The organism is Pseudarthrobacter sp. H2 (assembly GCF_050157045.1).
Classification (GTDB): Bacteria; Actinomycetota; Actinomycetes; order Actinomycetales; family Micrococcaceae; genus Arthrobacter.
This window is the reverse complement of the sequence record NZ_CP189594.1, coordinates 3,521,906-3,579,576: the sequence shown is the minus strand read 5'-3', so window position 1 is coordinate 3,579,576 and position 57,671 is coordinate 3,521,906. Positions and strand designations below refer to the sequence as shown.

45 protein-coding genes, 1 tRNA gene and 6 pseudogenes (2 of these 52 running past the window's edge) are annotated in these 57,671 nt (G+C 65.2%); 27 read left to right on the top strand and 25 right to left on the bottom strand.

The window, feature by feature from the left end:
- The 3 genes from ACQCSZ_RS16620 to ACQCSZ_RS16610 form a co-directional block, all read left to right on the top strand.
- Window positions 1-126, top strand: partial view of an SDR family oxidoreductase gene (locus ACQCSZ_RS16620; RefSeq protein ID WP_427004808.1) — the 3' portion only. 678 nt of this gene lie to the left of the window's left edge; 126 of the gene's 804 nt are visible here — the last part of the coding sequence; the start codon falls outside the window, past its left edge; it ends in the stop codon at window positions 124-126.
- 13 nt (window positions 127-139) lie between these two features.
- Entirely contained in the window at window positions 140-1,291 is a 1,152-nt protein-coding gene (locus ACQCSZ_RS16615; protein ID WP_427004807.1) for an acetyl-CoA C-acetyltransferase, read from the top strand.
- A 284-nt stretch (window positions 1,292-1,575) separates the two neighbouring features.
- Window positions 1,576-2,361 (top strand): SDR family oxidoreductase, encoded by a 786-nt coding sequence (locus ACQCSZ_RS16610; RefSeq protein WP_427004806.1) that lies wholly within the window; start codon window positions 1,576-1,578, stop codon window positions 2,359-2,361.
- Window positions 2,362-3,102: 741 nt separating this feature from the next.
- On the opposite strand, the gene ACQCSZ_RS16605 is transcribed toward ACQCSZ_RS16610, so the two are convergent.
- The 4 genes from ACQCSZ_RS16605 to ACQCSZ_RS16590 all read right to left on the bottom strand — a co-directional run bounded on the left by ACQCSZ_RS16605 (window position 3,103) and on the right by ACQCSZ_RS16590 (window position 7,857).
- Complete coding sequence (locus ACQCSZ_RS16605; protein ID WP_427004805.1) at window positions 3,103-3,861, bottom strand: ABC transporter ATP-binding protein; 759 nt, start codon at window positions 3,859-3,861, stop codon at window positions 3,103-3,105.
- Window positions 3,858-5,675, bottom strand: coding sequence for an ABC transporter permease subunit (locus ACQCSZ_RS16600; RefSeq protein ID WP_427004804.1), 1,818 nt, complete (start codon window positions 5,673-5,675; stop codon window positions 3,858-3,860). Before ACQCSZ_RS16600 ends, ACQCSZ_RS16605 begins: the two co-directional genes overlap by 4 nt.
- Window positions 5,676-5,678: 3 nt before the next feature.
- On the bottom strand, window positions 5,679-6,539 hold the full coding sequence (locus ACQCSZ_RS16595) for a branched-chain amino acid ABC transporter permease (protein WP_427004803.1): 861 nt from the start codon (window positions 6,537-6,539) through the stop codon (window positions 5,679-5,681).
- Between the two features lie 106 nt (window positions 6,540-6,645).
- Window positions 6,646-7,857 (bottom strand): ABC transporter substrate-binding protein, encoded by a 1,212-nt coding sequence (locus tag ACQCSZ_RS16590; protein ID WP_427004802.1) that lies wholly within the window; start codon window positions 7,855-7,857, stop codon window positions 6,646-6,648.
- A 178-nt stretch (window positions 7,858-8,035) separates the two neighbouring features.
- Between ACQCSZ_RS16590 and ACQCSZ_RS16585 the strand changes: the two genes are divergently transcribed.
- Window positions 8,036-8,791, top strand: a complete 756-nt coding sequence (locus tag ACQCSZ_RS16585) for an SDR family NAD(P)-dependent oxidoreductase (RefSeq protein WP_427004801.1) — start codon at window positions 8,036-8,038, stop codon at window positions 8,789-8,791.
- A 681-nt stretch (window positions 8,792-9,472) separates the two neighbouring features.
- Here the strand turns inward: ACQCSZ_RS16585 and ACQCSZ_RS16580 are convergent.
- Window positions 9,473-11,098, bottom strand: a pseudogene (locus tag ACQCSZ_RS16580) (ISAzo13 family transposase); the annotation flags it as partial.
- 82 nt (window positions 11,099-11,180) lie between these two features.
- On the opposite strand from ACQCSZ_RS16580, the pseudogene ACQCSZ_RS16575 reads away from it, so the two are divergent.
- Window positions 11,181-12,392 (top strand): annotated as a pseudogene (locus ACQCSZ_RS16575) (ISAzo13 family transposase); the annotation flags it as partial.
- Between the two features lie 63 nt (window positions 12,393-12,455).
- Here ACQCSZ_RS16575 and ACQCSZ_RS16570 read toward each other — a convergent pair.
- From ACQCSZ_RS16570 to ACQCSZ_RS16545, 6 genes and pseudogenes are all read right to left on the bottom strand, one after another.
- A pseudogene (locus tag ACQCSZ_RS16570) lies at window positions 12,456-12,818 on the bottom strand (transposase); the annotation flags it as partial.
- A gap of 442 nt (window positions 12,819-13,260) precedes the next feature.
- Window positions 13,261-14,361, bottom strand: coding sequence for an IS110 family transposase (locus ACQCSZ_RS16565; RefSeq protein WP_427004800.1), 1,101 nt, complete (start codon window positions 14,359-14,361; stop codon window positions 13,261-13,263).
- 425 nt (window positions 14,362-14,786) lie between these two features.
- Entirely contained in the window at window positions 14,787-15,860 is a 1,074-nt protein-coding gene (locus ACQCSZ_RS16560; RefSeq protein ID WP_427004799.1) for an NAD(P)H-dependent flavin oxidoreductase, read from the bottom strand.
- Entirely contained in the window at window positions 15,857-16,612 is a 756-nt protein-coding gene (locus ACQCSZ_RS16555) for a CoA-transferase subunit beta (protein WP_427004798.1), read from the bottom strand. The genes ACQCSZ_RS16560 and ACQCSZ_RS16555 overlap by 4 nt, the downstream gene beginning before the upstream one ends.
- Window positions 16,605-17,459: a CoA transferase subunit A gene (locus ACQCSZ_RS16550; RefSeq protein ID WP_427004797.1), complete on the bottom strand. Its 855-nt coding sequence runs from the start codon at window positions 17,457-17,459 to the stop codon at window positions 16,605-16,607. Before ACQCSZ_RS16550 ends, ACQCSZ_RS16555 begins: the two co-directional genes overlap by 8 nt.
- Complete coding sequence (locus tag ACQCSZ_RS16545) at window positions 17,456-18,214, bottom strand: enoyl-CoA hydratase family protein (RefSeq protein WP_427004796.1); 759 nt, start codon at window positions 18,212-18,214, stop codon at window positions 17,456-17,458. Before ACQCSZ_RS16545 ends, ACQCSZ_RS16550 begins: the two co-directional genes overlap by 4 nt.
- A 98-nt stretch (window positions 18,215-18,312) precedes the next feature.
- Here ACQCSZ_RS16545 and ACQCSZ_RS16540 point away from each other — a divergent pair, with 98 nt between their 5' ends.
- From ACQCSZ_RS16540 to ACQCSZ_RS16515, 6 genes are all read left to right on the top strand, one after another.
- Window positions 18,313-19,218: an SDR family oxidoreductase gene (locus tag ACQCSZ_RS16540; protein ID WP_427004795.1), complete on the top strand. Its 906-nt coding sequence runs from the start codon at window positions 18,313-18,315 to the stop codon at window positions 19,216-19,218.
- The gene (locus ACQCSZ_RS16535) at window positions 19,215-20,006 is read left to right on the top strand and encodes a MaoC/PaaZ C-terminal domain-containing protein (protein WP_427004794.1); all 792 of its coding nucleotides are present in this window, start codon (window positions 19,215-19,217) and stop codon (window positions 20,004-20,006) included. Before ACQCSZ_RS16540 ends, ACQCSZ_RS16535 begins: the two co-directional genes overlap by 4 nt.
- A complete protein-coding gene (locus tag ACQCSZ_RS16530; RefSeq protein WP_427004793.1) occupies window positions 20,003-20,941 on the top strand; it encodes an NAD-dependent epimerase/dehydratase family protein in 939 nt (312 codons plus the stop codon). The genes ACQCSZ_RS16535 and ACQCSZ_RS16530 overlap by 4 nt, the downstream gene beginning before the upstream one ends.
- A gap of 3 nt (window positions 20,942-20,944) precedes the next feature.
- Entirely contained in the window at window positions 20,945-21,736 is a 792-nt protein-coding gene (locus tag ACQCSZ_RS16525; protein WP_427008368.1) for an electron transfer flavoprotein subunit beta/FixA family protein, read from the top strand.
- Complete coding sequence (locus ACQCSZ_RS16520; protein WP_427004792.1) at window positions 21,733-22,719, top strand: electron transfer flavoprotein subunit alpha/FixB family protein; 987 nt, start codon at window positions 21,733-21,735, stop codon at window positions 22,717-22,719. The genes ACQCSZ_RS16525 and ACQCSZ_RS16520 overlap by 4 nt, the downstream gene beginning before the upstream one ends.
- A 334-nt stretch (window positions 22,720-23,053) precedes the next feature.
- Window positions 23,054-24,115 carry a cytochrome b/b6 domain-containing protein gene (locus tag ACQCSZ_RS16515; protein WP_427004791.1) on the top strand — a complete coding sequence of 354 codons (1,062 nt, stop codon included), beginning with the start codon at window positions 23,054-23,056 and terminating at the stop codon, window positions 24,113-24,115.
- Between the two features lie 84 nt (window positions 24,116-24,199).
- On the opposite strand, the pseudogene ACQCSZ_RS16510 reads toward ACQCSZ_RS16515, so the two are convergent.
- A pseudogene (locus tag ACQCSZ_RS16510) lies at window positions 24,200-24,356 on the bottom strand (IS21-like element helper ATPase IstB); the annotation flags it as partial.
- Between the two features lie 192 nt (window positions 24,357-24,548).
- Between ACQCSZ_RS16510 and ACQCSZ_RS16505 the strand changes: the two are divergent.
- Together ACQCSZ_RS16505 and ACQCSZ_RS16500 are read left to right on the top strand one after the other, a co-directional pair.
- Window positions 24,549-25,406: an SDR family NAD(P)-dependent oxidoreductase gene (locus ACQCSZ_RS16505; RefSeq protein ID WP_427004790.1), complete on the top strand. Its 858-nt coding sequence runs from the start codon at window positions 24,549-24,551 to the stop codon at window positions 25,404-25,406.
- A 162-nt stretch (window positions 25,407-25,568) separates the two neighbouring features.
- Window positions 25,569-26,069, top strand: coding sequence for a nuclear transport factor 2 family protein (locus ACQCSZ_RS16500; RefSeq protein WP_427004789.1), 501 nt, complete (start codon window positions 25,569-25,571; stop codon window positions 26,067-26,069).
- A gap of 622 nt (window positions 26,070-26,691) precedes the next feature.
- Here ACQCSZ_RS16500 and ACQCSZ_RS16495 read toward each other — a convergent pair.
- A protein-coding gene (locus tag ACQCSZ_RS16495) for a DDE-type integrase/transposase/recombinase (protein ID WP_427004788.1) occupies window positions 26,692-28,121 on the bottom strand; the annotation gives its coding sequence in 2 pieces (ribosomal slippage) (window positions 26,692-27,746 and window positions 27,746-28,121; 1,431 coding nt in all).
- 262 nt (window positions 28,122-28,383) lie between these two features.
- On the opposite strand from ACQCSZ_RS16495, the gene ACQCSZ_RS16490 reads away from it, so the two are divergent.
- The 8 genes and pseudogenes from ACQCSZ_RS16490 (at window position 28,384) to ACQCSZ_RS16455 (ending at window position 38,750) form a co-directional block, all read left to right on the top strand.
- Entirely contained in the window at window positions 28,384-29,778 is a 1,395-nt protein-coding gene (locus tag ACQCSZ_RS16490; RefSeq protein ID WP_427004787.1) for an IS1380 family transposase, read from the top strand.
- A 667-nt stretch (window positions 29,779-30,445) separates the two neighbouring features.
- Window positions 30,446-31,984, top strand: coding sequence for an MFS transporter (locus ACQCSZ_RS16485; protein ID WP_427004786.1), 1,539 nt, complete (start codon window positions 30,446-30,448; stop codon window positions 31,982-31,984).
- A 182-nt stretch (window positions 31,985-32,166) separates the two neighbouring features.
- Window positions 32,167-32,322, top strand: coding sequence for a hypothetical protein (locus tag ACQCSZ_RS16480; RefSeq protein ID WP_427004785.1), 156 nt, complete (start codon window positions 32,167-32,169; stop codon window positions 32,320-32,322).
- Window positions 32,323-32,527: 205 nt separating this feature from the next.
- Complete coding sequence (locus ACQCSZ_RS16475; RefSeq protein ID WP_427004784.1) at window positions 32,528-32,689, top strand: DUF6308 family protein; 162 nt, start codon at window positions 32,528-32,530, stop codon at window positions 32,687-32,689.
- A gap of 104 nt (window positions 32,690-32,793) precedes the next feature.
- A complete protein-coding gene (locus tag ACQCSZ_RS16470) occupies window positions 32,794-34,077 on the top strand; it encodes an IS1380 family transposase (protein WP_427004783.1) in 1,284 nt (427 codons plus the stop codon).
- 324 nt (window positions 34,078-34,401) lie between these two features.
- Window positions 34,402-35,639, top strand: a pseudogene (locus ACQCSZ_RS16465) (DDE-type integrase/transposase/recombinase); the annotation flags it as partial.
- Window positions 35,640-35,835: 196 nt separating this feature from the next.
- Complete coding sequence (locus ACQCSZ_RS16460) at window positions 35,836-36,951, top strand: tyrosine-type recombinase/integrase (protein ID WP_427004782.1); 1,116 nt, start codon at window positions 35,836-35,838, stop codon at window positions 36,949-36,951.
- The gene (locus tag ACQCSZ_RS16455) at window positions 36,948-38,750 is read left to right on the top strand and encodes a hypothetical protein (RefSeq protein WP_427004781.1); all 1,803 of its coding nucleotides are present in this window, start codon (window positions 36,948-36,950) and stop codon (window positions 38,748-38,750) included. The genes ACQCSZ_RS16460 and ACQCSZ_RS16455 overlap by 4 nt, the downstream gene beginning before the upstream one ends.
- Before the next feature lie 62 nt (window positions 38,751-38,812).
- Here the strand turns inward: ACQCSZ_RS16455 and istA are convergent, their stop codons facing one another.
- A complete protein-coding gene (gene istA, locus ACQCSZ_RS16450) occupies window positions 38,813-40,279 on the bottom strand; it encodes an IS21 family transposase (RefSeq protein ID WP_427004780.1) in 1,467 nt (488 codons plus the stop codon).
- A gap of 814 nt (window positions 40,280-41,093) precedes the next feature.
- Window positions 41,094-42,481, bottom strand: a pseudogene (locus ACQCSZ_RS16445) (IS1182 family transposase).
- A gap of 542 nt (window positions 42,482-43,023) precedes the next feature.
- On the opposite strand from ACQCSZ_RS16445, the gene ACQCSZ_RS16440 reads away from it, so the two are divergent.
- The 3 genes from ACQCSZ_RS16440 (at window position 43,024) to ACQCSZ_RS16430 (ending at window position 44,473) form a co-directional block, all read left to right on the top strand.
- Entirely contained in the window at window positions 43,024-43,227 is a 204-nt protein-coding gene (locus tag ACQCSZ_RS16440; RefSeq protein WP_427004779.1) for a dodecin family protein, read from the top strand.
- 80 nt (window positions 43,228-43,307) lie between these two features.
- Window positions 43,308-43,835 (top strand): SixA phosphatase family protein, encoded by a 528-nt coding sequence (locus ACQCSZ_RS16435; RefSeq protein ID WP_427004778.1) that lies wholly within the window; start codon window positions 43,308-43,310, stop codon window positions 43,833-43,835.
- A gap of 113 nt (window positions 43,836-43,948) precedes the next feature.
- Window positions 43,949-44,473 (top strand): hypothetical protein, encoded by a 525-nt coding sequence (locus tag ACQCSZ_RS16430; RefSeq protein WP_427004777.1) that lies wholly within the window; start codon window positions 43,949-43,951, stop codon window positions 44,471-44,473.
- Between the two features lie 8 nt (window positions 44,474-44,481).
- Here the strand turns inward: ACQCSZ_RS16430 and ACQCSZ_RS16425 are convergent, their stop codons facing one another.
- From ACQCSZ_RS16425 to ACQCSZ_RS16405, 5 genes are all read right to left on the bottom strand, one after another.
- A complete protein-coding gene (locus ACQCSZ_RS16425; protein WP_427004776.1) occupies window positions 44,482-45,171 on the bottom strand; it encodes a hypothetical protein in 690 nt (229 codons plus the stop codon).
- Window positions 45,164-45,850 carry a TetR/AcrR family transcriptional regulator gene (locus ACQCSZ_RS16420; RefSeq protein ID WP_427004775.1) on the bottom strand — a complete coding sequence of 229 codons (687 nt, stop codon included), beginning with the start codon at window positions 45,848-45,850 and terminating at the stop codon, window positions 45,164-45,166. Before ACQCSZ_RS16420 ends, ACQCSZ_RS16425 begins: the two co-directional genes overlap by 8 nt.
- Window positions 45,847-47,895, bottom strand: a complete 2,049-nt coding sequence (locus ACQCSZ_RS16415; protein ID WP_427004774.1) for a YhgE/Pip family protein — start codon at window positions 47,893-47,895, stop codon at window positions 45,847-45,849. The genes ACQCSZ_RS16420 and ACQCSZ_RS16415 overlap by 4 nt, the downstream gene beginning before the upstream one ends.
- A complete protein-coding gene (locus ACQCSZ_RS16410) occupies window positions 47,892-48,596 on the bottom strand; it encodes an ABC transporter ATP-binding protein (RefSeq protein WP_427004773.1) in 705 nt (234 codons plus the stop codon). Before ACQCSZ_RS16410 ends, ACQCSZ_RS16415 begins: the two co-directional genes overlap by 4 nt.
- 165 nt (window positions 48,597-48,761) lie before the next feature.
- Complete coding sequence (locus ACQCSZ_RS16405) at window positions 48,762-50,237, bottom strand: dihydrolipoyl dehydrogenase family protein (RefSeq protein ID WP_427004772.1); 1,476 nt, start codon at window positions 50,235-50,237, stop codon at window positions 48,762-48,764.
- Between the two features lie 165 nt (window positions 50,238-50,402).
- On the opposite strand from ACQCSZ_RS16405, the gene ACQCSZ_RS16400 reads away from it, so the two are divergent.
- Complete coding sequence (locus ACQCSZ_RS16400; protein ID WP_427004771.1) at window positions 50,403-51,134, top strand: FadR/GntR family transcriptional regulator; 732 nt, start codon at window positions 50,403-50,405, stop codon at window positions 51,132-51,134.
- Window positions 51,135-51,243: 109 nt separating this feature from the next.
- Here the strand turns inward: ACQCSZ_RS16400 and ACQCSZ_RS16395 are convergent.
- Window positions 51,244-51,317 (bottom strand) — tRNA-Arg (locus ACQCSZ_RS16395).
- Between the two features lie 277 nt (window positions 51,318-51,594).
- Between ACQCSZ_RS16395 and ACQCSZ_RS16390 the strand changes: the two genes are divergently transcribed.
- Window positions 51,595-53,421 carry a phosphoenolpyruvate carboxykinase (GTP) gene (locus ACQCSZ_RS16390; protein WP_427004770.1) on the top strand — a complete coding sequence of 609 codons (1,827 nt, stop codon included), beginning with the start codon at window positions 51,595-51,597 and terminating at the stop codon, window positions 53,419-53,421.
- Between the two features lie 187 nt (window positions 53,422-53,608).
- On the opposite strand, the gene ACQCSZ_RS16385 is transcribed toward ACQCSZ_RS16390, so the two are convergent.
- The 4 genes from ACQCSZ_RS16385 to ACQCSZ_RS16370 form a co-directional block, all read right to left on the bottom strand.
- Window positions 53,609-54,769, bottom strand: a complete 1,161-nt coding sequence (locus ACQCSZ_RS16385; protein ID WP_427004769.1) for a globin domain-containing protein — start codon at window positions 54,767-54,769, stop codon at window positions 53,609-53,611.
- A gap of 234 nt (window positions 54,770-55,003) precedes the next feature.
- Window positions 55,004-55,453: an RrF2 family transcriptional regulator gene (locus ACQCSZ_RS16380; RefSeq protein WP_427004768.1), complete on the bottom strand. Its 450-nt coding sequence runs from the start codon at window positions 55,451-55,453 to the stop codon at window positions 55,004-55,006.
- Window positions 55,454-55,473: 20 nt separating this feature from the next.
- Window positions 55,474-55,950 (bottom strand): hypothetical protein, encoded by a 477-nt coding sequence (locus ACQCSZ_RS16375; protein WP_427004767.1) that lies wholly within the window; start codon window positions 55,948-55,950, stop codon window positions 55,474-55,476.
- 3 nt (window positions 55,951-55,953) lie between these two features.
- The gene (locus ACQCSZ_RS16370) at window positions 55,954-57,381 is read right to left on the bottom strand and encodes a phosphomannomutase/phosphoglucomutase (protein ID WP_427004766.1); all 1,428 of its coding nucleotides are present in this window, start codon (window positions 57,379-57,381) and stop codon (window positions 55,954-55,956) included.
- 101 nt (window positions 57,382-57,482) lie between these two features.
- On the opposite strand from ACQCSZ_RS16370, the gene ACQCSZ_RS16365 reads away from it, so the two are divergent.
- Window positions 57,483-57,671, top strand: the start of a protein-coding gene (locus ACQCSZ_RS16365) for a RecQ family ATP-dependent DNA helicase (protein ID WP_427004765.1). The gene runs 2,025 nt beyond the window's last position; 189 of the gene's 2,214 nt are visible here — the first part of the coding sequence; its start codon is at window positions 57,483-57,485; its stop codon lies off the right edge, out of view.

Below are 57,671 nucleotides of genomic sequence, written 5' to 3'. Positions count from 1 at the left end.
TCGAGGGAGGCATTCGGACGCGCCGCCGAGCCATGGGAGATCGCCAACGTCATGGTGTTCCTCGCCAGCGACTACTCGTCATACATGACTGGTGAAGTCGTGTCAGTAAGCAGCCAGCAGGCCTGAGAGGACTATCACAATGACCATTGCATATATTGTCGACGCAGTGCGCACCCCCGTCGGACGCCGGGGCGGTTCGCTCGCCGGCATCCACTCCGCCGACCTCGGCGCGCACGTGATCGCATCGCTCGTTGAACGCACCGGAATCGACCCTGGAGCAGTTGACGACGTCATCTTCGGATGCACTGACACGCTCGGTTCGCAGGCAGGTGACATTGCGCGCACCGCGTGGCTGGTCGCCGGAATGCCAGATCACGTGCCGGGCGTCACGATCGACAGGCAGTGCGGGTCGAGTCAGCAGGCAGTACACTTCGCTGCCCAGGGGGTCATGTCGGGAACCGCCGATCTGATTGTCGCCGGTGGAGTGCAGAACATGTCCGCCATCCCAATCTCCTCGGCAATGACGGTCGGGGAACCGTACGGGTTCACGACCCCGTTCGCGGAGTCGCCCGGCTGGCAGGCACGCTACGGCGACCAAGAGGTCTCCCAGTTCCGCTCGGCAGAGATGATCGCCGAGAAATGGAATATCTCGCGCGAGAGCATGGAGGAGTTCGCTCTTGAGAGCCACCGCCGGGCGATCGCAGCCGCCGACGAGGGGCGCTTCGCCCGCGAGATCGTTCCGACCGCCGGGCTGACCTACGATGAAACCCCACGCAGGGAGACGTCGCTGGCGAAGATGGCGACGCTGGCCACGCTGACCGAGGGCGGTCGTATCACTGCCGCCGTCGCCTCGCAGATCAGTGACGGGGCCAGTGCCCTGCTGATCGCCTCGGAAAGCGCCCTGGCCGCGCACTCCCTGACGCCGCGCGCACGCATCCACCATATCTCGGTGCGCGCAGACGACCCGGTGTGGATGCTGACAGGGCCGATCCGCGCGACCCGGCACGCGCTCGAGCGTGCTGGAATGAGCGTCCGCGACATTGACCTCTTTGAATGCAATGAGGCATTCGCCTCCGTGGTGCTCGCGTGGGCGCAGGAGCTCAAGGTGGACCGGGACAAGATCAATGTCAATGGTGGTGGCATTGCGCTGGGTCACCCGATCGGGGCGACGGGCACGCGCATCATGGCTACTCTGCTCAACGAACTGGAGCGTAGCAAAGGGCGATTCGGCCTGCAGGTGATGTGCGAGGGCGGTGGCCAGGCCAACGTCACGATCATCGAGCGCCTCTGAGCGACCACGCAGAGTAAACCTATCGAGCGCCACAAGGACGAGGCCGACGCGCGAGCTTCCGTTATCCGCCTCTCGCAGGCCGGCAACCACGCCGCCGCGGCATTCGTCCGCGCCGGGGACTGCATGCTCGACGAACCGCTCTACGGCTGGAGCGACAAGCAACGCAGCCTGCTCGTCCACCTGACCCAGCGCCTCGAGGTCTCACCCATCGTTCGCGGCGCCCGACTCGTTACCTAGTCATCACAAACAAGCCCATGTGGCCCAAAAGAAAGCAAGGTCACCTCATGACCCGCACCTACGTCGTCACCGGCTCTGCCTCAGGGATCGGTCAGGCCACCTCCGACCTCCTCCGCGAGCGGGGACACCGCGTCATCGGAGTCGACCTCCGCAATGCCGACGTCGAAGCCGACCTCTCGACAAGGCCGGGAAGGAATGGCGCCATCGCCGACGTGCTGACCGCTTCCGATTCTAAGATCAACGGGATTATCGCGGCCGCGGGCATCGCCGCGCCGAAGGCCCTTACCGTCGCCGTCAATTTCTTTGGCGTGACAGCCCTGCTCAACGGCCTCGCCGGGGCGCTTGCGCAGAGTGACTCCCCGCGCATCGCCGTAGTGAGTTCGATGGCGTCCCTGCAAGAGAATTCAGCGGAACTCGTCGACGCTCTCCTGGCCGGGGACGAGGAACTTGCCCTGAAGATCGGCGGTGCACTCGAAGCGGAGGGACCTGAGACCGGTTTCCTTAACTACACGTCGAGCAAGCGCGCCCTCTCCCGCTGGGTCCGCCGCGAGAGCATCGCTCCCCGTTACGCCGGAACCGGTATTCCCGTCAACGCGGTCGCTCCAGGCACCGTTCTCACGCCGATGACTCGGGACCTGCTCGCTTCAGAAGAAGGTCGCGCGATGGTCGACGCTGCCGTGCCGATGCCCCTCAACGGACACTCGGATGGCGTCGTCATCGCACGGCTTCTAGTCTGGCTGACGAGCGAAGAGAACACGCACGTCACCGGACAGACCATCTACATCGACGGCGGGGCTGATGCCACGCTCCGCGGCGACGACATCTGGAACTAGCTGTACAGCCAAGACGTTGGTGACATAACACTCAAGCGGGGAGGACCCTCGGGGCTCAGTGGAGGTATCTGACATCTTCACGGCCACGGAGGTCCCACGCGAGTGGCCGTCTGACCCTTCATAGGAGATTTCTTCTCGTGGAAGAAGAGATGGCTGATCGTCGGCCCGTTGTCCACGTCGCGAAGGAACCCGGTATTTTCGGGCAATGGAGCGGTTGACATGTCGGGGTAGAGCACCGGTTCACGACCCCGTTCGCGCAGTCGCCCGGCCGGCAGGCATGCTACGGCGCCCGGGAGGTCTCCCAGTTCCGCTCGGCAGACATGATCGCCGGGGCATGGAGTATACGAGCGGGAGCTGGGAGGAGTCCGCTCTTGAGAGCCACCGCCGGGCGGTCGCAGCCGCCGACGAGGGGCGCTTCGCCCGCGAGACCGACCGCCCGGCCTACGATAAAAACTCGCGAGCGAGTTCCTATGCTTCAGCCTCGGTCGACCCAACGAACGGCATGTTGCCGGTGCCGGGAGTACCGCGATCGGATCGGGGCGCTCCCGCGGCGTCCAAGGCGGCTGGTCGCCGACGGCCAGGACGTTCGCGAGGAAGTACGCATCGAAGCACGCGACCTCCGCGATCACGGCCGTTTTGACCCCGTGGGCCAGGCCTAGGGCTGAGGACGCGTCCGTTCGTGGTGAGCGCCACCTGCCTGTGCTGCGCCGACGCCGTGGACGTAAGGGGACTAGTGCACCATCATGAGTCTTCTCCTCCGGTGGTGGGGCTTGCGCCATGGCGTCCGAAGTAGGCGTCTTTCAGGACCTCGATGTCCGAGACCTGTCCCGCGGGTGCCGAAAGCACTGTTCGGCCCATGTCGAGCACAGCGACGTGATCGGCGATAGCGATCGACGCCTCTACAGCCTGCTCTACGAGCAGCACACCGATGCCCGTTGATTTGAGCTCGGAGACCCGCTGCATGACCTCTTTGACGATCACGGGTGCGAGTCCGCCGGACGGCTCGTCTAAGAGCAGGAGTCGAGGTCTTGCCATCAGAGCTGATCCGATTGCGAGCATCTGCTGCTGGCCGCCCGACATGCTTCCGGCGAGCAGATCCTTCTTCTCGTGGAGAATGGGAAAAAGCTCATATATGCTTTCCACCTCGGCGCGCAACTTTCCTCGCGAGACCTTCCGGGTGATGCCGCCGAGTAGCAGGTTTTGTTCGACCGTCTGAGCGCGGATCACCCGCTTGCCCTCTTGTACGTAGGACATGCCTCGCCGAACGCGTTGGGATCCTGACAGCTTTGAGATGTCCTGGCCGTCAAAGCGCACTGACCCTCCGGCGATCCGATTGAGACCCGTGATCGCGCGTAAAGTGCTGGTCTTGCCTGCTCCGTTCCGGCCGAGGAGGACAGTGAGTTCGCCCGCCCTCACGTCGAAGGAGGCGTCCCACACAACGCGCAGGTCACCGTATCCGGTGGCGAGGTTGTGGACCGACAACAGTGGTTCGTTGCTCACAGCAGGTCTCCGATCATCGATGCGCCGGGCGCGAGCTCGTCCGCGCTGACTCCGAGGTACTCGCTGAGAACCCGTGGGTTCGACTCGATCTCGGCGGGGGATCCCTGCGCCATGACCTCGCCGTGGGCGAGTACCACGATATCGTCGGCGAGGTCCAGAACGAGCTGAAAGTTGTGTTCGACGAGCACTACTGTGCCACCGGCTGCGGTGACTTTACGGATCACATCCTCCAGCCGCCCCACTTCGTCCTCGTCGAGTCCAGAGGCGACTTCATCGAGGAGGAGCACCCGCGGATCGGCGACGAGGCAGCGGGCCACTTCGAGCATCCTGCGATGCCCGAGTGGGAGCGAGGTCGCCTCGCTGTCCCGGTGCTGGCCGAGCCCGACGAGGGCGAGCATCTGCTCGGCCACGCGTTGGTCGTCGCGCCGGACCCGGCGGAACTTTGGCAGCCGGAGCACTGAGGAGACCAAGCCGACGGGTGTCCTAGCGTATCGCCCGGCGACGACTGCATCGAAGACACTGATCCCTTCCGGGATGTTCGGGGTTTGGAACGTTCGGGTTACGCCCGCCCGGGCCACGTTATCGGGTGACAGTCCTTGAACCTCGTGGTCGCCCACTTTCACTAGTCCCGAATCGGTGCGGTAAAAGCCGCTGATCATGTTGAGCAGAGTCGTCTTGCCTGATCCGTTCGGCCCGATCAACGCAGTTACCCTGCCAGGCTGCGCAGTTAGAGAGACCGCCTTGAGGGCTTGATTGCCCCCAAACGATTTTGAGACCCCAACCACCTGCAGCGATTCTCCTTGAAGTCCCTCCAGTTTGCCGGGGAATATCTCTCTGGGCGGCAGGGTTGCCGCAGCCTTGGCATCGAGACGACGGACGACGACTCTTACCAGGCCCACGAGCCCGCCGGTAAGGACCACTCCGCCAATCACGAGGAAGGCGCCGGAGAACAGGAGCGAGTACTGCTGGAGCTGACTCGACTGGTTCAGCGCAAACTGAAGGATCGTTGCTCCCACGAGGGCGCCGTAGACGCTGGCGGATCCGCCAAGGATCGACGCGGCGAGGACGGTGGTTGCGAAGGTGAAACTGAATGACTCGGGGGAGATGTAGTGCTGGAGGTTGGCGAAGAGCGCTCCGGCGAGCCCTGCCGGCACGGCGCCGAGTGCATAGGCGAGAAGCTTCTTCCGATATACGGAGATCCCGAGAGACGAGGCGAGGACGGGACTCTGGTTGAGAACCCGGAATGCCACGCCGTGCCGTGAGACCGTAAGGTTGCGGAAGAACGCCAGCCACAAGACGGCGACTACCGCGATCGCCATGTAGAGCTGATCAGATTTCAGGGTGATGCCGAACAGCGTCGGTGACAGGATTCCACTTAGTCCGTTTCGGCCGCCAGTGTCGCCCTTAAAAATCGATACGATGTCCGGCAGTAGCAAGACGAGGAAGAATGAGGTCATAGCGAGCGACCAGCCACCCAGTCGCAGCCCAGGCACGCCAGTGACGAGGCCGACAACCAGAGCCGCGAGTGCCGCCAGTAGAAGTTGGACCAGTAGGTCAGTCTGCCCGGCCTTCGATAGCAGACCGGCGGTGTAGGCGCCGGCGGCGTACATTGCCGCCTGGCCGAGCGCGAGCTCACCGGCGAAGCCGAGGCTGAGGTTCAGCCCGCTAACGACGAGCGTGAGGATCAGCGTCAGTTGAATCTGTCGAGCGAGCGGCTGGGAGAGGCCCAGCAAGGGCAGAATGATGATGACCACGCCGATGGCCAGAGGGATGATCCATCCGGGGAGCGCGCGGAACCTCAACCATAACGTCATGCCTTACACCGTTCTTTCTCGTGTACGTACGAACAATCCCGCTGGACGGATCAGGAGTACCAGGATGAGGATCAGGAATACCGAGAGATTCGAGAAGTCACCTCCCAGGTAGCGCGCCGCGAGCGCTTCCACAAGTCCGACGATCAGCCCACCAACCAACACGCCAGGCATTGACCCGAACCCGCCGACGGCAAGAACCACGAAGCCCTTGAGTGCCAGCGACGCTCCTAGTGTGACGACGGCGTACGTCTTCGGCCCGACGAAGATGCCGAGGAATCCGGCGAGGACTCCTGCAGCGATAAATGCGATGAGCGCGAGTCGGGCCACGTTTACTCCGCGAAGCTGAGCGGCCTCGCGATCCTCCGACATGGCTCGCAGCGCGAGGCCCGTCAATGAATAGCGACCGTAAAGCCCGAGGAGGACGACGAGTACCACAACTAGGGCGATGAGAGTGAGCTCGACAGGAAACACGCGGGCGCCGAGGAAATCGAGCGCATCGTTCCCGCCAAAGAAGCCGACGGTCAAAGGTTCTCCACCCCATATGAGCTGCGCGGCGCCCGTGAGCAGGATCGAGACGCCAAGAGTGGTGACGAGGATGTTGTCGTGATTCTTCACCGGGCGGATGGCGATGTAGTACTCGAGCACAGCAACGGCCGTCACGCCGACGGCTGCCATTAGCGCGGCCAGATACCAGGGCAGGCGCCAGGTCTCCGTGGCCGTAAAGGTGATGAAGGCACCAACCATCATGAGCTGTGCCTGCGCGAAGTTGAACGTCTTCGACGAGACGAAGACGATGTTGTATCCGATGGCGACCAGGGCGTAGACCGCGCCTAGCGCCAGTCCGCCGAGTACCAGTGTCAGCACATCGCTCTCCTTGCTTTGTTGATTCCATTTCGGAACGTTTACGCGGCGCAGCGTCCGGACCTCGTCTGCGGACGGGTCCGAACGCTGCCGTATGCTCGCATACTGCTTACTGGTACTGGCCGTTCTTCAGCTCTGATGACTTGATAAACTGGAACTCGTCCGCGTCGACATTCGGGCTGTGCGACTGAGGAGTAAACCCGTACCTCTTCAGGATGACCGTCTTTGCACCTTCGGTCACCGAGGGGTCCTCAAGTGCCTTTGCGATGGCTTTAGGGTCGTCCAGGCTGCCCGTTTTCTTGGCGGCCGCATTGATCAACTGGAACGCATCGTAGTTATAAGCGAGGATAAGCGATGCCTTGATGGGCCCGATCGAGAGCATTGTCTTGACGGCATCGTTGACGCCGGTCGCAGAGGGATCATATTTCGTGCTGTTGAAGACCTCCATAGCGAGGTTAGCCACCTGGGGGGTACCAACCACGCCATCCGGTGGGAGCTTTCCAACAATTGGCGACGCCGCCACGGAGTTGTTGGCGACAATGGGCACGTTCCAACCAAGTTTGTCGATCCCCTGCAATACGTATCCAATCGGCGCACCATATGCATCGACGACGAGTGCATCCGGTTTACTGGCCTGGATCGCGGAGAGCTGCGGCGTCATGTCCAGCGCCGCAACGTCGTAAGCCTCGTTGTCGGTGACCGTGAACCCGTTGCTGGTCAGCGTTTCCTGCGTGAGCTTGCCGAAGAGCTCACCGTAGGAGCTGCTGCCGTGCAGAATCCCGACGCTCTTGTATCCCTTGTCCTTCAGATAGCCGACGTATCCTTTCAGGTAGTCGGTTGGTCCGGGGGACAGATCGAAGTTAAGAGGCATCTGTGAGGGATCGGCTGAATTCGCGATCGGTCCGATGTTGAACGAAAGGATGCCGGCCTGGCTGATCAGGGGGAGGGTTGCGGAAGCAACGGTGGAGGGTCCCGAGTTGAGCACCACGTCCGGTGGCGTGGAGGAGTTTAGTGCCTCCTGAACCTTGGTGACCGCTACTGTCGGGTCAGCTTGGTCATCGGCAACAGTAACCTCCACCTGACGGCCGAGAATTCCGCCTTCGGCATTGATCGCCTTCGCACCGGCCTGAGCACTCAGCACTGAGGTAGCCGCGTTTGTCGCGAGGGCCCCCTGCGCACTTATGCCTCCGAGAACCAGGACCCGATATGGTTTGGCACTACCGGAACCTGAGGTGTCCGAACCGCTGGCTGCCCCGCAGCCGCTTAGGGCCAATGTGACTGCCGCGGCACTGGCTGCAAATATGGATAGCCTATTTTGCACGACTCTTCTCCCTTGAAGATGAGGCACTGAACTCGGTCAGGTTTTCTTGACCAAGCGATTGTTAGTTTGAGAACTGTATCACAATTACTAGCTCATCAACCATCCCTACCAAGCGCTTGTTTTGAGGACTCACCAGTGATACCGTGACGCGTTCAGGACGATTAGGTCGGGAGGGTTAATGAGTGCATTCACTCAGTTGAATGGAGTCGCATTGGTGACCGGCGGGTCGGGTGGGATAGGAGCGGAGGTCGTGCGCCGACTATGCAAAAGCGGTGCGCAGGTCGCCTTTACGTACAGGGCCAGGGATCCTGTACAGCTTCTTGAGGAACTGGGTTCAGCGGTCGAAGCCCATCGCCTAGACGTGACCGATCCAGACGCAACACAACGGCTAGTCACGAAGTTGACCGAACGGCATGGCGCGATCCACACACTCGTCCACTCGGCCGGTCCCCATGTGCCTATGATCCATCTGTCAAAGGTATCGCCTGAGGCCTTCGCGAATCAGGTCAGGGACGATCTCGTCGGGTTCTTTACCATCGCGCATGCGACACTTCCTGCGCTGCGGGCGTCGTCCGGATCAATCGTAGTAATAACATCTGCTGCCACTCGTCGCTATCCGGTGCGGGACGGTTTGTCAGCGGCACCGAAGGGCGGGGTTGAGGCCCTCGCGCGAGCACTCGCCGTCGAAGAGGGACGATTCGGAATCCGGGTCAACTGCGTCGGGCCGGGTATGCTCCACGAAGGGATGTCAGCGCGTCTGATGGCTTCGGGCGACCTCGATGAGCGCGCGCTCGTGGTCGCGAGGTCGAACATCCCGCTGGGCCGGTTTGGATACGCCGCTGACGTCGCTGAGGCTGTCGTGTTCCTTGCTTCACCTGCTGCCGGATTCATTTCCGGTCAGAAGCTCGATGTCGACGGTGGATATGGAGTTTGACGGCGATGCCCAACCTCGGGCGTTGATTACGTCGTGATGTATTGGTTCAGGGAGCCACTCTATGTGAGGCTCGCAGCCTGGGATGCCCTTGGCGAGGCGTTATTGCAGCGGGGGCGAAGACCCGTCATGGCATGGCGACCAGTATCCCAAGAGACCCTTTGGGCCGAACGGCTGGAAGCGCAGGAACAGGCATCCGCAGACTGTCAGGCGGTTAGGCGTCGGACATCCAGTTCCTCCGTATAGCCAAATGGGACAGTATGGCTGAGGTCGACGATTAAGTCCGCGTCTCCGAGCCTGGTCACAGGATGCCGTGCGTCCCTTGTCGCCTGGCGCTCTCGATCAACCGCTCGACCGCCGCAGTGATGCAGCGGTCCATAGAGGCCCTGTCGCGACCTTGATTTCTACGGATTCCGCATCTTGCACGTTCATAACCAGCTCCCCTCGCAGGGACGGATGGGTAAGCCGGCGTAGCCCTGCGATTTTCACACAGGGTTCGATGTTCGACGACGTAGGTTTCCAGCCAGAGGGCATCTCCAGTGACAGCTACGTCCCTGACATATCCGGTCCGGATAGTTCGGCTTTCTTTCTGAACCTGGACCTGCTGGTCGGCAAAATCCTTCCAATCTGCATGGTCTCCCATGGAGCTGCCTTTCGTATCGCAATTGACTGTGTTGCTTGCTTGTTCCTGCGGCTGGCTGTTCCAGGGTGCGGGCGGGCGATCCGGGCATTGGTGTGACGGCGACGCGGTGCAGGTCCAGAAGGCGGTGCCCGTCCTGGAACTGGTTGGAAAGGTTGGTGCGGCCGACCCCCAGCAGTTGGGCCAATAAGGTGCTGGTGATCGCCCTGCGGCGGCGTAACAGCGCCGTCAGGAGGCCGGTGGTAGTGGTCCAGGCTGCTGGTCTGCGGGTGGAGGTAGCTGCGCGGGCGATGGAAGCGCCGCTGAAAGGCCGCCTCGGCCAGGGCATCCCAGTACGGCTCCGAGGCTGGCGCCAGGCGTTCTAAGTTAGCCCGTGGCATGCCGGTCAGGGCCGGATCGCTGAGCATCGTGGTTAGGGCGGGGTCGATCCGCCGGATGGTCGCCGGCACTTCCGGGACTCGGGGAGGAACGGGGGCCACGGCGTAGTTCCAGTCGCCATGGAACGCATTGGGTGTAATCGGCAGGGCGTTGAACTCGGCGGCGGATACGGTGGTGCCCAGGCAGTAGCTGCCGGTATCCAGCTCGGCCCCGATGCTTAACCCTCCCCGGGTGGTCGTCGCTGCGATGGTTTCGATGACGACCTGGTAGCTGGTCAGCGGCCGGCCCCGCCAGCTCGCGGTGATGTGGCAGAACATCCGGTGTTCGATTTTGTTCCATTTCGACGTGCCAGGCGGAAAGTGGCAGACCGTGATCTCCAGCCCGCTCGCGACGGCGAAGGCGGCCAGGTGTTTCTTCCAGGTCCAGCGGCGGGGATCGTTGGAACCGCCGGCGTCGGCGGTGATCAGCAAGCAGGTGGCGTCCGGGTGATCGGCCCGTCCACAGCGCTGCCACCAGCGGCGTATGGATTCCACCGCGAACTCGGCGGTGTCATGGTCAGTCCCGACGTTGACCCAGCCGGTGTTGGTGGCGATGTCATAGATCCCGTAGGGAATGGCCACCGACTGGCCGCTGGTGGTGAAGGTGTGGCAGTCGACCCTGATCGGGTCCTTGCCCGGCCGCCAGGTGCGGCCGGGCCGGTCACGGTTGCCGAGCCATTCCTTGGCCTTGGTGTCAACACTGATCACCGGCTGCCCCTCGTCGAGGAAGGCGGTGGCCGTAGCGTTCAGATGGGCGAACTGGGCATCGCGATCCAGGTGGTCGGCACCTTCGGTGGTCTTGACGGTGCCCTGCAGGCTGTAGCCCAGCTTATGCAGCAGGCGCCCAACGGTTGCGGCGCTGACCCGGTGGCCCTGTGACGTGAGGGTCGAGGCGAGGGTGCGCAGCGACAGGGTGGTCCATCGCAACGGGGAGACAGGATCACCACGGGTGTGCGGCTCAATCAACGACTCCAGCGCTGGCAGCAGACCGGGGTCGGTGACCGTCAACGGCTTACGGCCGGCTCCCGGAGCCCGGACCCTGCTCGTCGGCACCAGGTCTCCGGCCAGTTCAGTGACGCCCCGAGTGACGGTGGCGATGCTGGCTCCGGAAGCAGCAGCCACCAGCGTGATGCCGCCGTGGCCGAGGGCCGCAGACTCGCTGGCCAGGTAGAGCCGACGGCGGCGTTCATCAAGATGCGGCAGGATCCGATCGAACTTTGCCCGTAACACGGCAACGGGCGGACACACAGTCATGCTCCACCCTCCCACCAACTCCACCTAAGGGCACGCCCATAAATAACTACGACTAATTGACCTTTGAGTGAGACAATGGTGTATGCCCATTTCCGCTGAGGTTGTCGACTCACTGCGTGCAAAGTTCGACACGATCCTGCCCCACCTCGATGAACGGGCCACGCGGCTACTGCTGGCGGCCGAGGCCCGGTCCCTGGGCCATGGCGGGATCGCCGCGGTGGCCCGGGCCTCGGGCGCCGCTCGCTCAAGGGTCCAGCAGGGCGTCAACGAGCTGGAAGCCGGCACCGCCCCGCTTCCGGGCATCCGCAAGCCCGGGGCTGGCCGCAAGACCCTGACCGAGAAGAACCCCGGACTGGTCCCGGCGTTGCTGGCGCTGGTGGAACCAACCCGCCGCGGGGACCCCGAATCCCCATTGTCATGGACGACTCTCTCAACGGCGAAGCTGGCCACCGAGCTCACCGGACAAGGACACCGGGTGGGAGCGGAGAGCGTGGCGAAACTGCTCAAGGACAATGGCTTCAGCCTGCAGGGAAACGCCAAGACCCTCGAGGGCGGGCAGCACCCGGACAGGGATCAGCAATTCGCCTACCTCAACGCCCAAGCCTCCGACCACCTCGAAGACAACCAGCCGGTCATTTCCGTGGACACCAAGAAAAAGGAACTCGTCGGCGAGTACAAAAACAAAGGCACCGAATGGCGCCCCGCCGGAGACCCCGAACAGGTCAAGGTCCACGACTTCATCGACAAAGAAAAAGGCAAGGCCAACCCCTACGGCGTCTATGACGTGGGCACCAACACCGGGTGGGTGTCGGTGGGCACGGACCACGACACCGCAGCTTTCGCCGTGAACACCATCCGCTCCTGGTGGAACACCACCGGCCACACCACCCACCCAAGTGCCAACCGGATGCTGATCACCGCCGACGGAGGCGGCTCCAACGGCTACCGGACCCGGCTCTGGAAGACCGAACTCGCCGCACTGGCCGCCGAAACGGGCCTGGAGATCACCGTCTGCCACCTGCCCCCGGGCACCAGCAAATGGAACAAGATCGAGCACAAACTCTTCTCCCACATCTCCATGAACTGGCGCGGCCGGCCGCTGACAAGCCACGAAGTCATCGTCAACTCCATCGCCGCGACCACCACTAAAACCGGACTCACCGTCCAGGCCGAACTGGACACCGGCACCTATCCCACCGGCGTGAAAATACCCGACGAGCAAATGGCTTCACTGCAGGACACCGGCGCCCTCACCAGGCATGAATGGCACCCCGAATGGAACTACACCCTCAAAAACCGCAACACACCAACTAAATAATCAGTGGGCCCCTAAGCAAGCACTAATTGAAATACAAGCCCCGGCGGTGCCCGAATACTGGCGTGCGACCCCGGCCGAGGCGCCGCCTTTCTTGAGGAATCCGGTCTCGTCGATGATCAGGATCCCGTCGGGATCGCCCAGATGGCGGTTGACGTAGGTGAACAGGTCATCCCGCACAGCATCCGGGTCCCAGTCGGTGGTCGAAAGCAGGCGCTGCATGCCATCCGGGGTGCCGTGCCCGGCACGTTCAGACAGCGTCCAGGAGTTTTTGCGTTCCTCATCCGACAGCAGCCCGCGCACATACCCAACAGCATTCCGCCGCGGTTCGGACCGGACAAACCGCGGCCCAATAAGATCGCCGATTTCTTCCAGGCCTTCGGCCCACTCTTCTACGTCCGCCACACAAATATCATCACTCACCACCAACGATTAACAGGCCCCGGATGGAAAGTCCGATTAAGACCGATTAAACCGCCGATGCAGCTCAATTAAACGCGACTGTAGTACTGATATGTAGTTGTGGTTTGTCAAGAGGCATGGCGGAAGCCGGTTCCGGGCTGGGTGTCCGGGACCGGCTTCCGTTTGGGGTTCCATGGCCTGGTTTGCCGTGGTTCCTCATGGGCCGGTGTGCCTGTCCGGTGGTGTTCAGCGTGTCGTTGGCGACGGCGCGGTCAGACTGATATTCGCGGGTTGATTACCGCAGGACGAAGTGTTCGGCTGAAGGTTACCGCTGGTCTAGAGATCGAGCGTGGCCGTTCAATGGCTGCTCATAGAACTGACGCGGGTTTACTCCACGCGCTGCAATGACGCCCCGGTGAAGGCATGCCGGCGGCTCAGAGGAATTTCATCCGTGGTGCCTGTCGTTGGTGGCTCCGGTAGCCAGCGACCAGCACCATCCTGCCAGTTCCCGGGCGATCGCGACGTTCGCGATGACTGGCCGCTTCTTCCGCTCAAGGTAAGTCAGCCACCTCTCGTGGAGGCGGCGGTTACCGGCATGGCCCCTGGCCTTGGCCGCGGGCGTGGCGTGTTCCCACCGGGCACGCAGATATTGGGACGGGTGCGGGTAGGGCCGGCGGTGGTGCCAGGCCGCCTCGACCAGCAGCCGGCGGGCGTGGGTATTGCCGGTCTTGGTGATGGAGCCCTGGGACCGTGACTGGCCGGAGGAATGCTCGGTCGGCACCAGGCCCAGGTAGGCGCCGATCGTGGAGCCGGTGAACCGGTCCCAGTCACCGATCTCCACCGCGAGCCCGGACGCGGTCAGCGTGGAAATCCCGCGCAGGCACTCCAGCGACCGGACCACCGGAGTGTATCGGCTGTCATACGCCAGTTCCGTGATGGCCTGGTCGAGGCGGTCCCGCCGGTCCGCCACCGCAGCCATGGCCTCCAACGAGGCGTCGTAGGCCAGCTGCAGGGGCGCGGCGCCGAACTTCTGCCGGTTCAGCCAGGCCTCGTGCTGGTGCGTCCACGTCGTGCCCCCGGAATAGACGATGCCCTGGCGCAGCAGGAGCTTGGACACCCGGTGCCGGGTACGCATCAGATCCCCGCGCGCGTCTTCCCGCGCCCTCACCAGGTCCCGGGCCGCCTCCTGCTCCAAGCCGGGAATCATGATTTCCGTGATCTCGCCCAAGCGCAGCAAACGTGCCAAATGCATCGAATCCCTCGCATCGGTCTTCACGCGGTCCCCTGACGGGCGCTGCAGTTTCGAGGGCGCCGCAATGACGCAATCGATGCCCGCAGCGCGGAGATGCCGGGCCAGCCCGAAGCCGGTCGGACCAGCCTCATAGACCGCCTTAACCGGGCCCGGCAGAGAAACAATCCACGCGAGGATTTCCCCGAAATCCGGAGTCAGGCGCCGCCGGAAAATCTCCCCGGTGACCCCGTCGATCGCACACCCGGCAACCGAGAGCGCGTGCACATCCAAACCAATATCGGTACGCTCGAACATAGCTGGAACCTTCAACATTCAAATGTGGCTCTACCTGCCGGATCACATCCGGCTGGCAACCCACGACCGCTTTGAATAGGAGGTTCCAGCCTATGCAACGGGACCGAAGCCTCCCCTGCCTGCGGGCAAATACCCCGTGACAACACCAGCGCCGGCCGAAATCCCGTCTGCAGAGATCCCCCGCCTATCACCGGCAGATGGCCGATCCACCCAGTGTGGCAGTCTGGCCGCCTGCCGGGCCGTGGCCACTCACCTGGTCCTTCTGACAAAGGCCATCACCGTCGGGTCAAGGGACCGGAACGCCCCACGAAAAACACCGGGGCCGGAAAGCAACGCATGGCCGGCGTTCCGGACCCGCCCGACGACAATGGACTTCAGAAGGACCAAACCGCGCCCCGCGGATACGGACCGCACCCTCATATCGTCTAGGCGACGACGGTTCCGGCTGCCGCCTTCAGCCGCACGACGGCTTCGTCAATGATGCGATCGACGAGTTCCTCGCACGACGGCAGCTCGTCGATGACGCCGACGACTTGGCCGGCGGCCAGCATGCCTGCCCTGGTGTCGCCGTCGACAAGGCCGGCCTTTAGCAGCATTGGAGTGTTGGCCGCGAGCATCATCTGGCTCCAGCTTCTGCCGGTGCTGCGCTTCATCGACAGGCCGTCCCTGGCGAACTCCCACCAGCCCTGGCCGGAGAGCTCCTTGAACTGCACCGAGCGGCGGATTGTCGGCAGCAGCTGGCGCAGTCGCCCACCGGCTTCCAGTCCATTGACGAACTCAGTGCGCAGCAGTCGATGCGGCATGCCGTCGGCCTTCGTGGTGACCACCGTGCCGTCGAGCCCGAAAGCGAGGTAGCGCTGTTTGATCTCCTCTGGCACCGCGCTGTCGCTGGTGAGCAGGAATCGGGTGCCCATACCGATGCCCGCGGCCCCGTACGCTAGGGCCGCGGCCAGCCCGCGGCCGTCGAAGAATCCGCCGGCGGCGATGACCGGGAGGTCCACGGCGTCGACAACGGTCGGCAGCAGCAGGGTCGTCGGCGTGGCGCCGGTGTGGCCGCCTCCCTCTCCGCCTTGGATCATGACGGCATCTGCCCCCCAGGCGGCAACCTTCTCGGCGTGGCGCACGGCGCCGATGGAGGGGATTACGACCGCGCCATTCTCCTTGAGTTTGTCGATGAGTTCGCGCTTGGGGGCCAAGGCGAATGAGGCAACCTTGACCCCGTATTTGATCAGCAGATTGGCCCTGTCCATGGCGTCGGCAGCGTCGGCGCGCAGGTTGACGCCGAATGGCTTGTCTGTGCGCGTTTTTACCTCGACGATGGCGTGCTCGAGTTGGGAGAGGGTCATCGTCGCCGATGCGAGGATGCCAAGGGCTCCTGCCTCGGCTGTCGCCGTGACCAGGCGGGGTCCGGCTACCCAGCCCATGCCAGTCTGTACGATTGGGTGCTCGATGCCGGTGAGCTCGGTGAGGCGGGTTCGTATCCGATTCTGGGTGCTCATGCTGGTACCTCGTGTTCTCTGCGCTTCAGTGGGTCGAGAACCTCGCGGATGAGCTGAAGTTCGCGGTCATCGGGGAGGCGGGTCGTGCTGATGTCGCCCGCAGTGTGCACGGGGAAGCCGGTGGCCTCGTTGAGCTCGTCGAGGCTGACGCCGGGGTGCAGCGACACCAGCGCCATGCTGGCATCAGGGCCGCTAAAATCGAAGACACCGAGATTGGTCACGACCTGGTGCAGCCGGTGGAAGCGGAGGGCAGCCGCGCCCGCCGCCCGGGCGCGATCGGTGCCGACGCCGGTCACGAAGTCCACCTTCTCGACAAGGCTGCGGCGGCTGTGCCTTGCGATCCAGTAGCTCGTCGTGTGGTTGATGGTGTTGGTGGCTGCGGCCCTGGTGCCTAGGAGCTGTCGCTTCGGCTTCCCGTGCTCGCCGATGGCCGACAAGTTCTGATTGCCCATGCGGTCAAGTTGCGCGGCACCCATCACGACGTGGCGGCGCCCGGTCGCAATCAGCTCAAACAGCTCCCGATACGGCAGGTAGCCGGCGGTGACTGCGCTCGGCTGGTCGATGGCTGGCACGTCGCCGAGGATCGTCGACTCCCCATCGCTGATCATCAGGTCGGGGGCGTGGGTGAGAAGTGCGAGGCGGATGCCGATAGTCGGGACAATACCGGCCGGGCTAGCCAGGATCTCGCGCTGTCCGCGGAACAGATCGCTGCACGCCGTGATCGCGACTTCAGCGCGGGAGACGTCACTCATTGACCACCGCCCGGTTCGTGCGGGAGCTGGCGCCGTAGACATCGATATGGCGGGCCCGGAAATGCTGCCAGGCTTCGGGTGACGAAGCGGACTGCACGTACTCGCGCTGGAACGACTCATCGCGTGCGTAGTCGGGCAGGCAGGAAGTGAAGTGCGCCCCTCCTGGGGACTCGAGGACGTGATCGACCATGGTGCGGTTTAGCAGCAGGGTCGAGGGGTGGGTGTCCCGGGTGAGTTCAGCCGTTGACACGATGGATTCCGCGCTGACGATGGTGCGTTCTGCGGCGCGGGCGAACAGATCGTCGAAGTACGGATCAGGGCCGAGGCTTTGCGCATTGCCAAGTTCATCGGCGCGGTTGAGGTGCAGAAGGGCGACGTCAAGGGGGATGGCAGGCATGGCAACGAGCACCTCAGTGTCGTCATAGGGCGAGGCGATCGTGCGAATTTGCGGGTTGCTTGCCAGTGCGTCCGAGCCGAGACCGGAGCGGGTCACCTCGAACGGGAGACGCCGCCCAGCCGCCCGGAGGCCGGAGACGAGCATGGCTTCATCGAGCTCGATGACCTCGACGCGGCCGGCCTGCCTGGCTGCGGCGAAGTGCGGCTCGATCGCAATGGAGTCGAGAGTGACGAAGCCGTAAACTACTCGCCGGATCTGGCCGGTTGCACAGAGCACGCCGACATCCGGCCCGCCGAAGCTCACAATGGTGAGGTCGCGCACCTCCGAGCGCACGAGGGCGCGCACCAAGGCCATCGGCTTGCGCCGCGACCCCCAGCCGCCGATGCCGATGGTCATCCCATCGGTGAACTGCCCGATGACGCCCTCGACATCAATGACCTTGCTGGTCACCGGTCGACGGAGGGTTCGGTGGTGACGAAGCCGTCGCGCAGTTCGTCGGCGACGCCACCGAGGTTGAGCTCGAAGGTGAAGCCCTGCTCGAAACGGTAGCTCTTCACGACGTCGATGGGATCGATACAGTTCAGGGCCTCCTTCGCGGCCCGCACCACCCGGGTGTCCTTCGATGCGATCTCGTCCGCGAGGGCGAATGCCGCGTCGTCGAGCCGATCGACGGCGACGACCTCGACTACGCTGCCCAGCTCGGCCAGGCGCTGAGCGGTGATCGTGCGGCTCGTGTAGTACATCGTGCGCAGCAGGTGCGCCGGCACGAGGCGGGAAAGGTGGGTCGCGGCGCCGAGTGCGCCGCGGTCGACCTCGGGAACGCCGAAGTACGCGTCATCGCTGGCGATGATCGTGTCTGCGCTGCCGGCCAGACCGACGCCGCCGCCGAGGCAGAAGCCGTTCACCGCGGCGATCACGGGCACGGCGCACTCGTAGATCGACTTGAAGGCCAGGTAGCAGCCGCGGTTTGCGCCGAGGATGGCGCCGAAGCCCGCCGTTGCCTGCATCTCCTTGATGTCGACGCCGGCGTTAAATCCGCGGCCCTCCGCGCGCAGAACGACGGCCCGGGTGCCCGGATCGGCGCCCGCTTCGTTGAGGGCGTTGCTGATCGCGAACCAGCCCTCGACGGGGAGCGCATTGACCGGGGGATAGTCCATGGTGACTACACGCACGCCATCGTGGTGCATTTTCGATGTGATTGCCATTTGAGTACCTACCTAACGTTTTGCTTTTTACCCTAGCATTTGCTTGGTGGAAGGTACACTGGGAATGTGCAACAGCGAACTCAAGGAAAAGGAACGATATGAAGGGCATCTGTGAAGGGCGAGTCGCCATCGTGACGGGGGCGGGCCGTGGGCTGGGGCGGGAGCATGCTCTTGAGCTTGCACGGCAGGGCGCGAAGGTCGTCGTCAACGATCTGGGCACGACCCTTGCTGGCGTAGTCGAGGCTTCGGGCCCCGCGCATGAGGTCGTTGCGCTGATCCGGGAATCAGGGGGGGAGGCTGTGGCCAACGGCGCCGACGTCGCCGACTTTGAGCAGGCGGCCGGGCTGGTCAAGCAGGCGATCGACACCTTCGGACGTCTGGACGTGCTGGTGAACAACGCCGGCTTTGTGCGTGATCGTATGTTGGTAAACACCACGGAAGCGGAATGGGACGCGGTGATCCGCGTGCATCTCAAGGGGCACTTCGCACCGCTGCGGCACGCCAGTGAGTACTGGCGTAACGAGACCAAGGCCGGGAGGATGCCCGATGCCCGCGTGATTAACACCTCATCGGGTGCCGGTCTGCAGGGCAGTGTCGGCCAGTCAAGCTATTCGGCCGCGAAGGCGGGAATCGCAGGGCTTACCTTGGTCGCTGCACATGAGCTCAGTCGTTACGGCGTGACGGTGAACGCCATCGCCCCCTCGGCACGCACGCGCATGACCGAAGTCTCATTCGCCGAAGCCATGGCGATTCCCGAGATCGGCTTCGACGCGATGAGCCCCGCCAATGTCTCGCCCATCGTCGCCTGGCTTGCCAGTGACTCTTCGGGTGCTGTGACCGGCCGCGTGATCGAGATCGAAGGTGGTCGTATCTGTATCGAGGAAGGCTGGAACCATGGTCCGTCCCGCGATGCGGGGGGGCGCTGGGATGCCGCGGCCGCCGGTGTGGCGATCCAGCAGTTGCTTGCGGAATCGTCCACTCCTGAGCCGGTGTACGGCGCATGACCGGCGACAGTGCAGGCGCTTGGGCCGGACGAGCGCTCGGTGAGCGCACCGTCGGATACACCGAGACCGATGCCATTCTCTATGCACTCGCCATCGGAGCCCCCGCCAGTGAGCTCGACCTTGTCTTCGAAGACCGCCTGCGCGTTCTTCCCTCGTTCGGTCTGACACTGGCACAGTGGGCCCCCGATGTGCTGTCGCAGCAGGGCGCCTTCGACAATCGGGCAGTTCACGGTTCGCAGGAGCTGATTGTCACCAAACCCCTGCCGCGTACGGGAGAGATCCTGCTCAACGCGCGTGTAGGCGAAGTGTGGGACAAGGGTAGCGCCGCAGTGTTTAACATCATCGTCGAGTGCGACTACTTTCAGGCGACGTGGAGTCTCTTCGCCCCCGGCTTCGGCGGCTTCGGCGGCGAACGTGGCCCAGCCCGACCGGCAGCGCCCACTGAAGAACCCAGCAGCCATGCGAACGTTCAAACTATGCCCAATCAGGCGGCGCTGTACCGTCTCCTTGGAGACCGACACCACATCCACGTCGATCCACAGGCCGCACAGCGCATCGGTCAGGACCGCCCGATTTTGCACGGACTCGCCTCATTGGCGTCCGCAACACTTCCTCTGGCCCGTCTCGCTGGCGCGCATCCGGCCGACCTCGTCGAGTTCGCAGGCCGCTTCGCCGGTGTGGTCTTCCCCGGAGACGAGCTCGCGGTGCGAACCTGGGACGGCGGTCGCTTCGAAGCCTCGGTGGGCGAACGCAGAGTAATCTCAGAGGGTCTGGCGGTGTTCCGATGACCGCCCAGCGCGTGCTTGTTGTCGGGGGGACGGGTCTGATTGGTGCGCACGCCGCGCTGCTTCTGTCTGAGCGAGGTGATTCGGTGGCTGTTGCCTCGCGCAGCGGGGTGAAGGATAACCCACAGCTTGCCGCATTCGAGCACCTGCGAGGTGACTACACGGCGGGCACGTTCACAGAGTCCGATCTAGCCAGTTTCGATTCGATTGTCTTCGCGGCAGGAAACGATGTGCGTCACGTCGCCGTCACTGACGAATCGGACCGGTTCTGGTCGAGCGTGCAGAGCGACGGCGTTCCCAACTTTGTGGCAACGGCCAAGCGGGCGGGTGTGGGGCGCGTGGTGCAGGTGGGCAGTTGCTATCACCAGTTCGACCCGAGTTTTGCGGGCGGGTCGCCGTACGTCGAGTCCCGTCGACTCGCCGATGAGCGCTCCCGGGCGCTGAGTGACGGCGGCTTCGCCGTCATCACGCTCAACCCGCCGCCCATCGTCGGCTCGATACCCGGTCGGGTGCAACGGCGCTTCGGCCGCATGGTGCAGTGGGTGCGCGGGCAAATGCCCGAGGTACCGGTCTTCGCCCCCCGCGGGGGAACGAACTACATGTCGGCGCGCTCGCTGGCCCAGGCGATCGGCGGTGCGCTCACCGCAGGGGAGCCGGGCCGGGCATACCTCGTCGGCGACGAGAACCTCAGCTACGCCGAGTACTTCGGGATGCTCGCCGAGGTCGCCGGCCGCACTGATCCGCTCGAGGTCCGCGATGAGGAGCACCCGTTCCAGCCGGACCGTTTCATTGTGCAGGGCCGGGGCAACACCATGAGTTATGAACCAGAGCCGGTCGAGGTCGAACGCCTCGGATACGACCGTGGCGACATCCGCCGCGCTCTGACCGAGATCGTGACGGCCATCGACGCGGATGCGTCGACGAATCGGAGAGGGTAAATGATGAGAGTAATCGTTCTGATGAAAGAAGTGCCGGACACCTGGGGTGATCGCACCCTGGATCTGGAGACGGGTCTTCTGAACCGGTCAGCGAGCGAGCCAGTACTCGACGAGATCACCGAGCGCGCGCTTGAAGTCGCGCTGAGCCACCGTGACTCCCACCCCGACACCGAGGTGATCCTGCTCGCTGTGGGGCCCGCCAGCACTCTGCCGGCCAGCTTGCGGAAGGGCCTGGCTATGGGCGCAGATCGCGCCGTGCACGTCGAAGACGACGCCCTGCTCGGAGCCGACCTGACACTGACCGCCGAAACCATCGCAGCCGTGGCCCGCCACATCGGCTTCGACCTCGTCGTCGCCGGCAACATTTCCACCGACGGTGGCGGCGGCGTGCTCCCCTCCATGCTCGCCGAACTGCTGGGCGTCGCGGGGTTGAGCTCCCTGAGCTCCGTCGAGCTCAGCGAGCACACCGTCGCCGGGCGATGCAACACCGAGGCGGGCAGCTTCGAGGCGAGTGCTGCCCTCCCGGCCGTCATCTCGATCACCGAGGCGCTCCCCGACGCCCGCTTCTCGAACTTCAAGGGCATCATGGCCGCTAAGAAGAAGCCCTTCGAGACCATGAGCCTGGCAGAGCTGGGCATCACCCTTGACAACGCGGCCGCCCGGTCCATTGTCATCGCGGTCGCGCAGCGCCCGGCACGCACCGCGGGCACCCGAATCACCGACGACGGCGACGCCGGACAGCAGATCGCAGACTTCCTCGCCCGGAACCAACTCATCAAAGGACGCTCAGCATGACCGACTACCCCACGAACTCGGTTCTCGTGCTCGTCGACGTCTCGCCGTCGGGTCAACTCCATTCGAGCGCGGCCGAGGTGATCGGGGCGGCAGCAGCCGTCGGCACCGCCGTCGTGCTTGCCGTGACCGCACCCGGCACCTCTGCTTTGCTGGGAGCTGAACTCGCCGCGCTCGGCGCTGCTCACGTGCTTGTCGCCGAGTCGGCGCAATGCGCCAGAGCCGTCGTGTCGCCGGTGGTGGACGCGCTTGCCGCGGCCGCTGCGACGGTGGGCCCCGAGGCGGTTCTGGTATCGAATTCCATTCGGGGCCGGGATGCCGCTGCCCGGTTCGCCGCACGCTCCGGCTCGGCGCTGGCGGTCGACGCCGTCGGAGTCTCCCGCGATGAGGAGGGCGTGATCGCCCACCACTCGGTTTACGGAGGCGCGTATTCCGTCGACTCCGCCGCGAGCACAGGGGCGCTTGTGATCACGCTGCGCCAGGGCTCGTCGAGCGTGCGTGCAGCGGCACAGGATGCCACGGTGCAGGTGCTGGAGGTCGCGGCATCCGGAGCTCCCGACGCCGTCGTCAGCTCCTATCAGGAAACAGCGGTCGAGTCGTCGCGCCCGGAGCTGCGCGGAGCCGACGTGGTGGTCTCCGGCGGCCGCGGTGTCGGATCTGGCGAGAATTTCGCGCTCGTCGAGGGTCTGGCCGATGCACTCGGCGGAGCCGTCGGCGCCTCGCGGGCCGCCGTCGATGCCGGCTATGTGCCGCAGTCGTTCCAGGTCGGCCAGACCGGTGTGACCGTGGCTCCGCAGCTCTACATCGCGCTCGGCATCTCCGGGGCCATTCAGCACCGCGCCGGAATGCAGACGGCCAAGACGATCATCGCGATCAACAAGGACCCCGACGCGCCGATCTTTGAGATCGCCGACTTCGGTGTCGTTGGCGACCTTTTTACTGTGGTGCCGCAGTTGGTTGCCGCGATCGAAGCGAAGCGGGGATAGTGCGATGGTGAGGCAGGGGCTTCCCCGCGTTCCCAGGGCTGCCGGGGCCGGTTTCGGTGCGGTGGCGAACATCGCCGAGCAGACTACCCAGGCCCCGACCCCGGCAACGGGGCCGGATTCCGGGACTCCTGCCGCCCCGGCGACTCCAGCACCGCCGGGCAGGAGGCAGGGTCTGCCCCGCCCCGGCGCAGCGGCATCTGCCGGCACAACCGCCGCTGGGATTACCCCCGCCTCACAGTCAGCGGCCGTTGCGCCGCAGCTTGAGGCTCCGGCCAAAGTATTCTCGGCCGGTGCCGCTCAGGCGGGTGCTGCGATTCCTGGCCGGCGTCAGGGGATGCCGCGCCCGAACGCCGCCGCGGCAGCTGCTGAACGTGCCGCCAGCACTGCGCCCGCCGTATCTGCCGCATCCGCAGCTGGCGGTGACCCGACGGCGGCAGCCGCCGTGCCTGCCCAACCCGCGGGCACCCTTAACGTGCCGTCGACGCCGAATGCGCCGGCATCCGAGAAGTCAAGCCGCAGTCGACTCCTGCGGGCAGGCGTTCTGACCGCCGCGCTGCTCATGGTTTTTGCCGTCTTTGTGCTCGTCGCCCGGTGGCTCGTCACGCTGGAACCCGTGCAGGGCTTCCTATCCCAGTACCCGGGCGAGAGCGAGCTCCCGCACGGTGCGCCGGTTGGGCTGCCGGCCTGGCTCGCCTGGCAGCACTTCTTCAACGCCTTCTTGATGGTGCTGATCATCCGGTCGGGATGGCAGGTGCGCACACAGAGCCGCCCACCGGCAACCTGGACGCCGCGCTGGGGCACGAACCCCAAGAAGGTCAGCATCACCCTGTGGTTTCATCAGTCGCTCGATATTCTGTGGTTGGTCAACAGCGCGCTCTTCGCGGTGCTGCTAGTTGTCACCGGCCAGTGGATGCGGGTAGTGCCGACGAGCTGGGATGTCGTCCCGAACGCGCTCTCTGCCGTCCTCCAGTACTTCTCGCTGGATTGGCCGACCGAGAACGGCTGGGTCAACTACAACAGCCTGCAGGTGCTCGCCTACTTCGTTACGATCTTCATCGCGGCGCCGTTGGCGGCGGCAACCGGGTTCCGCATGTCGGAAATGTGGCCGGCGAAGGCGAAGCGGCTCAGTAGTGCTTGTCCGATCGAATTGGCGAGAGCCATTCACTTCCCCGTCATGCTCTACTTCGTCGGGTTCATTATCGTGCATGTCGCGCTCGTCCTATCGACCGGTGCGCTGCGCAATCTGAACCACATGTACGGTGCTCAGGATGCGGTGAACTGGCTCGGGTTCTGGATCTTCTTCGCCTCCTTGCTGGTGATCGCCGGGGGCTGGTTCGCCGCCCGCCCGATAGTGTTGGCCCCCATCGCCTCGCTGTTCGGCAAGGTGGGACGATAGGGCACCCGCTTCGGCGGGAGCGACTCTAACAAACTCGCACGTGGGGGTTAGCTGCCGGCGAGGCTGTCTATCGTGGCCGGGTTAATCGACCTTCGGGTTGGCGTCGAAGTCGAAGTCCGCCAGCCACGGGGAACCCGGCCGCCTTGACCCGTCGGATGCTGCAGCGGCGGGCCCTGTCGTCGCACTCGTCGAGCAGCTCGGCGAGGAACCCCTCGTACGTGAGTTGCTCGCGTTCGACGACCGCACGCACGTCACGAACCGGGAGCGCAGGGTGGATAACGCGCACAAGGTTTACACCACCTTATGAGGGCTCCATCCCATCCAGCGGGACCGGGTATGCGCGGTTTCGGATCGATTCGGTGTAATCAATGAGACGTGAGCCACACTGAAAGCATGTGTGGTCGCCTGACTACGAGTGGAGTCCATGATGGGTATGAGTTCGGATCGAGTGGTGGTGGTCACCGGGGCCAGCCGGGGTGCCGGCAAAGGCATCGCACTGGCGCTGGGCGCGACGGGGGCCAAGGTCTACGTCACGGGACGCACGCAGACGGAGGGTGATTCGCCGCTGCCCGGCACCGTATTCGCGACCGCCGAAGAGATTACCCGTCGTGGCGGCCTCGGGGTGCCCGTCGTGGTCGACCACAGCGATGACGTGCAGGTGCAGGCGCTGTTCGAGCAGGTGAGGGAGGAGGACGGTCGCCTCGACATCCTGATCAATAATGCGCTCGCGGTGCCGGACGCGCTCGCGACGCCGGGACCGTTCTGGGAGAAGCCGTTGTCCCTACTCGATCTGTTCGACGTCGGCATGCGGTCGAGTTACGTCTCCAGCTACTACGCCGCGCCGCTGCTCGCAGCGAACGGCGAGGGACTCGTGGTGAACACCTCTTCGTTCGGCGGCACGTGCTACATGCACGGCCCCGCCTACGGCGCTGGCAAGGCCGCGGTCGACAAGATGGCCCACGACATGGCCGTCGACTTCCGCCCTTTCGACGTCGCGGTCGTCTCGATCTGGATGGGTATGCTCAAGACCGAACGCACACTCGCCGCGATCGCGGCGAACCCCGGAGCGTACGAGGAGCTGGCCGCCACCGCGGAGTCTCCGGAGTTCACCGGGCGCGTGATCGACGCGCTTGCCCTCGACCCGCAGCTGATGAAACGCAGCGGCCGGGTACTGATCGGTGCCGAGATCGCGGAGGAGCTCGGGGTCCGCGACACCAACGGGGAACAGCCACCCTCGCACCGCCGGTTCCTCGGCAACCCGCCTGCATTTGCCGACGCCATAGTCGCCTGACAGGGTCACATGATCGCCATGGAGAACCCGGGCGAGGTCGACGCGGCGTTCATCGAGTTCCTCCGTGACCTCGACCACGCATGACCGGGGCAGCGCACCGACCATAACGGCGCACACCAGAATATTAGCTCGGCCCATGAACCGAAGAGATGGAGCAAACCTGTGGACCTGACGCAGCGAATCGACGCCCTCGAACAGATCGAGGCGATCAAGAACCTCAAGTACCTGTACTGGCGGGCCTGTGACGGCAAGGACCCGAAGACGTTCCGCAACTGCTTCATCCGTTCGGGAGCGAGCATCGACTACGGCCGGCTTGGTTCTTTCGACGATGCCGACGCGATCGCGGAGATCTTCACCCGGATCGCGCTGCACAGGGTCGAGGGCAAACACGTCATCTACGACATGCACCACGGTATGCACCCCGAGATCACGCTGGCCGGCGAGGACACCGCGACCGGCCGGTGGACGCTTCGGTTCCGGCAGGTTAATCTGCTGGACAACACCGAGACCCTCGCGACAGGGGAGTATGACGACGAGTACCGCCTCGAGGACGGCGAGTGGAAGATGTCCAAGTGCCACTTCACCGAGACGTGGTCCATCCGGCGTCCGCTGGCCGCCGACGCCGTGATCACCGAGGGTACCTTCGCGGAGGTGGTGCGGTGAACACCGAGAACGTACCGAAACTAAATTGCCGGCTCACGACCAAAGGAGGGTCGGGATTACGTGGGTCTTTCGAAGCGCGATATACGGAAGTGTGACCATGCTCTGATGGCCGAGGACAGGATGCAAGTCCCTGAGCGCTTTCTTGACGTCCAAGTCGAACGTCAAGAGCGTCGTCGTTACCCGCGTCGTATCCACCAAGCTGAGCAGGACAAAATAACAGTCCTTCGTCATGCGAAGGCGGTTTAGCGCCTCCTCAAGAGCCGGCCTGGAACGCTGCCCTGACCCGCGCTCATACCTGGCGGCCTTGCAGAACAGGGTCGCGATTTACGATTACTGACAGGACCCAGGCAGCGGCAGGCTGAGCGTGTCCTGACATAGCCTCCGGGCATGCCGGAGTCCGGGACGGGGAGGAGCAGGCTAAGGCGCCGGTGTCCTCCCCGCTCCGCACCAGCCCGCCGAGAAATACGACTGCGACGTCACGGGAGAGCCCATCGTGGGTGTACTAGGGGGAAGCTTAGGCCCTTCTGTGCCTGTCGTGCCGCTCCGGGTGCACCGCGTTATTTGCAGGACTTGGGTGCCTTGGTGTGGCGGAATTTTTCAAGCTGAACGGTACCAACGGGAGTTAGGCGGCTGACTGTTCGGTGATTTCCTTGGGCTGGTTGATCCACGCTGGTCCGGGGAGCGCGAGGATTTTGGGGTCGGTGGTGGTGGTGAAGCGTTCGGGGTGTTTCGCGCGGGCTGCAGCGAGCGTTGCCGAGCGTTCCAGGGCCATGCCGGCGGCGTGGCCGTAGTGGACGTTCGCTGGCGTGTGGAAGCCGATGCCGGAGTGCCGGTGATGGTTGTACCAGTCCACGAAACCGCTGATAAATGCCCCGGCGTCGTGGACTGAGGCGAAGCGTTCGGGGAATTCCGGACCGTATTTCAGGGTCTTGAAAATCGCCTCACTGTACGGATTGTCATTGCTTACCCGGGGCCTGGAGTGGGACCGGGTGACCTCCAGATCCGAGAGCAGCGCGGCGACGGTTTTGGATGTCATGGACGTTCCCCGGTCCGCGTGCACGACCTGGGGGATGCCGTGGATTCCGAAGATTCCCTTCATCATTTCCACGGCCAACGCCCCGGATTCGGTGGCGTGGACGTGCGCGCCGACGATGAACCTGGAATGGATATCGACCATCATGTAGCAGTCAAAATACTTTCCCTTGACCGGGCCCGCGAGCTTTGTAATATCCCACGTGTAGACCTGTCCAGGGGCTGTGGCGACCAGTTCAGGAACCGCCCGGGGCGGGTGTTTGGCCAGCCGGCGGCGTTCCTTGACCTGGCTGTTTTCCTCCAGCACCCGGTAAAAAGTCGACAGGGATCCCAGGTAGATTCCCTGATCCAGCAGCTTCGTATAGACCTGCATGGGGGCCAGGTCCACGAACTCCGGTGAGTTCAGTGCCGCCAGAATCCCGGCCCTCTCAGCATCACTGAGCTTGTTCTGCGGCGCCACCGGCGCATGGTCCCGCGGCGGGGCCGGTTTCCGGTTCGCGGTCGTCCTGGAAACACCGGTCAATGATGCCGCCCGGCGTGTGGGGATCTTCAGTTCCAGCATCGACCGGTACGTGGCCATCAACGTTTCCTGGACCGGGGCTCGTCCGGCATATCCTGTGAGGCGCTCTCTAAGAACGCCTGTAGTTTTCCCATCAGCTCCAAGGCTGCCTCGGTCTTCTTCAACCGGCTCTCACTCACCTCTAACTGGCGGCGCAAACGCGCGTTCTCGGCCTGGTCCGCCGACAGTTTCCCGATCGTTTCGCCGGGCTTCTTCCCGGCCAGGACGCCGGCGTCACGCAGCCGCCGCCACTCGGTCATCTGCGACGAATACAGCCCCTCCCGGCGCAGGAACGCGCCGCCCTCACTGTTCTCGCACGCGTTCTCGTACGCGGTCAAGAACTCGAGCTTCTGGACCGGGGTGAACGACCGGCGAGGCCGCGGACCACCGGCCCGCGGTCCATTATTACTACTACTCACAGAACTATCTTCGCGTACTGCACTCAAAACTGGACTGGACATGATTACTGGATTCCTGGCTCTCGCCCCACGCGATTAAACGGACTTGCTATGAGCCCCTGGTACCGTTCCAGCCTGACACGTAGGGTGGGCCGCGGGCACGGCAGCATCAGGGGTGTTGCCTGGTAGCTGCCGGCGCTTAGCCTTGATCCACCGATGTTGGTCGGGGCGCCGACGGCGGTTTAAACCGAGAATGCCCGTCTTTTCAAGGAAAATGGAGCTTGTCTAGAACCCTTTGACCACCGAAAAGAGAGGCATCTCGTAAGTGGAAGTTTCCCATAAACCGTCCGCGGTGTCAGTTTCCTTTGACGAGCCGAATCTCGTGTCGGCGGCAGGGCTGTTGCCGGTCATGACGTTGGCCCGGGACGCCGGGCTGCATGAGTTGGCCGATGAATGGCTGTCGGTCCCGACGGACAAGGGTGCGAACGCCGGGCTGAAGGTCGCGTCCCTGGTCGCCGGGATGGTCGCCGGCGCGGACAGCATCGATGACATGGCCCTGCTGCGCCACGGCGGAATGAAGCGGCTTTTCAAGGCCTGCTACGCGCCCTCGACGCTGGGTTCGTTTCTTCGGTCCTTCACGTTCGGTCACGTGCGGCAACTGGACGCTGTCGCGTCCCGTTTCCTGGCCAACCTGGGGACCCGGGCCCCGCTGCTCGGGCGTCCCGGGGTGGAGGACTTCGTGTTCGTCGATGTCGATGACACGATCATCGAGGTCCACGGCTACGCCAAGCAGGGCTCCGGCTACGGATACTCGGGAGTCCGCGGGCTGAACGCCCTGCTGGCCACGGTCTCCACCAAGGACACCGCCCCCGTGGTCGCCGCCCAGCGGCTGCGCAAGGGCGCGGCGAACTCGGCCCGCGGAGCCAAACGCCTGATCACCGACGCCCTGTCCACGCTCAAGCGCGTCCACACCGGCGGGCGGGTGCTCTGCCGTTTCGATTCGGCCTTCTACGGCCATGCCGCGGTGTCCGCAGCGCTGGCCGGCGGGGCGGAGGTCTCGGTGACCGCGCGCATGGACCCGGCCGTCAAACGCGCCATCGCCGGGATCCCGGAGACGGCGTGGGAAACAATCGAATACACCGACGCGGTCTTCGACGAGACCACCAACACCTGGGTCTCGAAGGCCGAGGTCGCCGAGACCGTGTTCACCGCGTTCAGCTCCCGCAAAAAGGACGAGCAGATCACCGGCCGCCTGGTCGTGCGCCGCATCCCGGAACTGAACCGCAAAGCCGACGAGGGGCAGGAAACCCTGTTCCAAACTCACCGGCACCACGGGTTCTTCACCACCGTGGACGCCGGGGTCCTGGACACCGTCGCGGCGGACAAGACCCACCGGAAACACGCCATTATCGAGCAGGTCAATGCAGACCTGAAGGACAGTGCGCTGGCGCACCTGCCCTCCAGCGTTTTTGCCGCGAACTCGGCATGGCTCGTTGCCGCGGTCATGGCCTACAACCTCACCCGCGCCGCCGGGATCCTCGCCTCCGGGCCCTTCGGCAAGGCCCGTACCGGCACGATCCGCCGCAAACTCATCCACGTCCCGGCCCGCATCGCCACCAGCGCCCGACGCATCCGTCTTCACCTCCCCGAAGCCTGGCCCTGGCAAACATCATGGCAGGACCTGTTCGACCAGCTCTACCCGCCGCCGCAAGCCGCCTGAACCCGTCCACCCAGCCGCACGGCGCAACCAGGAAACCCGTGGAACACCCAGGGCAGCGAGGCCCGGCACCCCGGCATACCCTCAGGCCGCACAACGAGCCGAAACCGGATACAGACCATCCACCCAGGCGGATCGGTGGATCAAGGCTTAGGAGGGCCGTCACTGCTTCCTTATCGGCCACGCCGTCAAGGCTCCTGGCCAGGGCCTCGCGGCGTCCGGCCGGGTCATCGCACTCGGCGAGCAGCAGCTCGACGAGGAACCGCTCGTAGGTGAGTTGCTCGCATTTTGACGACCGCGAGTAAGTCATGAACCGGGAGCGGACGGTGGATAACGCGCACAAGGTTTACACCACCTTATGAGGGCTCCATCCCGTCCAGCGGGACAGGGTATGCGCGGTTTCGGATCGATGCTGTGTAATCAACCGGACTTGGACCGCGCCGGAAGCACGTGTGTTCGCCTGGCTACGAGTGGAGGCCTCTCGACACTTGCGAAGCGGTTCGCCAGTGCGAGTCCGATAAATCATTCTGAATTTCAGCTCAGCAGCAATAACTGATTTTTAATCGCAAGCAAAGTTAACTGGCCCATCAATGTCCGCACAACGCTGTGCGGATACTATCGAAAGGCAACTACTCCTATGGCTGGTGCACTTCGTCCTGAAAATGGACTATTGACCACCCAGACCTCCTCGTCCATGAGTGAAGGGGGGTGGAATCTGCGCTGGACCGCATCTTTTGTGGGCATGATGTTCGCTATCGAAGCGCTAACAATGACTTATATCATGCTGGGAATGGCATATCCTCTGATGGCCGCAGAATTTCAGACAGACCAGATCGCGTGGGTTTTTACCGCCTCCCTCCTGTCGGGAGGCGCGTTTTCACCCTTGGTGGGCAAACTGGCTGACGCTCACGGCAAGAAAAAGCTGTTCGTGCTTGTGACCGCGATCGCGCTGGTGGGCTTCATAATCTCAGCTATTTCGACTTCTTTTGGCGTCTTTATCCTGGGCCGCGTGTTGGCGGGTCCACTTTTGGCAACGGTTTTCTTGACGTTTTCCTTGATGCGGGACGTATTTCCCGGCAGGACGCTGAAACTGGGCGCCTCACTCTCAAACGCCGGTACGGGGTTCTTCGCAATACCGGTCCCGTTTCTCGCCGCCTACCTGCTGTCCACCACCATGGGGTTTCGTTCCATGCTGTGGGTATTGGCTGGGATGGCCTTGATCTCGATAGTTCTGGTGATGGTCTGCATTCCGGAATCCATTGTTCGCACCCCAAGCAAGATTGACTTAGTCGGCGCGGTCCTGACCGTGGCATGGTTCACGGCGATCTTGCTGGGCATTAGTTTTGGGAACACCTGGGGCTGGAGCAGTCCGGGCATTCTGGTCCTGTTTGGCGCCGGAGCCGGCATCTTTGTCCTCTGGGTCATTTATTCATTGAAAAAGTCCGAGCCGTTTATCAATGTCCGTTTTGTTAAGTCCGGATCGATGCTGGGAATCTGCATATATAATGCCTTTGCAATTGCTGGCGTCTCCATCATAAACATTATTCTCCCGATGGTTGTGCTGATGGACCCAGCGGCAGGTATGGGTTATGGCCTGGGGATGCCCGCCGAAGGCCTCGCCGCGTTCTTCGGGCCACAAGCACTCGCCGCTATATTCACCGCCGTCGTCGTGGGGAAGCTTTCCCGAAAGATACGCCCTGCCTATCTTGCCCTGGCAGGGTGCGCCGTGATCGCCGTGGGCCTATTCGGTGCAGCTCTGTTCCACTACAGTTTCGGAGCCCTGCTGTTCTGGCTGATCATTGAAGGCATTGGCCAGGGGGCGGCGCTGGCCTGCATGCCGCTGCTCGTACTCGAAGCGGTGCCGATCCGGCTCCAAGCCCAGATGGCCAGCCTCGTCCTGGTGGCGGGTTGCCTTCTTACAGCCGCGGCGCCGCTGATCACGACAGCTTTGATGGCGAGCGGGTTGGTCGTCACGCCGCCGACTGCGGAAGCTCCGAATGGCGGCTACATGTACACCGACGAAGCCATCACCAACGCGTTCCTGTTTATTAGCTTCCTGGCTGCCGCAGGCTGCGGCGTCGTAGCGGCAACGCTTCTCAAGCGCCGCGACGCCGAACGTGCCGCCGCGATGCAATCGGAACTTGAGATTCTGGGAGTCGTCAAGACGCAGGGCGTCGAAGATGGCCGGGAACCGGCAGCTGTCAGCTGATATGTAGGTCTGGTTTTCATAGGGCACGGATGAGCGGCTCCTGGGTTCGGTTCCGGGGGGCCGCTCATCGTGCGCCGATCGGTCGTCGTGAACCATGTTGGTATCGACAGCAGTGTCAGGCGCTCTCACGAAAATTAAGGTGGCCACGGATGGTGGCAGGGCGTATGCCGTAGGGGGCCTTTATGGAACTGCCTGCCATCCCGAATGACGAGAACGTCGACGCCGCAGCCAAGCTCCTCAAGCGCTACTATTCTCGAACCCTCCAAGAAGACGGGGCTGCTCAGCCACAGGCAGCTACTTTAATGAATGGTCCGATCGTGGCGACAACCCAGATGTGAGGGACAGGGACACGGCGATAGCGACGCTATCGCCGTGTCCATGCTCAGCGTCAGAGTGGCCGCCCGGGCCATCATCGGGGTGCAGGAGCCAGGTTTGGCAGCGCACATTCAGCAGCTCTTGGCCAGGATCCGACGGACGTGAAGATGAGCGACCTCTCGGACGCGGAAGCACAAGCGACGCTGGGGAAGGGCAGCCCGGCTGTGCTTGCTCTGGAATGAGCTGAGGCGCACACCCAAAACGCGCTGGGATGTAGGGGCCACCATCGCCAGCAAGATCCTCGCAAGGAAGCGCGCATCTCATCCCATCTGGGACAAGGTAATCAGGGCCGTCGTGGCCAAACGCAACGCTAACCCGGGGTTTTCATGAGGGTGGGGCCCGCAGGGCGTGTTAAAGCGGCGAAAGGTGCTTCTGAGCTGGGAAAATAGTGTTGTTGACGCACTGTTCCACCGGCTGAAAGAAGCACCTTTCTGATGTCCAAGATTACTGGAGTTTTTCCGTCTCTTCCTGTCGCCACGACGGAGCAGTCGCTGGTCTCCCATGCCGGGCTGACCGTGGTGACCTCGTTCGTGGATGCGCTTGGGTTCAGGGGCTTGTGCGAGGACCGGTTGGGCCAGTTTGTCCCCTCCGGGGCCTGGCACCGGCCCGGCACGATCCTGGGGTCGTTGGCGGTAATGCTCGCCGGGGGCGGGGAACACGTCTCCGATCTGGACATCCTGCGGACCGGTGCCGGGGTCTTCGGAAAGGTTGCTTCGAACGCGACCATCTCGCGGTTCTTTGAGCGGACCGTGACCAACCCGGACGTCTTCACCTACGGTTTCGCCACCTTGACGCGGGAGTTGCGTTCACGGGTCTGGGAAGCCGCCGGGGACCGGAACCCGGCCTTGAAGGCCACCGCCCTGGATCCGCTCATAGTGGACCTGGATGCCACCCTCGTCACGTCGCACAGCGATAAGGAACAGGCTGTCGGCACGTACAAGGGCGGGTATGGCTTCGCCCCCTTCATCGCCAGCGTCGATTACGGCGCGGGCAACGGGACGGGGGAGGTCCTGGCCGCGGTGATGCGTCCGGGTAATGCAGGGGCCAACAGCGCAGAGGACCACATCAAGGTTTTCACCCAGGCCATCGCCCAGCTCCCCGACGGCTTCTACGACGAGCAGGGTGCGCTGATGGGTGGGAAGGTGCTGGTGCGCACCGACAGTGCCGGGGCGTCCCGGAAATTCCTGCACCACCTCTCATCGTCAGGGGTGCAGTTCAGTGTTTCCTACCCGGTCCCGGTGCTGAAGGCCCACATGGTCGGCTGGATCAACGACAAAAAGTACTGGCAGCCGGCCCTGGACCAGGACGGCAAGGAACGCACGGATGCGTGGGTCGTCAACGCCACCGAGATCCTCGGGCTCACCGACTACCCGGCGGGCACGAACCTGTACCTGCGTGCCGAGCCCCTGCACCCCGGCGCGCAGCCGACCTTACTGGATGTGGACGGGCACAGAATCACGGCTTTTTTGACGAACTCCCCGCGCTGGCACGGGCCCACCCTGGATGCCCGGCACCGGGCGAGGGGACGGTGTGAGAACCGGATCGAAACCGTGATGCGCCAGCAGGGCCTGTTTACTCTGCAGCGGAGGATCTGGCATGCCTGGCTGGAGAATAGGCAGTCTCCAGGAAGAATTCTTCTCCCTGACGAGCCCTACCCTTATTGGTTATTCGAACCACCGGCAGAGCACGATCCTCCATGCGACGTCGGAGTTGCCTAGGCGGGCGATCCGTAAGGCGGTAAGTCATGCCACAACCAGTGATGGAAGTCATGCCATATGGCATGGGGACATACCGGGAACCAGCAGACTCTGGCCCAAGGTCTTTCAATTCTTCCCTGGGGCACAATGTGCCCTGTCAGTCATCGTTGGTTCTGATGACAATGAGCTGGTGTCCTTCCGGGATGAGCGCTGACATGGCAGCGTGAGCTGCCTCGTAGTTGTCGCCGTGGCCGCTGATGCCCTACGTGTCAGGCTGGAACGGTACCAGGGGCTCATAGCAAGTCCGTTTAATCGCGTGGGGCGAGAGCCAGGAATCCAGTAATCATGTCCAGTCCAGTTTTGAGTGCAGTACGCGAAGATAGTTCTGTGAGTAGTAGTAATAATGGACCGCGGGCCGGTGGTCCGCGGCCTCGCCGGTCGTTCACCCCGGTCCAGAAGCTCGAGTTCTTGACCGCGTACGAGAACGCGTGCGAGAACAGTGAGGGCGGTGCTTTCCTGCGCCGGGAGGGGCTGTATTCGTCGCAGATGACCGAGTGGCGGCGGCTGCGTGACGCCGGCGTCCTGGCCGGGAAGAAGCCCGGCGAAACGATCGGGAAACTGTCGGCGGACCAGGCCGAGAACGCGCGTTTGCGCCGCCAGTTAGAGGTGAGTGAGAGCCGGTTGAAGAAGACCGAGGCAGCCTTGGAGCTGATGGGAAAACTACAGGCGTTCTTAGAGAGCGCCTCACAGGATATGCCGGACGAGCCCCGGTCCAGGAAACGTTGATGGCCACGTACCGGTCGATGCTGGAACTGAAGATCCCCACACGCCGGGCGGCATCATTGACCGGTGTTTCCAGGACGACCGCGAACCGGAAACCGGCCCCGCCGCGGGACCATGCGCCGGTGGCGCCGCAGAACAAGCTCAGTGATGCTGAGAGGGCCGGGATTCTGGCGGCACTGAACTCACCGGAGTTCGTGGACCTGGCCCCCATGCAGGTCTATACGAAGCTGCTGGATCAGGGAATCTACCTGGGATCCCTGTCGACTTTTTACCGGGTGCTGGAGGAAAACAGCCAGGTCAAGGAACGCCGCCGGCTGGCCAAACACCCGCCCCGGGCGGTTCCTGAACTGGTCGCCACAGCCCCTGGACAGGTCTACACGTGGGATATTACAAAGCTCGCGGGCCCGGTCAAGGGAAAGTATTTTGACTGCTACATGATGGTCGATATCCATTCCAGGTTCATCGTCGGCGCGCACGTCCACGCCACCGAATCCGGGGCGTTGGCCGTGGAAATGATGAAGGGAATCTTCGGAATCCACGGCATCCCCCAGGTCGTGCACGCGGACCGGGGAACGTCCATGACATCCAAAACCGTCGCCGCGCTGCTCTCGGATCTGGAGGTCACCCGGTCCCACTCCAGGCCCCGGGTAAGCAATGACAATCCGTACAGTGAGGCGATTTTCAAGACCCTGAAATACGGTCCGGAATTCCCCGAACGCTTCGCCTCAGTCCACGACGCCGGGGCATTTATCAGCGGTTTCGTGGACTGGTACAACCATCACCACCACTCTCTGGGGGTCTCAGAGGTGTTGCGGGACGTTGCATAGAGGGACACGCCGCGCCGTGGCGCCACACATCCCCGGGGGTGCGGTGCACGTGGCGCATAGTCGCGTTTAGGTTTTCCAGTTCTCTGGAAGGACAATCGTGCGGGCCTTCGCGGTGCTTCTGCCTTCGGGCATTCGATATTGGACTGTCCTCGATGAAGATCTGGTTGTCGTGCCGGAGGCGGACGCGTTCCTGCGGCATCTGCGCCTGGGCCGTGACGGCTCGGAGCTGACGACCCGTTCGTATGCCGGGGGGATCGCACTGTTCCTGCGCTGGTGCCTGGCCAAAGGGCAGCACTGGCATGCCGGCGTCGGAGAGCTCGGATTATTCATCATCTGGCTGCGTCACACCGGGGCGCAGGCCGGTGTGGTGAATGCCGGGGACGGTGAGCGGACAGCGGTGGTGCTGGCCGGTCCGTGCCACCGCCCGGCACGCGGGGCACGCCGGATCAACACGGTGCTGACCGCCGTCCGCGGCTTCGTGGTGCACGCGGTGACCAGTGGTGACTCGCCGGGCCGTTTGCTGCCGCTGATCTACGAACTTGCCGATGACCGTGACCTGCCCGGACAGGCACGGGGCGAAGACCGGGCCATGGCCTGGCGGATGCGCGCCCGTCACCGGCTCCACGAGACTGATGCCGGCGTGGACCGTGCCAGTGACGCGGAGATCGTGGCACTGATCGCCGCCTGCCTCTCGGCCCGTGACCGGCTGATCGTGCTGCTGATGGCGCGGGCCGGACTGCGCCGCGGCGAGCTCTGCGGGCTGCGCCGTTCGGACGCGCATATGCTCGCCGATTCAACGCTTCTGGGCTGCCCGGTGCCGAGGGCACACCTGCATGTGCTGCGCCGCGAAAACATGAACGGGGCCTGGGCGAAGTCCCGCCGGACACGTGTCGTGCCGCTGGATTCACTGGCCGTCCAGGCCGTTGATGCCTATGTGTTTGAGCGGCTGGCCGTCGCCGAGGCGGGCGGCAGCGATTTCCTGTTGGTCAACCTGTTCCGTGCCCCGATCGGTGTTCCGATGCCGCCGGGTGCGGTCAATGCGCTGATTACTGCTGCCGGACAGCGCGCAGGCCTGCGCCGCCAGGTCACTCCGCACCAGCTGCGGCACGCCTTCGGCAGCAATCTGGCCGATGCCGGCGGGACTCTGGATGAGATCGCGGCGCTGCTCGGGCATGCTTCGATGAGCTCCTCCCAGGTTTACCTGCATCCGGATCCGGCCAGACTGCGCGAGGCAGTCGAACGGGTGCCCGGCCCCCGCGCGACACAGGCAGGAGAAAACCGGTGACGGCTGCAATCAGCGTGGCAAAGACGCCCGCCCCGCAGTACATTTCCGGCGGTACCGGGCATGTCTTCAGCGGCCTGTACCTGTTGGGGCAACCGGCCGTTGAACTCGGGCATCTGATCGCACCGGAATTCCTGGCTGAGATCGGCTGGGATCCGGTTTCCCTGGTCATGTTCCTGCCGCCGGCGCACCTGCTGCTGGGCCGCCCGGTCTGCGCGGCGGCCGGCTGCGCGGTGACAGCCCCGCACCGTGGCGGGATCTGCGCAGGCTGCCGGCACCGGCTCGCCCGGCACGGGCTGGTCCTTGAGGAAATCGGCCTGCTTCCGGCAAAGGACCGCCCCGACCGCGGCGTTGGCATGTGTGTGGTGGCCGGGTGCGCCCGGGAATGGGCGTCGGGAGCAGCCCGGTTATGCCGCCGGCACCTCGGTCAGCGGCAGGCCCTGGGGCTGGGGCTGGCAGAGTTCCTCACCGGTCCGCGGACCCGGGCGCTGGAGGCCTGTCCGCCGTGCGCGGTGGCTGCCTGCCCGCGACAGCGCCGCCACCTCGAGGGCCGCTATTGTGACGCCCACCAGATCCGTCTGCGCGTCTTCAACGCCAAGAACCCCGGAGCCGACGAGGCGCAATGGCGGCGGATCGAGCCGCCGATCGGGACCGGCGGGCAGGTGAGCCTGCGCGGGCTGGAACCGCTGGTGGTGGTTCAGGTGCTGCTCGGGCTGCAGCAGCGGTGCCGCCTGGACCAGGTACGGACCAAAGAGGCGGAGCTGCGCGCGGTCGGTGATGACCTGCGCCGCCAGCAGGTCGACACGATCGCCGATTACCGCCTGGCACCCACCCGCTCACTGGAGTTCGCCGGGCTGGTCAATGCCCTGGCCAGACACGCCCGCCGCGCGTTAAGCACCCCTGCAGCCGAGATCCTGCTTGACCAATGGGACCTGGCGGTCTTCGGCAACTCCGGCACCGTGTCATTCACCGGCCTGAGCCAGCCGTGGTTGCGGGAAGCCGCCAAGCGCTGGGCGATTGATGACCTGCCCAGAAGACGGATCCGCCCCGGCCGGCGGAGCACCACGGGCATGTCGGTGCGCCACCACGTGAACGCCCTGGTCCGGCTGTCGGAGGCCTTGCGGATGCGCCCGGACCAGGGCCGGATTCCCGCCGCTCTTGGCCGCGCCGACATCGAGACATTCCTGAACCGGCTGGCCTATCTGGCCTCGACAGGCCAGATCAGCACCGATGCCCGGCTCCGCACCGTCCGCGAGGTCCGGCACGTGCTCTCCACGATACGGGCCATGGGCCTGACCCGTCCCGGCACCCTGGCCGCCGGCCTCGGTGAGGACTTCACCATCGGCGCCGCCGACATCCCCGCTGAACCCGAAGCCGCCGAATCCGGACGGGATCTGCCGCCGGAAATCATGCGGCAGATCTGCGCCCACCTGGACCGGCTGACATCGCGGCCGATGAGGGCCGGAATCGAGCTGGCCATCGACACCGGCAGAAGACCCGAGGAGATCGCGGCCCTGGCGTTCGACTGCCTGGCCCGCGATGCCGACGGCTCGGCGGTGCTGGTCTTTGACAACCACAAGGCCGGCCGCCTCGGCCGCCGGCTGCCCATCAGCGCGAACACCGCAGAGGTGATCACCGCCCAGCAGCAATGGGTACGGGCCCGCTACCCCCACACCCCGGTCGGTGAGCTGAAACTGCTGCCCACAGACCGGCGCAATCCCGACGGTGACAGGTCCCTCAGCGCGTTCAGCCTCGAGGTATTCGCGTTGTTTCGGGGTGCCCTTCTCTGCCCATTCGGTTAGGACGCTGCCGGTCAGGGCGGCATGCTTGCCCGCTTCGAGGATGTCTTGGACGGTGATCGGGTTCATGCGACTTCTCCGGTGGTGGTGTTCAGGGTGGTGAAGGTGTCATAGACGCTCAAGTCCACGTTGGCGGCGGCCGGTTCGGTGCCGTGGGCCAGCCGGCGGGCGAGCATCCCCAGGGCGGCCATGTCCGGGGTATCCCCGCGCCGGATCAGGGTGTCGGCGGCCTGCATTGCGGCATCGAAGCCGGCGGATCCGGAGGCAGCATCCACCGCGTTGAGCAGGCGCCGCCGATCGGTGGCAGTGGCTTGATCCAGCCAGTCGCGCACTGGATCGGTGACCAGGGCGCGCAGGGGGGAATGGGACCACGCACCGGGCTTGGTCACCAACAACGGGACCAGGGAAGCCGGTTCGAAGATCGTCTCGGTTTGCCGGCCGAAAGCCCGCGGGAAGGACCGTATCGGTTCGGAATGCTCGTCAAGGATCTCGATGACGTCGTGGCGCAATCCGACGGTGAGGCTCCGGCTGTGGAAGGCAGGCCCGGCGGCGTAGGTGTTCCCGTCAATGAGCAGGTTCCCGGTCTTGTCAGCCTTCCGGGATTCGTAGCGGACCGGGTCGAATCCGACTCCCGGCAACTCCAGGGACGCCGCCACGTCTTGGGTGAACAGTTCACCCAACGGCAGGCCCTTGCGATAGTGCGTGGTGCTGGCCAGGGCGTCGCACCGCGCCAGCAGAACCTCGTTGAGGCCTGCCAACGTGGCAGCCTCGGGCTCGGGGACCATGAGGTTGCGGCGCAGGAATCCGACCGCGTTCTCCACGTTCCCTTTCTCATGGCCCGAGTACGGGTTGCAGTAGCGGGACTCGGAGCGGTAATGCAGCTTGAACGCACCAAACAGCTTCGTCTCCACGACCTTGGTGCCCACCCGGCGTCCAATGCCCGTGGCATTGTCGAACACCATGTGCCGTGGCACGGCCCCGATGTGCTCGAACACCCTGCGCAATCCGTGGCAGACGCATTCGGCGGTTTCGCCCCGGTACCCCTGCACGAAGCGCATGTTCGAGAACGGGAAGCTCACCACGAAGATGTGCAGGACCTGCCGGATCCCGGCAATGATGGCCTCGGCCTGCCCGAAGTCGACCTGCACCGTGCCCGCGGGCCACACCAGTTCGGTGAAGCCCTCCCCGGCCTGCCGGTTCCGGGCCGTCCACTTCTTCACGTGGCGTTGGACCGGAGAATACGTGCCGGTGAAACCATGCTCATCCACGAGCCGGTCAAAGATCCGCTTGGCCGTATGCCGCTGCTTCCGCGGCCGCCGTTGGTCCTCGCCCAGCCACCGCTCAATGATGTGCTCGAACCCGGTCAGCACCGAGGCGCCGGGTCTGGCCAAGGGTGTTGGCGGTGCCGGGGAGAAGTCTTCCTGCTCGGCGTACTTGGCCACCGAGGCCCGGCTGACGCCCAACGCGCGGGCGATCTCACGCACCGGGACTCCCTGGGAATCCAGTCTTCTGATATTTTCTTGAACGGACATGGGTACCGTCATCTGCTTTCCAGCCCTTCCGGCGCACACGCTTCGCAATGGCAGCGCCGTAAGGAACCTATCTGGGGGTGGCGGGCCCATGTCCCTGACACTCTAGGGCAGGGCCCCGAACCACCGGGTGATCTCTATCTCCAAGCCAGCCCCCGAAACAGCGATTTTCAGGAGAAAAGACTGGCCTGATTCTTACCGCTCTTTTGGCCTGAAACGAGCCACCAACCTGGCTCAAATTCTTGGCTGAAACGGCCTACAGATAGTCGATCACACACAACAAGGGCCAGGGCGGGCCGGAGCCCTGCGACGGAGGCACTGGACCCAACAGCCGGCCGCGCCAGCGGACGCCCGAAAGGGTGCGAGCCCTGCGAGCATGCCCCTGGCCTCGTCTCCCCGGGATCCGCCCATGCCGGCCCCGCACCCTGGGCAGGCCGGCACACTGGCTGTTCCACCTGCGGTCCTTCGCGGAAATGGCGGTCCGCCGCCGGTGAGCACCAGCGGCAGCCAACCACCGGCGGCGTACCGCCCGAACCTTTCGGCCGGTTCTGGCCATTTGTTGAAGAGGTGCGGCCGGGTGCAGGGCCTCGCCGGGCGGTGGCTCCGCCCGGCAAGGCTTCAGCACGTTCTAGGTGCGTCGGTAGTGGTTTGACGGTTCCGCAGGTTTGCGCCGTGATGGCCGGAGGCCGGTCTCCTTTTCCTGGAAAGGGGGCCGGCCTCTTGGCATTTTGGTGGATGGAAGCCTGGAAGGCTCCTACGGGGTGTAGCGGGGGTGATGCAGGTTCGGTTCCGGGACGTAACCGTCCCCCGGCGGTGTTCAGGCAGTGGCGGTGCGGTAGGTGAAGAGTTTGAGCAGGTTGTGGCAGCCGGCCATCAGCTTCCATTCCCCGGATGCCTTCTCCAGCCCGCGCAACAGGACATGCTTGCCCTGGCGGGTGTTGATCTGTCCGAAGACCGGTTCGACGATGGCTTTGCGCCGGGCATAGACCGCTTTGCCCTTCTTCGTTTTCAGTTTCCGGGCCATCCGCTCGGCCAGGGTCGCGTCCGCCGGGATCCTGCCCCTGGGCGAGTCCGGGACCGGGCGTCCGTGTTTCATCCGCCTTGTGGAGATGAAGAACTCGGTGCCGCCACCGGCTTCGAGGTCCCTGACGTGTTCCAGGTTCGCTGCCGAGCAGTACCCGGCGTCGGCGCTCCACTTCCCGGGCATGGCTTCCAGGGTGTCCTGCGCGTTCTTGACCATCGGGACCAGTTGCTGGACGTCCACCGCGGTGTTGGTCAGTTCGGTGGCAACGATGACCTGGTGATCTTTATCAACGACGCCCTGGGCGTTGTAGCAGTAGTGGTAGGAACCGTCCGCGGTCTTCATGATCCTCGCGTCGGGGTCGGTGAAGTTGCGCTGGGCGGTGGGCTTGGGCACCGCCGCGGCAGCGGCGGCATCGCCCTTGCCCGAGACATCCCCGTCATCGTCCCCGCGGGACCGGGCCTTCTCCTGGGCCTCACGGCGGGCCCTGTCCGCGGCCTCGGCCTCGATGGATGCCCGGGCGGTCTTCATCGCCTCGGCGCGCCGGGCCCGGTTGGCCAGTTCGGCAGGCAGTTCATCCCCGCGTTTGCCCGGCCCGAAGCGGGCGTCCTCGGCCGCGTCCACGGTCTTCGCCTCCGCCATCAGGTCGCTGATCTCATCGGCCAGGACCTTCTGTTTCTCCGTCAGCCGGGCATAGCTCATGGCCTTGTGCCGGGAAGCGTTGGCACGCACCTTCGTCCCGTCCAGTGCGACATGGCCCAACGAGACCATGCCCGCGGCCCGGCAGAGCTCCAGGGCCTGGAGGAACACGTTGGCCAGCGCCGCGAGGTGGCGTTCGCGGAACCGTCCGATCGAGCGGAAATCCGGGGCCTGCTGGGCACACAACCAACGGAACGCGACCACATCCGTGCACGCCCGCTCCAGCTCCCGCGAGGACCGCACCCCGACGCAATACCCGTAAAGCACGATCCGCAGCATCAACCGCGGATCATACGGCGGCTGGCCCTTGGCCTTGGCATAGGAAGCATAAAACCGGGTCAGATCCAGTTCCCGTCCACAAGCTCGCCAATGAACCGGGCCAGATGACCCTGCGGCAACCACTCCTCCAGCGACGGCGGGACCAGCATCACCGCATCAGGCTCAAACGACTTGAAGCGTTTGTTGACCCCGCCATTGGCATCCATCGGCACATCGGTGGGCTGCTCGACACGCTCCACGAGCGACTCGTCAAACAAACCATCCTGCGCGGAAGAACCGGTATCCATGCCCCTAATCCTCCCAGCCACCCCTATCGTGACCCGGTTAATCCGCCGGCGTTTTAAAAACCGGCACCCTCACTACTGACTGCGCACCTAGCCTTTCCTTCGCGCAAAGCGCCCGTTCCTGTTCCCGGGGCGGGCGCTTTCGCTTTCGCGGGCGCTTCAGCTCGACGCGCCCAATGCGGCATTTTGCCGTGCCTTAGCGATCGCTGGCTCCCTTGACCTCGCAAGCTCGGACAAGGAATCCGGCCAGCTCTCCTCCTCCTTCGTTCCTCAGTCGGCGATGCGGCACTACGCGGAAAGCCACTTTGCGCCTGTCTGCCGGTTCCGCTCGGCGCCCACCGCTCCGAGGAATCGCTTTTGTGCGTTCTGGCTCGTGAGTATGTGCCTCCGCGGCTGTTGGTCCCTGTTGCGTTTCCTGGCTGCGGCGTAGTCTCGGAGCGTTGATCCGACTATTGGGAGGAACCATGTCCGTTGCACGTATTACTACCCTGAGCGCCAACTCCAAGACCTCGTTTGATGCCGCGATCAAGGAGGGGGTTGACCGGGCCAACAAGACGCTGCGCAATGTCACGGGTGCGTGGGTGAAGGAACAGAAGGTTGAAATCAAGGACGGTGCCGTCGTCGCCTGGCATGTCGTGCTGGAAGTGACGTTTGTCCTCGAGGACTGAACTGCAGACTGAACCAGCCACTGGCCGGCCGCCGCAGTGAGGCGCGCTCAAGGGAACGGGCTCCGCACTAGGATTGGGCCATGAGCGCGCATCACATCAGACGGCTGGTGATCATGAGGCATGCCAAGGCCGACTGGCCCGGCGGCGTCGCGGATCACGACAGGCCGCTCGAAGAGCGCGGCCACCGGGACGCCCCGATGGCCGGCAAATGGCTGCTCAAACACGACGTGGTACCGGACTTCATCCTCTGCTCCAGCGCGCTCCGCACCCGACAGACCTGTACCTGGGTGTGCAGCGAACTCGGAGACAAGGCCCCGACGCCGAAGCTTGAGGACGGCCTTTACGCCGCCTCGGCGCAGCGGATGCTGACCGTCATCAACCATGTCCCGGATACCGTCACCACGCTCATGGTGATCTCGCACATGCCGGGAGTGCAGGACCTGGCCATGCACCTGGCGTCCCGCAATTCCAACCATGATGCCTACATGGATGCTGCCACCCGGTATCCCACCAGCGCCCTGACCGTCATGGAGACGGAAAAGCCCTGGGCTGAGCTGGATGGCCAGGACGCCCGGCTGACGCGGTTCAAGGTACCCCGGGCCAAATAGCGCCTTCCTGCCGCTGGCCGGTGCCGGAATCCATAGTCATGCGCCCGATTCTGCGCTTTACTGGTCCTGAATACACCTGTGGTTGTTTCGACTGAGAGAAGAGGCGGATCGTCGTGGATTCAGGGCAGCTCGTAGGGATCATCGTCGGCATTGTCGTGGTGCTGGCGATCGTTGCGGTAGCAATCTTCCTCAACCGCAAGCGCAAAGTGACGGCGAACCGGAACAAGGCCGCGGAAATCCGGGAAAGTGCCAAGGCGGACGAGTTCACTGCCAGGGAGGGCGAGGCGAAGGCGGCACGCGCCGAGGCGGACGCCAAGCAGGCTGAAGTTGACGCGCAGCGGCTGCGTAAAGAAGCCCTCGGCCGCCAGCAGGAGGCCGAGAGCGCCCGGGCCGGGTCACAGGAGCAGCTGCGGAAAGCCGATGAACTGGATCCGGACGTGGTCACCGCCGAACACGGGGACGACCGAACAGACGAAGGCAACACCAGCGGAGGACAGACCCGCGGCGAGACCCGCAACGACGACGCCGGCGAGCAACTGCGCCGGGACCGTACCGCGCGGGAAAACGCCGCCGGCGGCGGCACCACCCACAACCCGGGGGACGATCAGAACCGGGGCGACCGGCCGCGGAATCTCTGACCGCGCGCTCAGCGGCGGCCGGTGGCCCTGGCTGCCGTCCGGGCGGGGGACTTGGCAGCCGGTTTGGCTGGTGACTTCGCGACGGGTTTGGCTGCCGATGGTTTCGATGCCGACGACGTCGGACGCTTCGCGGCGGGGGCAGCTGGCCTCGGCGCCGACGGCCCGGCGGCCGATGGCCTGGACGCCCGCGTAGTGGCTCCCCGCGGTGCGGACGCCCGGGAGGAGCCGGGGCCGGAGGCGGGCCTCCTCGCCGGACCCCGGGCTGCAGGGCGGGAGCCCGGACGCCGGCGCGACGCGTAGCCGGAGCGCTGGCCTTTGCCCCGGCCGGGCAGCACTGTCCCGGCGAACAGCAGCAGCAGGGTGGCCGCGCCGGACACCGCCGCGAGGTAGAAATACAGGTCGGGATGATCGGCATCGACACGGGTCGACAAGGCATCGGGATCGGGATTGAAGGCGAGCCCCCACTGCCGCAGGAATGCGATGCCGAAGGCAATGAAGAGGATGCTGCCGAGCCCGGCCGCGGCCAGGGTCTTGTGCCTCCGGCGGATCAGCAGCTCCGCCACACACGCGACGTAGGCCGCGGCGCAGACGGCGAGGAACCACACGAACACCGTCTCGTGGAGCGTGATGCCTGTCAGCACCAGCAGCGCCAGGGCGGCGAGCATCGCTCCGATGGCAATCCTGCCGCTGTTACCCATGTGACGCATGTGAATAATCATCCCCGACAGGGGGCCGCTTCACCACATAGCCGCGCATGGAGGCCATGATTGCGGCGACGCTCTGTTCCCGGGTCCGCTCGGGATTGTACGTCTGGCGGTCCAGGCCCACCACGAAGCAGGCCCCGAAAACAGCCGTTTCCAGGCTGCCCCGCGAAACGGCCGGATCCACGGGGTAGACGGCCGCCACGCCCTCGATCGCGGCTCCAATCACGGCAAGGAGCCGCCCGCGGAGCTCCGTGAAGGTGTCCTGCCATTCGCTCGGCGTCCGCCAGTTTTCGCTGACCCACAGCCGGGCGAAGGACGGATACTCGTCCATGAAGTCGATGGCCTGGCCGACCATCTCCTCCATCGCGGTGAGGGGATCTCCGGTCTCGTCCCTGGCGTTCAGGAGCCGTGCCAACAGGATGTCCACGCCGTGCCGGAGCAGTTGGGCAATGAGGTCGGATTTGCTGCCGAAGTTGTAATAGACGGTGCCCTTGGAAACCCCCGCGGCGGCCGCAATCTCGTCGACCGTGACACCCGCCGCGCCGCGCTCGCCGATCAGCACCATGGAAGCCTCGAAGAGCTTCTGCTTGGTGGCGTTCGTTCGGCCGGGACGGAGTTTCCTGTCCGCCTCGCCGGAGGCAGCGGCGCTGCCTCCGATTGGGGTCGTGCTCATATGGCGATCTCCGGTTTCAGGGACTTGAGTGTCCAGTACTTGCGCTTCCGGGCGGCAAGGGTGGACATTGCCAGTCCCAGCAAAGTGTAGCCAACCAGGCCCAGCACCGTGGGCACGATGGTGGCCAGGTCGGCGCCATAGATCAGGTGCCGCATGCCGCTGACCACATGGCCCATGGGCAGGAGCCGGTGCACCACGTGCAGCGGCTCCGGCGTCGTCTGCCACGGGAACGTGCCGCCGGAGGAGACAAGCTGTAGCACCAGCAGGATCAGCACCACGAGCTTTCCGGGAGTTCCGAGCAGTGCCACGACGCCTTGGATGATGGCGCTGAACGCCATTGCCGCTGCCAGCATCAGGAACCACATCAGCACGGGGTGGGCGGGATCGAGTCCCAGCCCCACATCCACCACGAGGGTGAGCAGGCTCGCCTGCACGGCCGAGACCGCCAGGAACGGAAGCCAGCCTCCGGCCGCGATCTTCCACGACGCCGCGTTGGACGCCAGCGCCCGCTGCGTGACGGGCCGCATCGCCTGGACCAGCATGAAGATACCGATCCACAGGGCCAGGGGGAGGAAGAACGGCGCCAGCCCGGCGCCGTAGGAACCCGCGGTGGCCTGCGAGACGTTGCTGACGGCCACAGGATCCGCCATGACCTTGGAGAGGCTGCCTTTCTGGGCATCATCGGGGTTGGGGATTTCCCCGGCGCCCTTGGCGAGTTCATCGGCCAGGGTCCGGGCGCCCGTGGACGCCGCGGCGGCCCCGCTCTCAAGCTGCGCCGCGCCGTCGTCGAGCTGCTGGGCGCCCCCGGCGAGCCTGCCGACGCCGTCCAGCGCGTTCTGCTGACCGGCGGCCAGCGCGGAGGCGCCGCTGGCGAGCCGGTCCGCGCCCGCGGACGCCTGTCCGACGGCGGCACTCAGGGCCGGCGCGGCGCCCGCCAGTGTGGCGGCACCGGCGCTCACGGCCGCCGAACCGTCCGCCAGCTGCCGGACCTGGGCCGCCGCCGTCGTGAGCGTGGCCGCGGAGCCCGTGGACGTGGCCGGGGCGGGATGGGCGTCGACGTCGGCGAGGATCGCATCCGCCTGGGCAGGGGTGATGGCCCCGGCCGCGACCAGCCGGGCGTTCGACGCCACGACGAGGCTGCGCCGCGCCTGCCCGGCGGCCTGTTCGGAGGCGGCGAGCTGTCCGGCGAGGCCCTGGACCTTGGTGTTGAGGGCGGCGTTGCCCGCGGCCACCTGCGCGGCGCCGTCGGCCAGACGCTGCGTTTCGGCAGGCAGCGTGGCGGTCTTATCGGTGAGCTGGGCCAGGCCGGCGCTGAGCTGGCCCGCCCCGGCGTCGAGGGCGGCGGCGCCGTCCCGGAGCTGGAGCTGCCCGATATAGAGCTCCGCGGCGCCGTTCTTGAGCTCCCCTGTGCCCTGGTGCAGGGTCACCGTGCCGTCGTGCAGCGTGGCGCCCCCGCCGGCCAGCTGTCCGGCGCCGTCGGCGGCCTTCAGCATCCGGGAGTGGATGGTGCCGAATCCGGTGAGGAGCCGGTTGGCGGTTTCCTCACCCACTTCCGTCGCGACCGTGGCGTGCACGGCGGTGGTGAGCTTGTCCACGATGGTGCCCAGCAGGTAGTTGTTCGCGTCGTTGGTGGTGACGTTGAGCATGGCCTGGCTGGCGGCATCGAAGCTGCCGGGAGAGACCAGGTTCGCGGAGAAGTCCTGCGGGATCTTCAGGGCGAAGGCGTACTTGCCGGAACGCACGCCCTGGTCCGCTTCCGCGGGGTCGGAGACGGTCTGCCAGTTGAAGACATGGCCGTCCGCGAGGTTCTTGGCCACTGTCCGCCCGGCCTCCAGCCGCGTGCCGTCGGCGGACGTGGCGCCGGAGTCCTGGACCACGAGGGCCGCGTCGATCTGGTTCAGCTTGCCGTACGGATCCCAGTTGGCGTAAAGGTACACGGCGCCGTACAGCAGCGGGACCATGGCCAGGGCCAGGATGGTCAGCTTGGGCAGCAGCCCGCCTGTCATGCGCTTGAGTTCGGAGCGGGCGAGCCGCAGAACAGTCACTTGGCGTCCTCAGTTTCGAGTGGTTCGGGTATTTTGGGTGTTCCCCGTGGGTCCTGCGGAAGGTCCCCTGCGGCAGCGGAAGCCGCGTTGCCGATCACCGCGGTGTGCCCGGTCCAGCCCTGCGGGATGCGGGCGACGGTGGCGACGACGGCGAGCGGCCGGCCGGCGTCGTACGCCAGTTCCTCCAGCCACGGCAGCCAGTCCGCGGGATCCCCGCCGTGCCGGTCCGGGGAGTCGGCTACGAGGAGGTCGACGCGCGGATCCGCCAGGGCGAGGGCCGTCAGCAGTCGGATCCGCCGGCCCGCCGGCAGCTGCTCCGTCCACAGCCCGGTGATGTCCTCGAAGCGGTTGGCCCTCAGCCATCCGGTGCCGGGCAGCGCGCCACGGTAGCGGCGCGCGATAAACGCGAGGTCTTCCGTGACGAGATCCCGGACACTCAGGTGCTCCTCGGGATCGTTGACGCCGGGGGCATCCACGACGGCGCTCGCCAGACGGAGGTCCTTGAGCCGGGCGCTGCCGTCCCAGGCCACGGTCCCGCCGGTGGGCTTCATGCGGCCGCTCAGGGTCAGGGCCAGGGCAGTCCGGTGATCCTGGCGGGTGCCGGAAACCAGCAGGAGCCGGCCGCGGCCGGCCTGCAGCGAGGTGGGCGGGAGCAGATCGTCCCGCCGGCCCTTCACATGGAGCTGTTGTACGGAGAGCAAGAGCGGCCTTTCGCAGGAGATGATCTGCTTCAAGGCTAACTAAACTGACTAGTCAGTTCAAATAGAACGAGCGCGGCATGACATCCAGGCCCGCCGGGGGCGGCGCGAACGGACATTTGAGGCCCCAAAACCAGCGGATTCGGGGCGCCAAGTGTCCGTTCGGGCTCAGAGGCCGTAGTCCTCGAGCAGCCGGAGCCACACTTCGCTGATCGTGGGATAGGACGGCACCGCGTGCCAGAGACGGTCCAGCGGGACTTCGCCCACGACGGCGATGGTGGCCGCGTGCAGCAGTTCGGCCACGTCCGGGCCCGCGAACGTGGCACCCAGCAGGACCTTGCGGTCCTCATCGATCACGAGCTGGGCCCAGCCCTCGTAATGCTCGGCGTGCAGCGAGGATCCGGCCACCTGGATGGGCAGCTCCACCGAGGAAACCTTGAAGCCGTCCTTTTCCGCTTGTTCCACGGTCCGCCCCACGTTGGCCAGTTCCGGGTCGGTGAACACCACATTCGGAATGGCGTGCTCGTCGGCCGTCTGTGCGTAGCGGCTCCACGGGGCGGGCTCGCCGGCCAGCCCGCCCTTGGCCCGGGCGGCGATGGCGTCCCCGGTGGCCCTGGCCTCGTACTTGCCCTGATGGGTCAGCATCACCTTGCCGGCGGCGTCGCCCGCGGCGTAGAGCCAGGGCCCCCCGCCGCCTGTTGCGGCCGCGGCGTTTCCGGCGGCGCCCGCGACAAGTCCGGTGGAATCGGTCCGGAGCCGCAGCGGTTTGCCGTCTTCTGCGGCGAGCCCCACGCTCTCCAGCCCGATCCCCTCCAGTGCCGGGTGCCGGCCGGCCGCGACGAGGAGTTTGTCCGCCGTGACGGTGCTGCCGCCGTCGAGCGTCAGGGTGAAGGCCCCGTCCGCATCGCCGCGGACGCTTTGGGTTCCAGTGTGCAGGCAGAGTTCGACGCCGTCGGCGCGCAGGCCTGCCGCGACGAGGTCCGCCGCCTCCGCCGGGAACATGCCGAGCAGCCCGTGCCGCGCCACGACCGTGACCGCCGCGCCGAGCCGTGCGTACGCCTGCGCGAGTTCGGTGCCGGCCACGCCGCCGCCGAGCACGGCCAGCCGCCCGGGGACCTCCCTGGCTGATGTGGCCTCCCGGGTGGTCCAGAATTTGAGGTCCGCCAGCCCGTCAATCGGCGGCACATTCGGGCGGGAACCTGTTGCGACCACGACGGCGTGCCGCGCCGACAGCAGGTATCTGTTGCCGTCCCGTCCGGCCACTTCCACGTTCCGCGGGGCGGTGATCCGGCCGTGGCCGCGGATCAGTTCGATCCCGGCATCCTCGGCCCATTTGACCTGGCTGTCATCCTGCCAGTTGGACGTGAAATAGTCCCGGCGCTTCAGGACGGCGGCGGCGTCCAGGGTCCGGGTCACGGCCTCCGTGGCGCCCGGGACGGTCTGGGCGGCATGCAGGGCCGTTCCGGGCCGGAGGAGCGCCTTGGACGGCATGCAGGCCCAGTACGAGCATTCACCCCCCACCAGTTCAGCCTCAATCAGCACCGCGGTCAGTCCGCCGCGGACCACGCGTTCCGCCACGTTCTCACCCACGGCGCCCGCCCCGATCACGATGACATCGAATTCACGCTCACGCTGTGCCGTCATGGCAACAGCCTACGCCGGGGCTGCGTCCGGCCCGCGGCCGGGCTGGTCCGGCCCGCGTCCGGCGCGCCCCGGGTCCAGGCGGCAGGAACTCCAGCCCGATACGGCCTGTGCAGGACGTGGGACCTTCGCTACTGTAAGGAACACAGAACGGCGAGGGGACACATCATGACCGCAGCCAGCGCGGTGCCGCAGGCGAGGTTCAGCGCACAGGCCCGGCTTCGCGCCCTGCAGTCGGACATCATGGAGCTGATTCTGGAGCGCGAGCTGGACACGGGGGACCCGCTGCCCACGGAGAATGAGCTTGCCGCTGCGCTCGGCGTCGGGCGGAATACGCTGCGGGAGTCACTCAAGGTGCTCCAGGCATTGGGCGTGATCGAGATCCGCCACGGCTTCGGCATGTTTGTGGCCCCGAGCAACTTCGATGCCCTCACCGACGGGCTCACCTTCCGGGGCCGGTTGTCGTTGCGGCACCACGGGCAGGAGGCCCTGCAGCTGGTGGACGTCAGGCAGGCACTCGAGGTCGGGCTGATCGGCGGCGCGATCGAGAAGATCACGCGGGAACAGCTCGCCGCCGTCGAGGAGTCCGTGCTCCGGATGGAAACCCTGGCCGCGGCCGGTGAGCATTTCCTGGAGGCCGACGCCGAGTTCCACCGCCGGCTGTTCGAGCCGCTGAACAACGAACTGCTGATCAGCCTGCTGGGGGTCTTCTGGACGGTCTACCGCAGGATCCACGTCGAACTCGGCGGCACGGACACGGTGGACCTGGTGGAGGAGGCCTCAACGCACCGGGGAATTTACGAGGCCGTGGCAGCGGCGGACAAGGTGCTGGCCGCCGGGCGGCTCACCACGCACTTCGACGGGATCCGGGGCCGCATCGCGCAGGCTGTTTCGATGTAACGGGATCGGCGGTTGCCGGAGCTTGACCCGGACATTTACACGGGCGCCTAAACCCTGTGCTTAAAACAGAAGATCCGCACCGGCGGACCGGTGCGGATCTTCTTCTCTGTGCGCCCAAAGGGATTCGAACCCCTGACCTTCTGTTCCGTAGACAGACGCTCTATCCAGCTGAGCTATGGGCGCATTCCCGGCTCTTGGGGAACTTCTCGCTCCCCGAACCTCGAATTACTTTACGCGAGGGAAGCCGGAGTTACAAATCGAAACAGGTGTAATCTGGCTGACTAGACCGGTCTACGTGACCTTGGTCACAAAGAGGCGCATTTCTGCACTGGCAGTTCCTTGAATTCACGCGGATTTTGGTTCCACGCCGCGTGGTCGTCCTATCTCCGGGCCCGGAAAGCGGGGCCCTGGGCCACCTAGCATTTAGGACACACGACTGAACCCGAGGAAGGGAACCGCAATGGGCAATCTGGCTCGACTGCCGCTGCTTGAGAAAGCACCCACCACACATGCCGGCCTGCTGGCATGGGTTGAAGAGGTTGCAGGACTGACCCAGCCGGACCGGATCCACTGGGTTGACGGTACGGAAGGAGAGAACACCAGGCTGACGGATGAGCTCGTTGAAGCGGGCACGCTGACCCGGCTGAACGAGGAGCTCTTCCCCCACTCCTTCGCGGCTTTCTCGGATCCCGCCGATGTTGCCCGCGTGGAAGAACAGACCTTCATCTGCTCCGAGAAGAAGCATGACGCCGGTTTCACGAATAACTGGATGGCCCCGGCAGACATGAAGGCGAAGCTGCGTGGCCTGTTCGCAGGCTCCATGCGCGGCCGCACCATGTACGTCATCCCGTTCGTCATGGGCCACCTCGACGCCGAGGATCCCAAGTTCGGCGTCGAGATCACCGACAGCGCCTACGTTGTTGCCTCGATGCGCATCATGGCCCAGATCGGCACCGAGGTCCTGGACCGCATCACCGCCACGAACGCGTTCTTCGTCCCCGCGCTCCACTCCCTCGGCGCGCCGCTGGCCCCCGGGCAGGCCGACGTCCCGTGGCCGTGCAACCCGGACAAGTGGATCGTGCACTTCCCCGAGGAGCGCTCCATCTGGTCCTACGGCTCCGGCTACGGCGGCAACGCCCTGCTGGGCAAGAAGTGCTACGCCCTGCGCATCGCCTCGGTGATGGCCCGCGACGAAGGCTGGCTCGCGGAGCACATGCTGATCCTCAAGCTCACCTCGCCGGAGCAGAAGAAGTACTACGTCTCCGCGGCCTTCCCGTCCGCGTGCGGCAAGACCAACCTCGCCCTGCTGGATCCGACGATTGAAGGCTGGAAGGTCGAGACCCTCGGCGACGACATCACCTGGATGCGGATCGGCAAGGAAGGCGAACTGCGCGCCACCAACCCCGAGGCCGGCCTGTTCGGCGTCGCTCCCGGGACTGGCTGGGGCACCAATCCCAACGCCATGCGCGCCATTGCCAAGGGCCACAGCATCTTCACCAACGTTGCCCTCACGGACGATGGCGGTGTCTGGTGGGAAGGCATGACCGAGGAAGTTCCGGCGCACCTGACCGACTGGCAGGGCAACTCCTGGACCGCCGATTCGGACAAGCCTGCAGCCCACCCGAACTCCCGCTTCTGCACGCCGATCTCCCAGATCGACATGCTGGCCGAGGAGTACTACAGCCCGGACGGTGTGGAACTGTCCGCGATCCTGTTCGGCGGACGCCGCAAGACCACCATTCCGCTGGTGACCGAGGCCCGTAGCTGGTCCAACGGCGTCTTCATGGGTTCCACGCTTTCCTCGGAAACCACGGCTGCCGCCGCCGGCCAGGTCGGCGTGCTGCGGCGCGACCCGATGGCCATGCTGCCGTTCATCGGCTACGACGCCGGTGACTACCTGAACCACTGGGTCAACCTGTCCGCCAAGGCCAACCAGGCGCGCCTGCCCAGGATCTTCCTGGTGAACTGGTTCCGCCGCACCGCCGACGGTGGCTTCGCCTGGCCGGGCTTCGGCGACAACTCCCGCGTCCTGAAGTGGGCCATCGAGCGCATCGAAGGCAAGGCCGACGCCGTCGAGACGCCCATCGGCTTCGTCCCCACCGCTGACGCGATCGACCTCAAGGGCCTGGACATGACCCCCGCCCAGGTTGAGGATGCCGTCCGCGTTGACCCGGCCGAGTGGGCCACCGAGCTCGCCTCGATCGAAGAGTGGTACGCGCAGTTCGGCGATTCCCTTCCGGCGGCGCTGCGGTCCGAGCTTGACGGGCTGAAGGCACGCCTCAGCTGATCCAGCCGGTACAACGACGGCGGCCCCGCACCTTTCCTCTGAAAGGTGCGGGGCCGCCGTCGTTGTTAGCAGGGGCCTCCGCCTGGGCCCACGCTGCCGAGGGGCCCCAATCGAGCTTGCGAGATTGGGGAGGCAGCGGGGAGGGTTCCCTGGCTGAGCGGAGCGAAGCGAGGGAGGCGGTGGGGACCTAGTTGGCCAGCCAGATGTCCGGGCCGAAGACCTCGTAGTGGATCTTCGTGGCGGGAATGCCGGCGTTGATGGCCTCATTGCGGATGTTCTTCATGAACGGCAGCGGCCCGCACAGGTACAGCGAGGCGTTCGCCGGCAGGTCCACTTCGCGCAGGGACATGAAGCCCGTATTCGCGCCGGCCTGCGGCTGTTCAAGCCAGAGCTGGAGGTCCGCGCCCTCGAGGCGCTCGACGTCGTCCGTCATCTGGCCGCGCAGCGCCCAGCTGTCCAGGCTGCTTTCCGCGTGCAGGACCAGGACCTGGCGGCCCGAGCCGGACTCGGCCAGGGAGCGCAGGATGGACGCGGTGGGGGTGCAGCCGATGCCGGCCGAGGCGAGCACCACCGGGCCGTCGCCCTCCTTGAGCGTGATCTCGCCGTAGGGGTTGGAGATCTCCAGGATGTCGCCGATTTCCACGGTGTTGTGCAGCACGGGGGAGGCCTCGCCGCCGTCGTCCAGCTTGGTGGTGAAGCTGCGGCTGGTCCCGGCGTCGCCGGAGAGTGAGTACTGGCGGACCTGGCGCAGGCCGTCCGGAAGCGTGACCTTGATGCTGACGTACTGGCCGGGAAGGGCGGGGGTGATGGGGGTGTCGTCCGCAGGTTCCAGGGTGAAGGTCATGGAGCCGGTGCCGGCGGGGGCCTTGGCGGCGACCTTCCAGGGGCTCCACATCCTGCCGTTGGCCTGGGCGGCGTAGAGGCCCTTTTCGAGCTTGATCAGCGCGTCCGCCATCAGCCAGTAGACCTCGGTCCAGGCTTCGGCGATCTCGGGGGTGATGACCTCGGCAAGGTCCTCGGCGATGGCGGCGAAGAGGTGCTCGTAGACCACCTGGTACTGGGGTTCGGTGATGCCCAGGGAGGCGTGGCGGTGGGCGATGCGGGACAGCACGGTCTCCGGCAGGGTGTCGGGGTTGTTCACCAGGTGGGTGGCGAAAGCGGCGATGCTTCCGGCCAGGGCCTGCTGCTGGTTGCCGTTGCGCTGGTTGGAGCGGCTGAAGAGCCCGTCCAGCAGTTCGGGGTGCGCGGCGAAGAGGCGCGCATAGAACTTGGGGGTGATCTCCCCGATCCGGGAACCGACCAGCGGCAGGGTGGCCTCGATGACGGGGAAGGACTTGTCCGAGAGCATATTGACTCCTGAGATTAGTGGCCCGGGGTATGGAACCGGACCGTGCCGAATACCTGCATTTGAAATACGAGTATCTACACCTAAGTTCTACAGGGTGTAGAAAACATTTCCAAATCGCCGGTGTTCCCGGGCGTGGCGGAGGGGGAGGCCCGGATCCCGGACCGGGGTACGGCGCCGTTTGAAACCAGGTCAGAAACGGTCCAGAACCGGCCCAGAGGCGGTTCACAACCCGGTTCACAACCCGGGGCGCAGGCCGATCGCCTGGAACACGGGGGTCATCTGGCGGGACGTGGGCAGTGAGGCGACGACGACGTCGTCGAGTTCGCGGTAGAAGGCCTCGCGGGCGCGGGACAAGGCTGCCCTGAGCCGGCATTCGGTGATCAGCGGGCACGCCCCGGAGTCCGCCACGCAGTCGGCCAGGTCCGGCCGGGAGTCCAGCTGCCGCAGGAGCTGGCCCACGGTGGCGGTGCGGCCGGCGCTGCTGAGCCGGGCACCGCCGGTGCGGCCGCGCTCGACGTCGATCATGCCCAGTTCCCGCAGTTTCGCCATCGCCTTGCTGACGTGGTTGTACGGTGTGCGCACGGCGTCGGCGATGCTCTGGGTGGTCAGCAGGCTGCCGCCGGGTGCGGCGGCGAGCACCATCATGGCGCGCAGGCTCACATCCGCGAAGGCGTTGATCTTCATGACACCAGCTTACGGCCGGTCTAGTCCACCCAGACGACGGGCTCGTTGGTGTCCGCGGCGAGCTGGCCGAACTCCAACTCATGCGTCGCGGGGTTTGCGGCATAGGGCAGCACCGCGGCGAAGAGCGAGCCGTCCCGGTGCTCGGCGGCCACGTGGATGGCGTCGGTGGACTCTTCCAGCAGCGTGATGTCGCAGACGACGGCGGCCGCGCGGAAGTCGTCCCGGTTTTGCCGGAGCAGCTCGTTGAGGTCGCCGATCATGGCGTCCGCATCGAAGTCTGCGTCCGTGCCCTCGGCGGCATCCGCGGGGGTCACGGCCACGAGCCGGACCTCGCCGTCGTTCTGGACGACCAGGGCGAACGGCAGGAAGCCGCCGTTGCGTTCCAGTTGCTCCTGCGCGGCACCCACGCCGGTGCCGAGCAGGTTTTCCAGGTCCGTGGCGCTGGCCTCCGGCACCGAACGGCGCCAGGAGCCGACGTTCGCGGGCGATTCCGTCATGCCTTAGCCCCGCACCAGCGCCAGGACGCGGTCGCGGACGCGTTCCATCGTGGCGGTGTCCGTGGCCTCCACGTTCAGGCGGAGGAACGGCTCGGTGTTGGAGGGGCGCAGGTTGAACCAGAAGCTGCCGTCCGCGGCGATGAACGTGCTGCCGTCCAGGTGGTCCACCTCGACGTCCTCGCCCTCGAAGTCCGCCCGGACCCGTTCCACGGCCGCGGCCTTGTCCTCGATTTCCGAGTTGATCTCGCCGGAGGAAAGGTAGGGCTCGTATTCGCGGCACAGCTCGGAGAGCGGTCCGTCCTGTTCGCTGAGGGCGGCCAGGACGTGCATGGCCGCCAGCATCCCGGTGTCCGCGTTCCAGAAGTCCCGGAAGTAGAAGTGCGCCGAGTGCTCGCCGCCGAAGACTGCCCCTTCCTCGGCCATCACCGCCTTGATGAACGAGTGTCCCACCCGGGTGCGGACTGCCCGGCCGCCGTGGCGTTCGACGAGTTCGGGCACGGCCCGGGAGGTCAGAAGGTTGTGGATGATGGTGGGGGTTTCCTCGCCGAGGCCCTGCGCGCGGGCGATCTCGCGGCGGGCCACCATCCCGGTGATGGCCGACGGCGAGACCGGCTCGCCCTTCTCGTCGATCACGAAGCAGCGGTCGGCGTCGCCGTCGAATGCCAGGCCGAGGTCCGCGCCGTGCTCGAGGACGGCGGCCTGCAGGTCGCGCAGGTTGGCCGGATCCAGCGGGTTGGCGGGGTGGCTCGGGAAGGACCCGTCGAGCTCGAAGTACAGCGGGACGATCTCGAAGGGCAGCCCGGGCAGCAGGGCATCGCCGAGCACCGCCGGGGTGGTCAGGCCCGCCATGCCGTTGCCGGCGTCGACGACCACCTTCAGCGGCCGCGAGCCGCGGAGGTCGACAAGGCTGCGCAGGTACTCCGCATAGCCCTTTAGGACATCGTGCACGCCGATCAGGCCGCGGGTGCCGGCAGCGGGGATGGTGCCGGCGTTGAGGTACTCCTCGGCGCGGGCCTGGATTTCCTTGAGCCCGGTTTCGGAGGAGATCGGCACCGCGCCGGCCTTGGCCATCTTGATGCCGTTGTATTCGGCCGGGTTGTGGCTGGCGGTGAACGTGACGCCCGCTGCATTGAGGGCACCGCAGGCGTAGTAGAGCTCGTCCGTGGAAATCAGGTCCAGGAGCTGGACGTTGGCCCCGCGCGTGGCCGCACCATCGGCGAAGGCCTTGCCGAACTCGGGGGAGGAGGGGCGCATGTCGCCGCCCACCAGCACGGTCTGGCCGGCGAGTTCCAGGACGTCCACGAAGGCTGCACCGACGGCTTCGACGATTTCCGCGGTGATGGAATCGCCCACAATTCCGCGCACGTCGTAGGCCTTGAACGAAGCCGAGAGGTCATAGGTCTTTGTCTTGTCCGTAGTCACGGGTCCCATCTTACGTCGAACCCGAAAAGCCCTGTGGAGGGGAAGCCGGTTTGTCCACATGGCGGAGTCCCTGCTTCGTGGCTGTCGGAGGAGGCTGGGATACTGGATCAATGGCCAATACCCAGAACGCTGCCGTCCTTTCCGTTTCCGGCCCCTCCTCCCCGGCTGCCGCGGCCGGCGGCCCGGCGGCGGACCCGGGGACGCGGGAACAGGCCCAGGCGGTGCTGCGGGAGCTCGTGGGGCACCCGGGCGCCGAGTTCCATGACGGCCAGTTTGAGGCCATCGAGGCGCTCGTCGAC

Excerpts from the sequence above, each read along its gene's own strand:
- ACQCSZ_RS16615 (WP_427004807.1), top strand. The coding sequence starts at position 140 with ATGACCATTGCATATATTGTCGACGCAGTGCGCACCCCCGTCGGACGC.
- ACQCSZ_RS16610 (WP_427004806.1), top strand. The coding sequence starts at position 1,576 with ATGACCCGCACCTACGTCGTCACCGGCTCTGCCTCAGGGATCGGTCAG.
- ACQCSZ_RS16600 (WP_427004804.1), bottom strand. The coding sequence starts at position 5,675 with ATGACGTTATGGTTGAGGTTCCGCGCGCTCCCCGGATGGATCATCCCT.
- ACQCSZ_RS16585 (WP_427004801.1), top strand. The coding sequence starts at position 8,036 with ATGAGTGCATTCACTCAGTTGAATGGAGTCGCATTGGTGACCGGCGGG.
- ACQCSZ_RS16565 (WP_427004800.1), bottom strand. The coding sequence starts at position 14,361 with ATGTTCGAGCGTACCGATATTGGTTTGGATGTGCACGCGCTCTCGGTT.
- ACQCSZ_RS16560 (WP_427004799.1), bottom strand. The coding sequence starts at position 15,860 with ATGAGCACCCAGAATCGGATACGAACCCGCCTCACCGAGCTCACCGGC.
- ACQCSZ_RS16555 (WP_427004798.1), bottom strand. The coding sequence starts at position 16,612 with ATGAGTGACGTCTCCCGCGCTGAAGTCGCGATCACGGCGTGCAGCGAT.
- ACQCSZ_RS16545 (WP_427004796.1), bottom strand. The coding sequence starts at position 18,214 with ATGGCAATCACATCGAAAATGCACCACGATGGCGTGCGTGTAGTCACC.
- ACQCSZ_RS16540 (WP_427004795.1), top strand. The coding sequence starts at position 18,313 with ATGAAGGGCATCTGTGAAGGGCGAGTCGCCATCGTGACGGGGGCGGGC.
- ACQCSZ_RS16535 (WP_427004794.1), top strand. The coding sequence starts at position 19,215 with ATGACCGGCGACAGTGCAGGCGCTTGGGCCGGACGAGCGCTCGGTGAG.
- ACQCSZ_RS16530 (WP_427004793.1), top strand. The coding sequence starts at position 20,003 with ATGACCGCCCAGCGCGTGCTTGTTGTCGGGGGGACGGGTCTGATTGGT.
- ACQCSZ_RS16525 (WP_427008368.1), top strand. The coding sequence starts at position 20,945 with ATGAGAGTAATCGTTCTGATGAAAGAAGTGCCGGACACCTGGGGTGAT.
- ACQCSZ_RS16520 (WP_427004792.1), top strand. The coding sequence starts at position 21,733 with ATGACCGACTACCCCACGAACTCGGTTCTCGTGCTCGTCGACGTCTCG.
- ACQCSZ_RS16515 (WP_427004791.1), top strand. The coding sequence starts at position 23,054 with ATGCCGCGCCCGAACGCCGCCGCGGCAGCTGCTGAACGTGCCGCCAGC.
- ACQCSZ_RS16505 (WP_427004790.1), top strand. The coding sequence starts at position 24,549 with ATGAGTTCGGATCGAGTGGTGGTGGTCACCGGGGCCAGCCGGGGTGCC.
- ACQCSZ_RS16480 (WP_427004785.1), top strand. The coding sequence starts at position 32,167 with ATGGAACTGCCTGCCATCCCGAATGACGAGAACGTCGACGCCGCAGCC.
- ACQCSZ_RS16470 (WP_427004783.1), top strand. The coding sequence starts at position 32,794 with ATGTCCAAGATTACTGGAGTTTTTCCGTCTCTTCCTGTCGCCACGACG.
- istA (WP_427004780.1), bottom strand. The coding sequence starts at position 40,279 with ATGTCCGTTCAAGAAAATATCAGAAGACTGGATTCCCAGGGAGTCCCG.
- ACQCSZ_RS16440 (WP_427004779.1), top strand. The coding sequence starts at position 43,024 with ATGTCCGTTGCACGTATTACTACCCTGAGCGCCAACTCCAAGACCTCG.
- ACQCSZ_RS16435 (WP_427004778.1), top strand. The coding sequence starts at position 43,308 with ATGAGCGCGCATCACATCAGACGGCTGGTGATCATGAGGCATGCCAAG.
- ACQCSZ_RS16425 (WP_427004776.1), bottom strand. The coding sequence starts at position 45,171 with ATGGGTAACAGCGGCAGGATTGCCATCGGAGCGATGCTCGCCGCCCTG.
- ACQCSZ_RS16420 (WP_427004775.1), bottom strand. The coding sequence starts at position 45,850 with ATGAGCACGACCCCAATCGGAGGCAGCGCCGCTGCCTCCGGCGAGGCG.
- ACQCSZ_RS16405 (WP_427004772.1), bottom strand. The coding sequence starts at position 50,237 with ATGACGGCACAGCGTGAGCGTGAATTCGATGTCATCGTGATCGGGGCG.
- ACQCSZ_RS16400 (WP_427004771.1), top strand. The coding sequence starts at position 50,403 with ATGACCGCAGCCAGCGCGGTGCCGCAGGCGAGGTTCAGCGCACAGGCC.
- ACQCSZ_RS16390 (WP_427004770.1), top strand. The coding sequence starts at position 51,595 with ATGGGCAATCTGGCTCGACTGCCGCTGCTTGAGAAAGCACCCACCACA.
- ACQCSZ_RS16385 (WP_427004769.1), bottom strand. The coding sequence starts at position 54,769 with ATGCTCTCGGACAAGTCCTTCCCCGTCATCGAGGCCACCCTGCCGCTG.
- ACQCSZ_RS16380 (WP_427004768.1), bottom strand. The coding sequence starts at position 55,453 with ATGAAGATCAACGCCTTCGCGGATGTGAGCCTGCGCGCCATGATGGTG.
- ACQCSZ_RS16375 (WP_427004767.1), bottom strand. The coding sequence starts at position 55,950 with ATGACGGAATCGCCCGCGAACGTCGGCTCCTGGCGCCGTTCGGTGCCG.
- ACQCSZ_RS16370 (WP_427004766.1), bottom strand. The coding sequence starts at position 57,381 with ATGGGACCCGTGACTACGGACAAGACAAAGACCTATGACCTCTCGGCT.